At 45.6% G+C, this 57,671-nt stretch carries 47 protein-coding genes and 5 tRNA genes (1 of these 52 running past the window's edge); 16 read left to right on the forward strand and 36 right to left on the reverse strand.

Annotated elements, in window-relative coordinates:
• Nucleotides 1–151: 151 nt before the first annotated feature.
• Complete coding sequence (locus tag U2P89_RS11240; RefSeq protein WP_322191447.1) at nt 152–556, reverse strand: HEPN domain-containing protein; 405 nt, start codon at nt 554–556, stop codon at nt 152–154.
• Nucleotides 553–867, reverse strand: a complete 315-nt coding sequence (locus U2P89_RS11245) for a nucleotidyltransferase domain-containing protein (protein WP_091907155.1) — start codon at nt 865–867, stop codon at nt 553–555. Before U2P89_RS11245 ends, U2P89_RS11240 begins: the two co-directional genes overlap by 4 nt.
• Nucleotides 868–1,349: 482 nt before the next feature.
• Here U2P89_RS11245 and U2P89_RS11250 point away from each other — a divergent pair, with 482 nt between their 5' ends.
• Nucleotides 1,350–2,654 (forward strand): ATP-binding protein, encoded by a 1,305-nt coding sequence (locus tag U2P89_RS11250; protein WP_175533503.1) that lies wholly within the window; start codon nt 1,350–1,352, stop codon nt 2,652–2,654.
• 215 nt (nt 2,655–2,869) lie between these two features.
• Here the strand turns inward: U2P89_RS11250 and U2P89_RS11255 are convergent, their stop codons facing one another.
• Nucleotides 2,870–4,081 carry an MFS transporter gene (locus U2P89_RS11255; RefSeq protein WP_313381925.1) on the reverse strand — a complete coding sequence of 404 codons (1,212 nt, stop codon included), beginning with the start codon at nt 4,079–4,081 and terminating at the stop codon, nt 2,870–2,872.
• 194 nt (nt 4,082–4,275) lie between these two features.
• Between U2P89_RS11255 and U2P89_RS11260 the strand changes: the two genes are divergently transcribed.
• From U2P89_RS11260 to U2P89_RS11270, 3 genes are all read left to right on the forward strand, one after another.
• Nucleotides 4,276–5,949 (forward strand): hypothetical protein, encoded by a 1,674-nt coding sequence (locus U2P89_RS11260; RefSeq protein ID WP_322191448.1) that lies wholly within the window; start codon nt 4,276–4,278, stop codon nt 5,947–5,949.
• Between the two features lie 188 nt (nt 5,950–6,137).
• Entirely contained in the window at nt 6,138–6,548 is a 411-nt protein-coding gene (locus tag U2P89_RS11265) for a hypothetical protein (protein WP_322191449.1), read from the forward strand.
• Complete coding sequence (locus tag U2P89_RS11270) at nt 6,538–7,014, forward strand: helix-turn-helix domain-containing protein (protein WP_092025128.1); 477 nt, start codon at nt 6,538–6,540, stop codon at nt 7,012–7,014. The genes U2P89_RS11265 and U2P89_RS11270 overlap by 11 nt, the downstream gene beginning before the upstream one ends.
• A gap of 130 nt (nt 7,015–7,144) precedes the next feature.
• On the opposite strand, the gene glgP is transcribed toward U2P89_RS11270, so the two are convergent.
• The gene (gene glgP, locus U2P89_RS11275; protein ID WP_322191450.1) at nt 7,145–9,709 is read right to left on the reverse strand and encodes an alpha-glucan family phosphorylase; all 2,565 of its coding nucleotides are present in this window, start codon (nt 9,707–9,709) and stop codon (nt 7,145–7,147) included.
• A gap of 133 nt (nt 9,710–9,842) precedes the next feature.
• A complete protein-coding gene (locus U2P89_RS11280) occupies nt 9,843–11,528 on the reverse strand; it encodes a glycogen/starch synthase (protein ID WP_322191451.1) in 1,686 nt (561 codons plus the stop codon).
• A gap of 73 nt (nt 11,529–11,601) precedes the next feature.
• Here U2P89_RS11280 and mfd point away from each other — a divergent pair, with 73 nt between their 5' ends.
• Nucleotides 11,602–14,952, forward strand: a complete 3,351-nt coding sequence (mfd, locus tag U2P89_RS11285) for a transcription-repair coupling factor (protein WP_322191452.1) — start codon at nt 11,602–11,604, stop codon at nt 14,950–14,952.
• 16 nt (nt 14,953–14,968) lie between these two features.
• Here the strand turns inward: mfd and epsC are convergent, their stop codons facing one another.
• From epsC to purL, 7 genes are all read right to left on the reverse strand, one after another.
• A complete protein-coding gene (epsC, locus tag U2P89_RS11290; protein ID WP_322191453.1) occupies nt 14,969–15,790 on the reverse strand; it encodes a serine O-acetyltransferase EpsC in 822 nt (273 codons plus the stop codon).
• A 13-nt stretch (nt 15,791–15,803) separates the two neighbouring features.
• On the reverse strand, nt 15,804–17,792 hold the full coding sequence (locus tag U2P89_RS11295; protein WP_091907179.1) for a DUF4954 family protein: 1,989 nt from the start codon (nt 17,790–17,792) through the stop codon (nt 15,804–15,806).
• 96 nt (nt 17,793–17,888) lie between these two features.
• Complete coding sequence (gene recA / locus U2P89_RS11300) at nt 17,889–18,908, reverse strand: recombinase RecA (RefSeq protein WP_076931525.1); 1,020 nt, start codon at nt 18,906–18,908, stop codon at nt 17,889–17,891.
• Nucleotides 18,909–19,034: 126 nt separating this feature from the next.
• Nucleotides 19,035–19,511, reverse strand: a complete 477-nt coding sequence (gene bcp / locus U2P89_RS11305; protein WP_092025135.1) for a thioredoxin-dependent thiol peroxidase — start codon at nt 19,509–19,511, stop codon at nt 19,035–19,037.
• A gap of 78 nt (nt 19,512–19,589) precedes the next feature.
• Nucleotides 19,590–20,699: a DNA-processing protein DprA gene (gene dprA / locus U2P89_RS11310; protein WP_313381917.1), complete on the reverse strand. Its 1,110-nt coding sequence runs from the start codon at nt 20,697–20,699 to the stop codon at nt 19,590–19,592.
• Between the two features lie 169 nt (nt 20,700–20,868).
• Nucleotides 20,869–21,282, reverse strand: coding sequence for an acyl-CoA thioesterase (locus tag U2P89_RS11315; RefSeq protein ID WP_322191454.1), 414 nt, complete (start codon nt 21,280–21,282; stop codon nt 20,869–20,871).
• Nucleotides 21,283–21,321: 39 nt separating this feature from the next.
• A complete protein-coding gene (gene purL, locus U2P89_RS11320; protein WP_322191455.1) occupies nt 21,322–25,023 on the reverse strand; it encodes a phosphoribosylformylglycinamidine synthase in 3,702 nt (1,233 codons plus the stop codon).
• Nucleotides 25,024–25,218: 195 nt separating this feature from the next.
• On the opposite strand from purL, the gene U2P89_RS11325 reads away from it, so the two are divergent.
• On the forward strand, nt 25,219–25,854 hold the full coding sequence (locus U2P89_RS11325) for a LysE family translocator (RefSeq protein ID WP_091907187.1): 636 nt from the start codon (nt 25,219–25,221) through the stop codon (nt 25,852–25,854).
• Between the two features lie 116 nt (nt 25,855–25,970).
• Here U2P89_RS11325 and U2P89_RS11330 read toward each other — a convergent pair whose 3' ends face one another.
• Entirely contained in the window at nt 25,971–26,468 is a 498-nt protein-coding gene (locus tag U2P89_RS11330) for a metallophosphoesterase family protein (RefSeq protein WP_313381914.1), read from the reverse strand.
• Nucleotides 26,469–26,531: 63 nt separating this feature from the next.
• On the opposite strand from U2P89_RS11330, the gene ppk1 reads away from it, so the two are divergent.
• The gene (gene ppk1, locus U2P89_RS11335) at nt 26,532–28,610 is read left to right on the forward strand and encodes a polyphosphate kinase 1 (protein WP_322191456.1); all 2,079 of its coding nucleotides are present in this window, start codon (nt 26,532–26,534) and stop codon (nt 28,608–28,610) included.
• A gap of 74 nt (nt 28,611–28,684) precedes the next feature.
• Here ppk1 and U2P89_RS11340 read toward each other — a convergent pair whose 3' ends face one another.
• The 22 genes from U2P89_RS11340 to dnaK form a co-directional block, all read right to left on the reverse strand.
• The gene (locus U2P89_RS11340; protein ID WP_091907191.1) at nt 28,685–29,092 is read right to left on the reverse strand and encodes a type II toxin-antitoxin system VapC family toxin; all 408 of its coding nucleotides are present in this window, start codon (nt 29,090–29,092) and stop codon (nt 28,685–28,687) included.
• Nucleotides 29,092–29,337, reverse strand: coding sequence for a DUF6364 family protein (locus tag U2P89_RS11345; protein WP_076931517.1), 246 nt, complete (start codon nt 29,335–29,337; stop codon nt 29,092–29,094). Before U2P89_RS11345 ends, U2P89_RS11340 begins: the two co-directional genes overlap by 1 nt.
• 122 nt (nt 29,338–29,459) lie before the next feature.
• Complete coding sequence (gene rpoC, locus U2P89_RS11350) at nt 29,460–33,740, reverse strand: DNA-directed RNA polymerase subunit beta' (protein ID WP_322191457.1); 4,281 nt, start codon at nt 33,738–33,740, stop codon at nt 29,460–29,462.
• A gap of 80 nt (nt 33,741–33,820) precedes the next feature.
• Nucleotides 33,821–37,633 carry a DNA-directed RNA polymerase subunit beta gene (gene rpoB, locus U2P89_RS11355; RefSeq protein WP_322191458.1) on the reverse strand — a complete coding sequence of 1,271 codons (3,813 nt, stop codon included), beginning with the start codon at nt 37,631–37,633 and terminating at the stop codon, nt 33,821–33,823.
• 96 nt (nt 37,634–37,729) lie between these two features.
• A complete protein-coding gene (gene rplL, locus U2P89_RS11360; RefSeq protein ID WP_091907198.1) occupies nt 37,730–38,107 on the reverse strand; it encodes a 50S ribosomal protein L7/L12 in 378 nt (125 codons plus the stop codon).
• A gap of 90 nt (nt 38,108–38,197) precedes the next feature.
• Entirely contained in the window at nt 38,198–38,710 is a 513-nt protein-coding gene (gene rplJ / locus U2P89_RS11365; RefSeq protein ID WP_076931513.1) for a 50S ribosomal protein L10, read from the reverse strand.
• Nucleotides 38,711–38,727: 17 nt separating this feature from the next.
• Nucleotides 38,728–39,429: a 50S ribosomal protein L1 gene (gene rplA, locus U2P89_RS11370; RefSeq protein WP_092025155.1), complete on the reverse strand. Its 702-nt coding sequence runs from the start codon at nt 39,427–39,429 to the stop codon at nt 38,728–38,730.
• A 15-nt stretch (nt 39,430–39,444) separates the two neighbouring features.
• The gene (gene rplK, locus U2P89_RS11375; protein ID WP_076931511.1) at nt 39,445–39,894 is read right to left on the reverse strand and encodes a 50S ribosomal protein L11; all 450 of its coding nucleotides are present in this window, start codon (nt 39,892–39,894) and stop codon (nt 39,445–39,447) included.
• A 75-nt stretch (nt 39,895–39,969) separates the two neighbouring features.
• Nucleotides 39,970–40,512, reverse strand: a complete 543-nt coding sequence (gene nusG / locus U2P89_RS11380; protein ID WP_076931510.1) for a transcription termination/antitermination protein NusG — start codon at nt 40,510–40,512, stop codon at nt 39,970–39,972.
• A gap of 23 nt (nt 40,513–40,535) precedes the next feature.
• Nucleotides 40,536–40,727: a preprotein translocase subunit SecE gene (gene secE / locus U2P89_RS11385; protein WP_019538911.1), complete on the reverse strand. Its 192-nt coding sequence runs from the start codon at nt 40,725–40,727 to the stop codon at nt 40,536–40,538.
• A gap of 21 nt (nt 40,728–40,748) precedes the next feature.
• Nucleotides 40,749–40,821, reverse strand: a tRNA-Trp gene (locus U2P89_RS11390).
• Between the two features lie 106 nt (nt 40,822–40,927).
• On the reverse strand, nt 40,928–42,115 hold the full coding sequence (tuf, locus tag U2P89_RS11395) for an elongation factor Tu (RefSeq protein WP_313381911.1): 1,188 nt from the start codon (nt 42,113–42,115) through the stop codon (nt 40,928–40,930).
• Between the two features lie 113 nt (nt 42,116–42,228).
• Nucleotides 42,229–42,300 (reverse strand) — tRNA-Thr (locus U2P89_RS11400).
• A gap of 140 nt (nt 42,301–42,440) precedes the next feature.
• Nucleotides 42,441–42,513: transfer RNA gene (locus U2P89_RS11405), tRNA-Gly, on the reverse strand.
• Between the two features lie 121 nt (nt 42,514–42,634).
• A tRNA-Tyr gene (locus U2P89_RS11410) sits at nt 42,635–42,717 on the reverse strand.
• Nucleotides 42,718–42,741: 24 nt separating this feature from the next.
• A tRNA-Thr gene (locus U2P89_RS11415) sits at nt 42,742–42,815 on the reverse strand.
• Nucleotides 42,816–42,922: 107 nt separating this feature from the next.
• Nucleotides 42,923–43,219, reverse strand: coding sequence for a ribosome hibernation-promoting factor, HPF/YfiA family (hpf, locus tag U2P89_RS11420; RefSeq protein WP_076931507.1), 297 nt, complete (start codon nt 43,217–43,219; stop codon nt 42,923–42,925).
• Between the two features lie 12 nt (nt 43,220–43,231).
• Nucleotides 43,232–44,122, reverse strand: a complete 891-nt coding sequence (locus U2P89_RS11425) for a tyrosine recombinase XerC (protein ID WP_076931505.1) — start codon at nt 44,120–44,122, stop codon at nt 43,232–43,234.
• Nucleotides 44,123–44,179: 57 nt separating this feature from the next.
• Nucleotides 44,180–44,371: a 30S ribosomal protein S21 gene (rpsU, locus tag U2P89_RS11430; RefSeq protein ID WP_076931504.1), complete on the reverse strand. Its 192-nt coding sequence runs from the start codon at nt 44,369–44,371 to the stop codon at nt 44,180–44,182.
• A gap of 666 nt (nt 44,372–45,037) precedes the next feature.
• On the reverse strand, nt 45,038–46,009 hold the full coding sequence (locus U2P89_RS11435) for a 3-keto-disaccharide hydrolase (RefSeq protein ID WP_076931502.1): 972 nt from the start codon (nt 46,007–46,009) through the stop codon (nt 45,038–45,040).
• 10 nt (nt 46,010–46,019) lie between these two features.
• Nucleotides 46,020–46,247, reverse strand: coding sequence for a type IV toxin-antitoxin system AbiEi family antitoxin (locus U2P89_RS11440; protein ID WP_076931501.1), 228 nt, complete (start codon nt 46,245–46,247; stop codon nt 46,020–46,022).
• A gap of 64 nt (nt 46,248–46,311) precedes the next feature.
• Complete coding sequence (dnaK, locus tag U2P89_RS11445; protein WP_091907204.1) at nt 46,312–48,222, reverse strand: molecular chaperone DnaK; 1,911 nt, start codon at nt 48,220–48,222, stop codon at nt 46,312–46,314.
• 281 nt (nt 48,223–48,503) lie between these two features.
• On the opposite strand from dnaK, the gene U2P89_RS11450 reads away from it, so the two are divergent.
• From U2P89_RS11450 to U2P89_RS11490, 9 genes are all read left to right on the forward strand, one after another.
• Nucleotides 48,504–50,021 (forward strand): DUF4301 family protein, encoded by a 1,518-nt coding sequence (locus U2P89_RS11450; protein ID WP_322191459.1) that lies wholly within the window; start codon nt 48,504–48,506, stop codon nt 50,019–50,021.
• 30 nt (nt 50,022–50,051) lie between these two features.
• Nucleotides 50,052–50,450 (forward strand): hypothetical protein, encoded by a 399-nt coding sequence (locus tag U2P89_RS11455; RefSeq protein ID WP_322191460.1) that lies wholly within the window; start codon nt 50,052–50,054, stop codon nt 50,448–50,450.
• Between the two features lie 122 nt (nt 50,451–50,572).
• A complete protein-coding gene (locus U2P89_RS11460) occupies nt 50,573–52,588 on the forward strand; it encodes an OmpA family protein (protein ID WP_091907257.1) in 2,016 nt (671 codons plus the stop codon).
• A 48-nt stretch (nt 52,589–52,636) separates the two neighbouring features.
• Nucleotides 52,637–52,810: a peptide deformylase gene (locus U2P89_RS11465; RefSeq protein ID WP_139233434.1), complete on the forward strand. Its 174-nt coding sequence runs from the start codon at nt 52,637–52,639 to the stop codon at nt 52,808–52,810.
• Between the two features lie 71 nt (nt 52,811–52,881).
• On the forward strand, nt 52,882–53,760 hold the full coding sequence (locus U2P89_RS11470) for a DUF4835 family protein (RefSeq protein ID WP_322191461.1): 879 nt from the start codon (nt 52,882–52,884) through the stop codon (nt 53,758–53,760).
• Nucleotides 53,761–53,771: 11 nt separating this feature from the next.
• Complete coding sequence (gene recN, locus U2P89_RS11475; RefSeq protein ID WP_076931492.1) at nt 53,772–55,433, forward strand: DNA repair protein RecN; 1,662 nt, start codon at nt 53,772–53,774, stop codon at nt 55,431–55,433.
• A gap of 3 nt (nt 55,434–55,436) precedes the next feature.
• Nucleotides 55,437–56,174, forward strand: a complete 738-nt coding sequence (rlmB, locus tag U2P89_RS11480) for a 23S rRNA (guanosine(2251)-2'-O)-methyltransferase RlmB (RefSeq protein ID WP_092025164.1) — start codon at nt 55,437–55,439, stop codon at nt 56,172–56,174.
• An 80-nt stretch (nt 56,175–56,254) separates the two neighbouring features.
• Nucleotides 56,255–56,632 (forward strand): RidA family protein, encoded by a 378-nt coding sequence (locus tag U2P89_RS11485; RefSeq protein WP_076931489.1) that lies wholly within the window; start codon nt 56,255–56,257, stop codon nt 56,630–56,632.
• Nucleotides 56,629–57,003 (forward strand): YccF domain-containing protein, encoded by a 375-nt coding sequence (locus tag U2P89_RS11490; protein ID WP_092025167.1) that lies wholly within the window; start codon nt 56,629–56,631, stop codon nt 57,001–57,003. Before U2P89_RS11485 ends, U2P89_RS11490 begins: the two co-directional genes overlap by 4 nt.
• 67 nt (nt 57,004–57,070) lie before the next feature.
• Here the strand turns inward: U2P89_RS11490 and tatC are convergent, their stop codons facing one another.
• On the reverse strand, nt 57,071–57,671 hold the 3' portion of the coding sequence (gene tatC, locus U2P89_RS11495; RefSeq protein WP_092025169.1) for a twin-arginine translocase subunit TatC. It continues 224 nt past the right edge of the window; only the last 601 of its 825 coding nucleotides appear in the window; its start codon lies beyond the right edge, outside the window; the stop codon is at nt 57,071–57,073.

The raw sequence follows: 57,671 nt of genomic DNA on the forward strand, positions 1-57,671 counted from the left end.
GCAAGCCGGGTGGTGTGAGAGGGCGGGGGAGTAATCCCCCTACCTACTCGATTATTCAGGAAACAAAATAATTTTTCTTTTTCTGATAATTCGACTTGGTACAGGATATGTGGAGTAAATAACTGCAAATTGACATGGATTTGTTTTTCATTTATTGCTCAATTAACTGCTGAATTGCTTGGATGAATGCCTCTGTCTCAGGGATTAATCTCTCCACGGTCTCTCTGTCGAAAAATAGAAAATCATCATAATCACCGCTATGGCGTTTATCAAAAAGTTCATTATAGGTGATGTTATAACTACGGGGAAGTTTGCCGTTGACAATAAAATGCATCCCAAACATCTGCTTTGTGCCGGAATGAGTATGTACCTGAATTCCATTTTTCACGAGAAGGGCCGAGACGGCATAATAGGAGGCATAATATAAGCGGTTGATCGCCGCATTATAATGCTCTTTTTCAAGCATATCTATAGCTTCTTGTACTGTGTCTTTAGCCCGTTGCAGGCGATACATTGCCAAGGCATCTATCATTTCTTCCGTCATTTCCCCTTTCATAGTATGATTCCTTCGTTCATAACATTAAGGTAAAAAGGGGTTATCAATGGGCGGTTTTCCCACTGTCTTTTGGGGAGGATGATAGAATTGATCAATACCCCTGTTGCTAATGACAAATCACTTACTTCCCCTATGATTTCCTTTTCTTCTTCAACGGAGATTCTCGTTTTATCGATCAAAATGAGTAGGTCAATATCACTATCCGGGCGTGCATCACCCCGAGCCTCACTTCCATAAACAATTACTGTCGCATTAGGATTGATCCGTTGCAGCCGCTTTTTTATTTGCCGTAGAATGAAATTCCGTTTCATGACTGAACTCCTTTTCTTGCAAATATATGCATTTTGTGTTTGAAAACGGCAATTTATCCTAGAAGTTTTTAAAGACTGGAGTTGATATCCGGTCTGTCCTCTTCGTGGTAAGTGTCCGATATAGTAAAAATATTTGAGAAATAAACAAAAGTTCATTATTTCGCGAACGATTTCCAGAATTGAATTACACGATACGATAATGAAAACCCCATGTATGCCTGAAAATACACTCTGGATTAGAAGTGTTGTTAAAGAGGCGGTTACGGTAAAGAATCCGTAAGTGCCTGGAGGGCGTTGATCGTTTTTTCGGTTTCGAGATATTTGTAATGAAAAAGTGAATAATTGTATGCTTTTAGGACTCGGGGTGATAAGTTTTCAAAATATCCTTTGAAAAAATGTATTTTATAACATATTATCCTTTGGAAAAATGTATCTTTGCGCATGGTTTCCTCGGGTAATTTCTTTAAAAGCACAATATTGATATGGAAAGAATAGCAATGAATCATCTAAAAACGTGGAAGCATAAGGCGAAAAGAAAACCGCTTATTGTGCGCGGAGCACGTCAGGTAGGAAAAACGTGGCTGATAAAAAAATTCGGTAAAGAAGAGTATGCACAAATGGCATATATCAATTTTGAGGAGTCAAGAATCATGCAAGGTTTATTCTCCTCTGATTTTGATATTCCAAGGATTATCAATGCCATACAGATTGAGACAGGGATACAGGTGCATGCGGAGAACACGTTAATTGTTTTTGATGAGATACAGGAAGCTGAGGGAGGGCTTACCTCGTTAAAGTACTTCTGTGAAAATGCGCCCGAATATCATATAATCGCGGCCGGTTCTTTATTGGGCATTTCATTACATAGTACAAAGTCCTTCCCCGTCGGGAAAGTCGAATTCATGGAGCTTTATCCGTTGAATTTCGCTGAGTTTTTGTCGGCCCTTCATCAGAAACCTCTGTTAGACCTTTTACAAAGCAGAGACTGGGGACTCGTGAGGACGTTTAAAGAAAAATACAGCTATTTTTTGCGCCACTATTATTATATCGGGGGGATGCCGGAAGTTGTTTCTTCGTTTATTCATAATAATGATTATGATGAGGTGAGAAGTATTCAAAAAGAAATTCTGACTGCCTATGATCAGGATTTTTCTAAACATGTACCTCCTGATGTTGTTCCGCGTTTGCGGCAGCTATGGAATTCTATCCCCAGTCAATTATCAAAAGAAAACAGGAAGTTTATTTTCGGGTTGATAAAAAAAGGAGCCCGTGCAAGGGAATATGAGATGGCCTTGATGTGGCTTATCGACTGTGGTCTCATATACCAGATCAAACGGATTTCCAAACCGGATATTCCGCTGAAAGGGTATGCCGACAATTCCGCATTTAAAATATATATGTCAGATGTCGGTTTGTTGGCCGCTATGGGGGATATAGACGTGAAAACACTATTGGAAGGTAATGCTATCTTTGAAGAATTTAAAGGCGCGTTGACCGAACAATATGTGCTCCAGCAACTTATTGTCAACCCGGATATGCCGATTTTTTATTGGTCTGCTGAAAAAGCAACGGCAGAAGTGGACTTTGTCATACAATATTCCGGAAAAGTAATCCCAATTGAAGTAAAAGCCGAAGAAAACCTCAAAGCAAAAAGCTTACAATCCTATTGTCAAAAATACAATCCGGATGTTGCTCTAAGGATTTCCATGTCCGACTACCGGGAACAGGATAGGTTAATTAACATCCCCTTGTATGCCTTGGCTATACAGGATATTTTAGAGCCATAGCACAGAAGTTGAAGTTTACAATTTTGGAATTCAATTCCAAAATTGTAAGAAATATTTCAGGGGTTGAAACGTAATGACGTCAACCTGTCATTCGTATCGGACGAAGTCATTTCCAGAATTGAATTACACGATACGATAACGAAAACCCCATGTATATGTTATTAAACGAAATACCCGGAGCGATAAAATAGGTAGACGAATGCATAAAAAGTTACTTACCCTTGCCGGTCGAGCCGCATGGCGGGAGGGGTGAGGAAAGCGGCGACCCCTATAACAATGATTATGGCGCCGGACAGGATAAAAGATGTGGTGAGGCCTAACCCGTCGGCAAGGAAGCCGATCCCTATCAACCCCAACATTGCCGGTATAAGGCTGATAGTAAAAAACATGGAGAAAACCCTGCCGAGGGCTGTCGGATCTATTTTGGTCTGTACCAAACCTGTGAAGGCCGAGTTGTAAACGGCGCCCGAAACACCTCCGACAGCAGTCAGTACGGCAAACCAGACAAAACCGTCGGGAGATAGGATTCCGGACAAGAAAAAGGTGAGCCCGCACAAAAGGTACATCCAGTTGACCAAAGCTACGCGATTGACCTTATAGACCTTTGCTCCCATGATCGCGCCTCCCGCCAGTGCGCCCACACTCCATATCGCTTCTATGATTCCGGCCTGGAACTCTGTCCCTTTGAAATATTCCAGCGTCATCAGGGGAAACAGTACGCTAATAGGAACCAGAAAGAATACTACCAATATGGAATATAGAAAAACAAGGCTTAAGCCCCGGTTCCTGAGTATGATCATGGCTCCCTCTTTCATCTCCTTGAGAATGTCCCTTTCTACACCTTCTTCCTTTTCCGGATTGGGTATATGTACGAAAAAAAGTGATGTGACCGCCAGCAGCGCTCCGATTACGTCAAACAGAAGCACATATTCTATATCCCATATCGTTATCAGCATAGCCCCAAGAGCAGGTCCGGCAATCTGGCTGACCGAGGCGATAATCTGGTTCACTCCCGCAATGCGGGTTAACTGGTCTGTCGGAGCAAGTAATGGAACTGAAGCCTGCATGGCCGGCATATGGAATGCCGAACCTATCGAGCGCAATCCCAATAAACCGAATATGTGCCATACCTGTGCTATATCGCGCCAAAAAAGAATTGCCAGTATCAAGGTGCACAACGCGATAAAGGAGTCGGCAAACATCATGATCCGTTTACGATCCCAACGGTCTATCAATGCGCCGGTAAAAGGGCCAATCAACGTTTGAGGTAATATGCCGGCAATAGCTGCCCATGCAAGCATTTCGGCTGAGCCGGTTTCAAGGCTGAGCCATATGATGATGGCGAAATTAACAAGGCTGCTGGTCAGTATAGAGAAAAACTGACCACTCCAGATGATCGCAAAGGCTCTCTTCCAATTATTATTCATCCTGTTTAATGCTAAAAGACCGTTGATATAATAAACGGTAGTGCTATAACGGCACAAAAGTAATAACAGTTTACTGATTGACAGAATTTAGGATAATAATATCGGTTAATGGGTGTACTCAAAATTGTAAAATTCGGACATCGCAGAAAAAAAAATACTATATTTGTACTCTTTTTCATTTGAGATTATAACAAATGCGGCGCTTATTCTTTTTTTTACTGTCACTGGTTTGTCTTGTTATATGTAATTCATGTAACGACAAGGCTGATGAGCATGTATATCAACGCTTATCGCAATGGGATAGTATGATCGACGCTATGCCGCAACTTGTGTCGGATAGCCTTCAGCAGTTGGATCCTGACGATCTGGACCGTCCCAACAGGGAATATTATGGCCTGTTAAAGGTAATCTCTGATGATAAAACCTATGTCAATTTCACCAGTGACTCCCTGATCAATTCTGTCACAGACTATTATCGTATTTATGATCCTAAAAGTAGTAACTATATCCGTGCCCTGGCTTATCAGGGTATTGTCCGTACCCGATTGGGAGTGAGGGATAGTACCGTGTATGAGCCTCTTAGAGAGGCCGGCAGGCTCTTCTCCTTAATGCCTACTCCTAATCCCTCATTGGGTTATCTTATAAACTATTTTCTAGGTAATGTCAACTATAATAACCGAAACTATGCGTCGGCAGATGAGTACTTCCGTAGAACACTTGATTATGCACGTGAAGAACGTGACTCCATTCATTTATTCGATACCTATTTGGCGCTCTATTGGAATGAGATGGTGCAGGAGAAATTAGACAGGGGTAAGTTATACCTGGATACCCTCTCGTCCTTTTACAGCCGGTTAGCCGGAAAAGACTATTTTATTTTAAATGCACAATCTATTTATTATGATATGATCGGTGAACCGGAGAAGGCGCTGGAGAGAGAGAAGGAATTGCTCCGGGTCACATACAGGCAGAAGGAGAACATTGCGTTATCAAGGCTGTATTACAATATTTCCTACAGATATGTCGGGTTGGAACAGTTGGATAGCGCCATGTTGTATGCGCATATGGCTATTGATTGTATCGAAGATACGACATACAGGCAGAACTACCTTTTTTATCAGAATGTAGCCAATATTGCCGAGAAACAGGGAAATTTCGCCTTATCCAACCAATACCTGAGAAGCGCTTTCAAACTACATAATCAATCTATTAGTGACCGGTTGGATACCCGGATCGTGGAACTGGAAAAGAAATACGACCTGTCGGAAGCGGAGAACGAGGCGCTCAGGGCGCGCCAGCAGAGCCTTCTTGTGATTATCGGCGCGTTGATGCTGGTGATCGTACTGGTCTTTATCCTGATGTACGCCTGGAAAGTAAGGAGAACTGCCAGGTTGAAACTGTTGAATGCCGAGTACAAGATGCAGCAGCAGGAACTGCAGGCCAAGATATTAAGGGAAGAGGCGGACAAACGCAAATGGTTGCTGCAACTCTACAGCCATATCTCGGGCAGGCTTGCCTTCCTGCAGGGGGAAATCGAAACGCTTACGCAGCGCTATATCTCTTCCCACCCGAAGGTTTACCGGGAGATGGAGAAAATCTTGAAAAATACCGACACCGATTTGCGAGATATAACCAAAGCTATCGCAACGGACGATGAAACTTTTTATGCCTATACCCGCCTGAAAGACGAGGAGGGCATATTGAATACTACCGAAAAAATGTTACTGATGCTCCTGGCATGCGACGCCGATAACCGTCAACTGGCCACTTTTATGAATACCAGTCTGGAAAGTGTCAGGGTGAGAAAATCACAACTCAAGAAGAAAATGCAGGAAAAAAACATGGATACGACCCTGTTCCATGAGTAAAAATGCCGGAAAGCACCGTTAAACTGAATGTATTTAATTTTCTTATAAACAGTATTTTATCTTATTTTATGCCGTTAAAAAAACGATGGGGTATTGTTTTTCCTGTCATTACTCTGTTATTTTGTGTCTGTAATTCATAATTAATTTCAAACAAAGTATCATTATAACTTTTTTTAAAAAGAATGGATATGAAAAAGACAATGTGGGTATTTTTATTTATGACAATGTGTAGCGCGTTTTTGTTTTCGGTCTCCGCACAAAGTGAGACTGCGGACAGGATTGAATTGGGCAGACTTGGTGGTACCACCCGGAGCGCAAGCGCGATGAGCAGCACGCTCGGCGTTCAACCTGCGGAACCGGTTGTGGAAGCATTCAATTCCCAAAGCGTGATCTCCATATCCGTACAAAACTATCGTGGTGGCGCATGGGTTGAGATCATCGGCCCGAGGGAAGTAAGGCAGAGTTATATCGAAGTGTATGACATGGGTTTTGGTGTAGTGAATCTTTCCGGCCTCCGTGCAGGACAATACACCATACGTATTACACTCGGTACGGAAGTATATACAGGAACATTTAAAAAAGAATCTTATGGACGCTAAGGCTAAAATAAACAAAGAAGACGTACGCAAATATTTGCTGACGGATGTGGCATCATGCACATTTACTTTCTCGGACGGGTTGAAGAGCAAGGTTACTCCATCGCCCGATAATGAGATCGTACTTGTGAAACTGATCCCGCGTACTTCAAAATCAAAACGCTTTGAGGATAGTGTGTTGAGTAATTACTCTTCTGCAAGAAATATGAATGAACTGGCAAAACTATGCAAATATGACTGTCTAAGGACATTTACACGCCACTTCAAGAAATGCTTCGGACAAACGCCCTATCAGTGGATGCTCGATCGGAAAATGGAAGAGATACAGTCTCTGGTACTTAACTCTGATATTAGTATTACCGAGATATCCAAGATGTATGACTTCAAAAGCGTGTCGCATTTGGTGAACGCTTATAGTAAGAGGTTTGGTATTTCACCGCATAGAAGCAGATTATCGAATGCTATCTGACTCTACCCTTTGATTAATAAGATAGGCACAATCTTCGAATCGGTTTCGATTACTATTTCTTTGTGTGTCGGTGAAATCAAAAAAGCGCTACTCGTGAGAGGGCGCTTTTTTTATCTCATTGGCGACTGTATTATATCCATCGCATATATGCGAAATCCATTCTGTGGGGTAAATCGGCATTCTTGGGATATACCCGCAAGCCATACTGGTGTGTACCCGGATCGTTCAACGCTTTGCGTGCTTCGAAATAAAGCAGTGATCCTTCGGTCTTGACAAGATCGAGCTCATATGACTGTACAAACTGAGGCTCATTATTCATCGTATCGTGGTCTACCACTACACATTCAACACCCAGATCGCATTTCATATCTTTTCTGTCGATTACAACCTGTCCGTAGACTTCGTTGTGCCCATTGTTGAAATTGGCCTTCTGATTGGGATTGAATTCTAATTTGACTACCTCAAGGTGATCCCACTTCGATACTGTATCTATTTTCCATTTCACGATCTCTTTGGCTTTCGCGTAGCCGTTCTCCTGAAGCAGGTGCGAACGTTTAGCCAATTTGTTGTAGAAACGGTCGAAATAATCATCCATCATGCGTTTGGTAGTGAAGTGGGGCGCTATTTCTGCCATCGACTTCTTGATGTATTGTATCCACTCGTGCGAGTAGCCATTGCTGTTATGCGCATAATAGAGCGGAACGATTTCGTTTTCAAGTAGAGAGTAGATGGTAGAGGCATCCAGTTCATCCTGGTAATGTTGGTTGTCGTAAGTCCTTTCGTCGGTCAACGCCCAGCCGGCACCCTCTTTGTAACCTTCATACCACCATCCGTCGAGTACCGACAGGTTCAACACACCGTTCATTTCCGCTTTCTCGCCGGATGTTCCGGATGCTTCCTGTGCACGGGTAGGGGTATTCAGCCAGATATCCACACCGGAGACAAGACGTTTGGCCAAACGCATATCATAATTCTCAAGGAAGATGATCTTACCGAGGAACTCGGGACGACGTGATATCTCCACGATCTGTTTGATTAACCCTTGCCCGCCTCCATCGGCCGGATGCGCTTTACCGGCAAAAATGAACTGTACCGGGTATTTGGGGTTATTTACGATTTTCGACAAGCGGTCAAGATCGGTAAACAGCAGATGTGCCCGCTTATAAGTGGCAAAACGTCTGGAGAACCCGATCAATAGTGCATTGGGATTGACCTCTTCCAGCATATTCATAATCCTTGAAGGAGCAGCCTGGTTTTTGAGCCATCCCTCTTTGAACTCTACCTGGATATAATCAACCAGTTTCTTTTTTAGATGCATGCGGAGCTTCCACAGTTCGTCGTCGCTCACATTATAAATATTTTTCCAGATGTCGGTATTTGACTGGTCTTTGTAAAACGATTCGCCGAAATACTTTTCGTAGAGCGCTTTTACCGAGGAAGTGGCCCAACTGGGCAGATGGACGCCGTTGGTCACATAACCTACGTGCAATTCCTCAGGGAAATAACCTTTCCATACCGGCTGGAACATCTTTTGTGAAACGCTTCCATGGAGTTTGCTTACTCCGTTGGCTTCTTGTGCGGTATTCAATGCAAATACGCTCATGGAGAATTTTTCATGTGATCCGGGATTGTCGCGTCCCATATCCATGAATTGCCGCCAGGGGATACCGATGCTTTGAATCATTGGCGACATATACTTGGAAATCAGCGGCTCGTCGAAATAGTCGTGCCCTGCCGGTACCGGCGTATGTACTGTGTAGAGTGAAGATGCACGTACCACCTCCAGTGCTTCCTGGAAGGAAAGGCCTTCTTCAATCACATAATCATGCAGACGCTGGATGTTGATGAAAGCTGCATGGCCTTCGTTCATGTGGTATACATCCTTACGGATCCCCAATTTCTTTAATAACAATATACCGCCGACACCGAGTAAGAATTCCTGTTTCATACGGTTCTCCCAGTCGCCTCCATATAACTGATGGGTGATAGGCCGGTCGTACTCACTGTTATATTCCAAATCGGTATCCATCAGGTAGAGATTGATGCGTCCTACCGCCACCTTCCATACATGTGAATAAATAGGGCGGTCATGGAAGGGTACTTCGAGGATCATGGGTGATCCATCTTCATTCATCACCTGGGTAATGGGGAGATTTCCGAAGTTTTGGGCTTCGTAATTGGCAATCTGCTGACCGTCTATAGAGAGGGTTTGCGTAAAATATCCGTAGCGATAGAGAAATCCTACCGCAGTCATATTTACATTACTGTCGCTCGCCTCCTTTAGATAATCACCGGCCAGGATACCCAAACCGCCGGAATAGATTTTCAATACATGTGACAGGCCATATTCCATGCTGAAGTAGGCCACGCTTGGTCGCTCATTGTCATGAGGGACACTCATATAATTTTTGAATGACCTATAGGCCCTTTGAATACGTTCTAAAAGTTCATTGTTGTTCAATGCTTTTTCAGTGGCCTCAGAACGCAGATTCTGTAATAATACCACCGGATTCTTTCCGCTCTTTTCCCACTCCTGCGGGTCTAATATCTCAAATATGGCTTTCGCCTCTTCATTCCATACCCACCACAAATTATGGGCGATCTCTTCCAGAGGACGCAATTGCTCAGGCAATTCTGCATGTACGTGGATATCTTTCCAGATGGGTGTGTTCGAATAACTTGATTGAATTATCATTTTTTATGATTTTTATTATCTTATATCCTAGATCCTAAATCTAAAAACTAAAATCTTGAATCTTGAATTTTGAATCTTGAATCTTGAATTTTGAATTTTGAATTTTGAATCTTATACGGCAAGTATAACACTTTTATTCTGTTTTAAGTTTATAAGGATACGATAATCTGACAAATGAGTTATGCAATGCTTTGCTATAAGCTTCCTTATAATAACGAATGAAGTGTCCCCAGTCTGCCATATCAGCCAGTGCAGCCGCACTTTGCTTTAATATTTTCACCTGCTCGTTGCTCTTTAGTGACAACTCGTGTACAAGTGCGGCAATCTCCTCTGCCACCTCCGTATAATTCCCATCATTGCGGTAAATTACTTCAATACCATCATTTATTCCCTCTTTCCTGTCACCCTCTTTTTTAGCCCAGACACCGAATCCTGCCAAGGTTGTGGTGATGGTAGGGACAGAAAAGGCGACACTCTCATGCGGTGTGTAACCCCATGGTTCGTAATAGGATGGAAAGACGGTCATATCGAGCCCGATCAGCAGGTCGTAATAGGGAAGATTGAAAATCCCGTCATCACCATTCAGATAAGAAGGCACGAAGATGATCTTTACTCTCTCCCTCTCGTCATTACAGAATCCCAAACGCCTGATCTGGTTCATTACCATGTCGTGCTGTGGTTCTACCAGCTCATGGGTGATAAAGGGGCAATTTCCGGTTGATAACGGTTCCCCGGAGGAGAGGCGTTCCTGAAGATTTTTACGCGGCCCTTTTACCCATCCGGGTACCATGATAAAGGCAATGACATCCTTTGTCAGTTCCGGCATTTTCCGGAGCAGGTTCATTGCATCGATAAACACATCGATACCTTTGTTTTTGTATTCATACCTGCCACTGGTGGCAATCAGCAATGCGTCAGGATGGATGGTATGCCCCACCATCTTTTCGGCGACATTGAGCAGTACTTTTCGTGCTTTCTTCCTTGCCCGGCTGTGATTAACCCCTTTGGGTATAAAATCTTTTTCAAATCCGTTGGGTGTGACTATGTCGGGTAATCGTTGCAACAGTTGTGCGCATTCCGCAGCGGTAATATCACTCACTGTAGTGAAACAATCAACATTATGTGCCGCCTTCTTCTCAATAGAATGCTTGGCAGCCATATTCAACTGGCGTGCCATCTGGTCCCCGTTGTATCTTTCAAGATGATCGTACAGTGGGAGGTTGTTGCCGGCAATGGAGCGACCGATGGAGGTAGCATGGGTGGTGAAGAGGGTGGCAATCTTGGGAACATGTTTCTTGATATAAAGGGCTGCCGCGCCTGTCATCCACTCATTGAAATGGGCGATCACATTCTCCGCCTCAAGGTGATGAAAGCGGTAAAAACTTTCAATAACCACTCCTGTAGCATAGGCAAACATGGTCGCTTCGTGATAGTCGCCATAAGCTGCTATCGAGTCAACGCCGTAATCCATCCACATTTCCGCGTAGATGTCATTCTGCTTTTCGAAGAATGCATCGAACTTTATTAAAAAAACAATAGGTTCTCCGGGTATCTTCCACCGCCCAATACGGATAGGTAAATGTTGGTTGCGTGATGCGTAATCGCACCATGACCCAAAGAGCTTCTTATCTTCCTTGAACCAGGGGCTTTCCTGTTCTCCCCACACATCGGGCCCAATGAAAAATACGTGGTCTTTATAAGTTTTCTGTAGAATATTGGCCCGTGTGGATAGGACGGTATAAATTCCGCCCACTTTGTTACACACTTCCCAACTGGCCTCGAAGAGGTAGTCAGGTGTGTGCCTGGCATCTATCTCCATATATGATTGTTTTCTTGTCTCCGGGGGGCAAAGATAATAAAAAAAATGGCTTATCTTTGTAACTTTCTTCTGAATGGTTGAAACAATTGACATTGGCCAATTACAACAGGTGATTGGAAAGCATCCCAACCTGGCGGCTGCAGGCTCACTGCTGAAAGAGATCCAAGTCTTATCAGTGACGGGTTTGCACGGCTCTTCCCGTGCTTTATTTGCAGGGGAATTATTCCACAAACAACCACAGACTTACCTTTATATTTTAAATGACGCGGAGACCGCAGGTTATTTCTATCATGACCTGACCCAAATGATGGGTTCGGTTGATGTGCTCTTTTTCCCTTCGGCCTACAAGCGGGCAGCTAAATACGGGCAGATAGACCGTGCTAACGAGGTACTTCGTGCAGGTGTTTTAAGCCGCCTGCAGGATGGTTCCGGCCCATTGATCATTGTCAGTTATCCTGACGCATTGGCGGAGAAAACCGTTTCCCGTAAACAACTGGTGGAAAATACGCTGAAAGTGTCGGTAGGAGACCGGGTCGACAGTGCTTTTGTGAGTGAAGTGCTCGACAGCCTGGGGTTTCAGATAGTAGATTATGTATATGAACCGGGACAGTATGCCGTACGGGGAAGTATTCTCGATGTCTTCTCTTTTTCGAGTGAATATCCCTACCGTATCGACTTCTTTGGAGATGAGGTGGAGACCATACGCAATTTCGACGTGGAAACGCAATTGTCTAAAGAGAAGTTCAACGAGATCCGGATCGTTCCCGAATTCGGACGTAACGGATCTAAAGAGGCTTCGCTTTTCGGACTTCTTCCCGGTGACTCGGTGATCGGTACGGAAGATATGCGTTGGATTGCAAGCCGGGTGGAATCGATCAACGAGGATGAACTGCATATCGATCCCAGGGATGAGGAATTTGTGAAAGCAGAACTGCTCTTGAAAAAGGATTTTCTGGAGAGTATCCGCCCGTTCCGGCAGATACGTTTCGATACCAAGATGTTAGATACCCCCGATGCCGGTATCGAATTCAATACATCAATGCAGCCTCCCTATCACAAGAATTTCGATCTGCTGGGCGAATCGTTACACCGTTTTATGGATGAGGGATATACAATTTATATTTTGAGCGACAGCGAGAAGCAGCAGAAGAGGCTTTTCCATATTTTCGAGGATCGTAATGATCCCATCCCTTTTATACCGGTCAACAAAACGTTGCATGAAGGATTTTCTGATGATACATTAAAAATATGTTGCTTTACCGATCATCAGATTTTCGACCGCTTTCATAAATATAGCCTCAAGTCCGACAAGGCTCGTTCAGGTAAGATCGCCCTGACACTTAAGGAGATCAACCAACTTCAACAGGGTGATTACGTGGTGCATATGGACCATGGTATCGGCCGGTTTTCCGGGCTGGTACGCCTTCGCATCGGCGACAAGGTACAAGAGGTTATCAAACTTCTCTATAAGAATAATGACGCGGTATTCGTTTCCATTCATTCCCTGCATAAGATATCGAAGTACAAAGGTAAGGAGGGAGAGGAGCCGCAACTGAATAAACTGGGCTCGGGAGCATGGGAGAAGGTGAAAGAGCGGACAAAGAAGAAGATCAAGGATATTGCCCGCGACCTGATTAAGCTTTATGCCCAGCGTCACCAGGAGAAAGGATATGCCTTTTCGAAGGATACTTACCTGCAGACAGAGTTGGAAGCGTCGTTTATGTATGAGGATACGCCCGACCAGGTGAAAGCTACCCGCGATGTGAAAGCCGACATGCAGAGTGAGAGACCTATGGACAGGCTGGTCTGTGGCGATGTAGGTTTCGGAAAGACCGAAATAGCTATCCGTGCTGCCTTTAAAGCGGCTACCGACGGGAAGCAGACGGCTGTGTTGGTGCCAACCACGGTGTTGGCAACCCAGCATTACCATACTTTCAGCGAACGGCTAGCCGATTTCCCGGTAAAGGTGGATTACCTGAGCCGCGCCCGTTCGGCGAAAGAGCAAAAAGAGATCCTCCTACGGTTAAAAGAGGGAAAGATTGATATCCTTATCGGTACTCATCGACTGGTGGGGAAGGATGTGGAGTTCAAAGATCTGGGACTGCTGATCATCGATGAGGAGCAGAAATTTGGGGTGTCCGTCAAAGAGAAACTCAAACAGTTGAAGGTGAACGTGGATACGCTCACTATGACGGCAACCCCTATCCCGCGTACTCTACAATTCTCGCTGATGGGGTCGCGCGACCTTTCCACCATAGGGACGCCTCCTCCCAACCGCTATCCCATACAGACCGAGGTACATACGTTTGATATAGAGCTTATCCGTGATGCGATCAATTTTGAATTGAACCGGAATGGGCAGCTGTTTATAGTGAACAACCGCATCAGGAATATTTATGAACTGGAAGCCCTTATCAAGAGAGAGATGCCGGGTGTACGCGTGGCGGTGGGACACGGTCAGATGGATCCGAAGAAATTAGAAGGTGTGATTGCCGATTTTATCAATCATGAACAGGATGTCCTGATCGCGACGACTATCATCGAATCGGGTATCGATATGCCCAATGTGAATACAATTATAGTGATGGATGCACAGAATTTCGGATTGAGCGATTTACACCAGTTGCGCGGCAGGGTAGGTCGAAGCAACCGCAAAGCATTCTGTTATCTGCTGGCGCCCCCGTTCTATATGCTGAGCAGTGATTCGCGGAGACGTTTGCAGGCTATTGAGAATTTCGCCGAGTTGGGGAGCGGACTCCATATCGCGATGCAGGACCTGGACATTCGTGGTGCGGGAAACCTGCTGGGAGCGGAACAGAGCGGTTTTATTGCCGACCTGGGGTATGAAACTTATCAGAAGATATTGGCCGAAGCGGTACAGGAGTTGCGAAAAGATGAGTTCGCCGAACTATATGATACACAGCAGGCGGAAAGGGCTCAGACGCATAATTTTGTGGATGATGTCCTGGTAGAGAGCGACCTGGAACTCATGTTCCCGGTGAATTATATCCCGAACGATGCGGAACGTGTAGCCATTTACCGTGAAATGGACAATATGGAGTCCGAGACGGAGATCATGGACTTTATGAAACGTCTGGAAGACCGCTTCGGAAGAATTCCGGGACAGGGCAGGGAACTTATCCGTATTGTGCGGCTTCGCCGTATCGCCAAGTCGTTGGGAATTGAGAAGGTAGTCCTGAAAAACGGACAGATGACCCTCTTCCTGGTCTCCAATCCCGAATCGCCCTATTACAGTTCACCGGTATTTGATCAATTGTTGGATTTTGTGCAGAAACAACCGCGACGGTGCCGCTTACAGGAAAAAGGCAATAAGCGGTCGGTGGCGATCAGCCATGTTGAAACGGTGGAAACAGCAGTTGCTTTGCTGGAGGAGATTGGAAAAGAAGAAACGATGCCGGTTTAGATGCTGTGAAGCCGGATCAAATGACAAAATCATAAGGACTGGAAAGATCCCTCACCATCCGTATCTTTACATCTATCGAGTTAGAGACGAGAGAGTAGGGGACTACACTCCGCGTGAGCCATGCTCCGCCGCCAATTACCGAGTCATGGCCGACCACCGTCTTTCCTCCCAGAATAGTGGCATTGGCGTATATCACCACGTTGTCCTCCACGGTCGGATGTCGTTTTACGTCAGACAATTTCTTCTCTACATATAATGCACCGAGCGTTACACCCTGATATATCTTTACGTTGTTACCAATCTCGGCCGTTTCACCGATCACGATCCCCGTTCCATGGTCCATAAAGAGATTTTTGCCTATCCTGGCGGCGGGATGAATATCAATACCTACTTTTGAATGTGCATATTCAGAGAAAAGCCTGGCAATCAGGGGTACTCCCAGCCGGTGGAGTTCATGGGCGACACGATGCACGCATAATGCATAAAATCCGGGGTAGGTGAGGATCACTTCTTCCAGGCTCTTGGCTGCAGGGTCGGCTTTCAAATAGCAGGCCGCATCTTTATAGAGCCGTTCCCTGAGCGAAGGGAATAGCCGGAAAAACGATTCGGAGATCTCTTCGGCTTTCTGTTTACCAGTGAGCGACGATATGTTGGAGTGAAGAGTCAGGGCTGCTTTCCTTAACTTTTCATGGACATCTACCGGTTCCGGACAGTCGCAGATAGGGAACATTTGTGAAATAAGCGTTTCTATCACCTCTTCCAGATCACACTTGTTAATAGGAATGCGTATAGGTTGCGGGTTGAACTGCCGGATGAGTTCCTCAATCTTGTCTGTCATAAAAATAGGATGTTTATTGTATATTTTTTATTCTTTCTATCAATTCGTCTCCCAATGCCCTTTTCTCTTCGATATGCTTTAATGTGGCTATAACGAATGGGTTCTTATCGAAAGCACCCCTTACGTATTCGAAATCCATAGCCCGGTCCTGGATATTGCCGTCAGCACCAAAACCGGTTTTGAATGAGAGGGAGAACTCTTTTTTAGCGTCGCTGTAAATCATCTCATCGAGGCCGATCACAGCTGCTTTCCACTTTTCAACAATGGAGATCACATCAGCTGCCGTAATCTCATCGGCTTTGATACTGTAAAACGACTGAATCTTATCCCAGGCCCATGTCCATTCGTTTTCATAGTAGTCCTGGTGCAGTTTCTGGAACACATGATTGATCTCCTTCAGTTTGGTGATCTCCCCCGATTCGATTTTGCAGAGCAGGTCGTCGATCTCCGATTTGGGGGCGATCAACCCCGAAACATCTACCCATTCTCCCAGTCCGGGTGCACCTTGCGGGTCGAGCCGCTGCCTGATCTCTTCATTGCTTTTGAAACGGGTTTTCTCTAAACGCTTGATAAGCGAGTTCCCAAGAAATTTGTGGATAATGATCTCATAAAGTTTCAATCCTCTCAGTAGTGATGAATTGGTGATGACGCAACTCTGGAAGGTATAAAATTCCGATGTTTCCCCGGCCACAGCCTGGAGGTTTTTGAGAATCCCTACACCGGCAAACACTTTCTGGATCGTATAGGGACTGAGTAGGTTGAAATTGATGCAGTCGAGCCGGTCGGGATCTTTCCGGCGGTCTCTTTCGGGCCATTTCTTGGCATCACGGATGGTGCCCACGCTGCGTAAATTCACACCCGGCGCAATATAGGTACCGTTGTCTTTTTCTACGAGGTAGGAAAAAGGAAGATTCGATGTGTCGGCATGTTGGGAATGGCGTCCCAGGATCAGTGAGAAGGGTCCCACCTTGGCAGGCCACAATACGTAAGAGTTACTGGTCGTCTTTGCTCCCCGCTCAATGATTCCCTGGTGGATAGGCCCCAATTTATACATGTGGTTGCTCTGGTTAGAGCCCGATCCGGCATTCATAAAGGAAAACATCCCTGCAATGAGCAGCGTGGACTTATGGTGTGTGACGGTATAAGGCCCGGCAAAAAGCGCACATGCTTCACCGTTCTCACCCTGGCAATTACTGAAAAAGAGAGAATCGGAAGCGGAATATCCGTGATCGATATGGCAAGCCTGTCCGATAAAACAACGGGAGATAATAGAACCTCCGTCGATCGTGGAGCCGGAGCAGATAATAAAATCTTCGGCAATCACATTCCGTCCGATATAAACCGGATCATATTCATTGCTGTTGATGCTGCCGTTCTTGAGTTTCATCGCACCGGTGATCTTACAGAAAGAGCCTATCCGCACATTTTTGATATAGCCTACATTCACGATCTTGCAATCATGTTCTATAATCCCCCTGTCGGATGAGTGCTTATCGCAATAATAATCGATGATCGCCTTCATCCGTTCAACCAGTTTCGGGCGATGGCGATAAAGTGAGTAGATATAGGCAAAATGGGCTGAGAGCTTGTCGTTGATATGTACTTCCCGTCCTCCGGTTTCGTTTAGTACGTTGACCTGCACTCCGTTTCCGAAGGTCGTCATCCCGTCGACCAGGATCACGTCTATATTCTGAATGAAACAATTATCGCCAATAGTATAGTTGGCGATATAATTTTGCACATTCTCGATCATTACATTATCGCCGATGGTGCAGTTATGGATCACGGCGCGATTGATGCCGGCATGTTTCTGTAGTCCGCCGGGCAAAGAGAAAATTTTCTCAAAGATGCCAATTTCAACCTTGCCGGAGAAGTGGCTTTCACGTACATAACGTGGGTTGAAGCCTTCTTTTACTGTCACCAACCCCCAGTCAGTACAACTGCATCCGTTTTTCTCCAACTGATCGATTTCGGACTGCGTTAAATTTCTGTGATCTTGCATAATTTAATGTGACAAACAACGTTCAACGGGACGAAGTGTAGTTAAATGTGCTAAATGAAAAAACGAGACCCCGGAAGGGATGTCTCGTTTTCCATGTCATTTGCTGTTCTCCTTGAGTGCGTCGAAAATAAGTTTTTCGAGCTCTTCGGCCAATTCGGGGTTGTCTTTGATAGCCGCCTTTGCCGCATCGCGCCCCTGACCCAGTTTGGTATCGTTATAGCTGTACCATGAACCGCTTTTTTTGATAATCCCCAGATCAGATCCCAGATCGATAATCTCACCCGTACGCGAAATACCTTCTCCATACATGATATCGAATTCCGCCTTACGGAAGGGAGGTGCCAGTTTGTTTTTGACAACCCTTACGCGGGTGGGTTTCCCAATCTGCTCTTCACCATCTTTGATGGCTGTGCCGCTCCCACGGATATCCAAACGTACCGATGCGTAGAACTTCAAAGCATTCCCTCCGGTAGTTGTTTCCGGATTACCAAACATTACCCCGATCTTCTCACGTAACTGGTTGATAAATATGCAGGTGGTGTTGGTCTTGCTGATGGCTGAGGTGAGTTTCCTGAGCGCCTGCGACATCAATCGTGCCTGCAGTCCCACGTTGGAGTCCCCCATCTCTCCTTCTATCTCTTTCTTGGGAGTGAGCGCTGCCACCGAGTCGATAACAATAATATCTACCGCAGAAGAACGAATCAACTGTTCGGCGATCTCCAATGCTTCTTCACCGCTGCTTGGTTGTGAAATAAGCAACTCATCGGTATTTACACCCAGTTTCTCGGCATAAAAACGGTCGAAAGCGTGTTCAGCATCTATAAAGGCAGCCACGCCGCCCGCTTTTTGGGCTTCGGCAATGGCATGGATGGCGAGAGTGGTCTTTCCCGATGACTCCGGCCCGTAGATCTCGATGACACGTCCGCGCGGATAGCCACCTACACCCAAAGCCACATTCAGGGCAATAGAACCGGAGGAGATAACGGGTACTTCTTCCACTTTCTCATCGCCCATCTTCATGATAGAGCCTTTGCCGTAGGTTTTTTCAATTTTGTCCATCGCCGCACGCAGCGCTTTCAGTTTTTCACTGTTCTTGTTATCTTTTTCTTCTGCCATTTTTAGTTATGTTTAATTTTTTGTTCATTAAAATTAGTCGTTTTCTTGCTATGGCAGAAGACAAACTTGTTTGTCTTCTGCTCATTTAGCTTAACGAAAACGTTGCTTGTTTTCACTGCCGGCTCATCAGTCCCGGCCGGTTTTCATTTTCTCTAATATCTGCACGGCATGGTTTTTCGTATCCACGCCTCTTCCTTCTATTTTATCCCGGATGATCCCGTTTTCATCTACAAGGAATGTAGTGCGGACAGTACCCATGAATTTCTTTCCCATCATCGATTTTTGCTGCCATACCCCAAATACTTCAACCAGTCTTTTTCCGGTATCGGCGATCAGGGGAAATGGTAGAGAGAACTTATCGATAAATCTTTGGTGTGATTTCTCACTGTCGACACTTACACCTACGATTTCATATCCTGCTTTCCGGAGATCGTTGTAACCGTCGCGCAGGCTGCAGGCCTGAGCCGTACATCCCGGTGTGTTGTCTTTCGGATAAAAGTAGAGAGCCAGTTTCTTACCTCTGAATTGCTCCGCTTTTATCGGTTCTCCATTTTGATCTGTGCCCAATGTTTCGGGTATTTTATCGCCTATCTGTAAAGCCATTGATCTTTTGTTAAGTGTGATTATTTTTTCAAAGATATAAAAAATAAAGAGAAGCGAGGGGGATAAACAGGTCAAATTTCACACTAATTGATACATTCCACCCGGAAGTGATGTCACAATGTTTTTTACTTCCAACTCCAGTAATGTCATAAACAATTCTGATACCGGAATGTTGAGTTCAACGGCCAATGTGTTTACATGCATGGATCCTGTTTTACTGAGCTTTTCGAATATTATCGACTCTTCTTCTGATAGATCGGGGAAAAGTTCCTGCTGTACCGGAAGAGGTTGTTTTTCTTCCGGTTCCCATCCCATGTGAGAGATAAAGCTGTCGATACTTTGAAAAAGTAGCGCTTTGTTGTCCGATATCAACCTGTTACAGCCAGCTGACATTTTATCGCTGATACGCCCCGGCAAGGCAAAAACTTCACGATAATAAGAGTTGGCGATATCGGCAGTGGTAAGTGATCCTCCTTTTTTGCCCGATTCAATCACTACTACCGCATCGGCCATACCTGCGACGATACGGTTGCGCTTCACGAAATTGTGTTTGTCCGGATTGGTGCCACTGGGAAATTCGGTGAGAAGAGCCCCGTTTTGTAACATTTCGACGGCTGTCTGCCTGTGTATCTGTGGATAGATACGATCTAATCCGTGTGCCAATACGGCTACAGTGGAAAGATTGTGCTTCAACGCGGCCCGGTGAGCGCAGATATCGATACCATATGCCAGGCCACTGATAATCTGTGCTTCAGGGATTCTGCGCGATAATTCTTCCATGAACTCTTTGCAGAAATCCTCTCCATATCTGGTGGAGTTGCGTGTGCCAATGACACTGATAGTTTTCTGATGATTGAAATAGGCGTTGCCTTTGGCATAAAGCAGTAAGGGAGCATCAATACATTGGGTAAGGCGTTGGGGGTAATCTTCATCGGTAAAGAAAATGAGCCGGAGCTTATTATCTGCCACAAATTCCAGTTCTTTTTCCGCTTTTTTTAGTACTTCGGGATTACGGATCTCTCCAATCAACCTTCTCGAAATGCGGGGAATAGCTTCCAGCTTACGGACATCCTCTTTGAAGATCGCCTCTTCGTCGCCAATCACCTGCATCAGGGTACGGGCATGCATCACCCCTACGCCGTTGATCTGTGTGAGCGCTATCCGGTATAGAGATTTATCTGTTTCCATAGAAATCTAATGTGCCAATTCCGATAAATCGGGACAACTTGTCCCGGCTTGTCGGGAAGGAGTGGCTATAAGACTAATTATCAATGATTCAATTTATTCGTATTCCAAATCATGAAATCCGGAATCATGAATTGTAAATCGACGTAGTCAAATTTTCAAATCCCAAATCCTACATCCCAAACCCCAAATATGGAGCGAACGCTTCATCGAACACTTCGGGTTGTGACAACTTGCCATTCACCAGATTCACCACTTCAATCTTTGCTTTAGCACACACTGCATTATCCGACAGGCGAATGATTTTCTGATGGAAAATATATTTCACCCCTTCCCTCTCAATACGGTGTACCGTGCAATTGAACTCATCCATACCGACAAGGGGCACCTTGTAGCGTATCTCAACCTGTGAGACTACCGCATCTATCCCCTGTAAATGCAATTGGTGAAAGTTGAGTCCTGCTTTTTCCAGAAACTCATGCCTGGTTACTTCAAAATAGTGTTGATAGTTAGCGTTATTTACATGTCCTTGGGTATCACATTCATAATCACGCACTTTCATTTTGTATGCAAAAATCGGATCCATTGGTTATTTTTCTCCTTTTCTGATATGATGTATCCGTTTTTATTTTGTCTGATTTTTCTCTTTCAACCATTCCCTTGCATTGGCAAATGCTTCCATCCAGGGTGTTACCTCATGTTTGCGGTAAGCGTGCGGGTACCACGCGTTTTGCCATGGGAAGACAGAGCGTTCGGGGTGCGGCATCATCGCCAGGTGACGTCCATCGCGCGAACAGACAGCCGCAGTGGCATAATCGGAACCGTTAGGATTGCCGGGATATTCGTTGTGGAAATATTTTGCTGCAATATGATATGCTGATTCCGATTCCGGCAATAGGAAACGGCCTTCGCCATGCGCCACCCATACGCCGAGTTTTGTGCCTTCGAGCGATTTGAGCATTACCGACTCATTCTTGGGTATTTCCAAACTTACGAAAGTAGATTCGAACTTATGAGACAGATTATGATGCATTTTAGGATGGTTATCTCCCATTTCAGGATAGATCAATCCTAATTCCATCAACAACTGGCAGCCATTACAGATGCCGAGGCTTAATGTATCTTCGCGGGCAAAGAAATTATTGAGTGCCGCCTTTGCTTTTTCATTGTAGCGGAAGCCGCCGGCCCATCCTTTGGATGAACCCAGTACATCAGAATTGGAGAATCCTCCGCAGAAGACTGCAAACCGTACATCTTCCAGAGTCTCGCGACCGGAAGTAAGATCGGTCATATGTACATCTTTTACATCGAATCCTGCAAGCCAAAGTGCATAGGCCATCTCACGTTCGCCGTTGGTTCCTTTTTCGCGGATTATGGCGGCAGTGATTCCCGACCTTTCCTTCCTTTGGGGATTCAATCCCAGGTCTTCCATTTTACCTGTAAAGGAGGGATTGAACCCGAACCGGAGCGGTTGGTTTTTATAGTTCCCAAATCGCTGTGCAGCACAGGTTTCTCCACTTTGTTTCCGGTCGAGGAGATAAGAGGTCTTATACCATACATCACGCAATTGGTCGATATCAAACTCTTTGCAGAAAGTATCTTTAGAGATCACCAGCTTCCGCTCTTCTATTGGCCGTGCCACAATAGCGGCTCCCACCCCGTAGTCCTGCAGGATCTTTTCTACTAAGTGGTGATGTTTCACCTGGATGATCACTCCCGGATTTTCGGAGAAGAGAATTTTTATCAGGTCTGTATGGCGGATTTTGTCGAATCGTGCTTCCAGTCCTCCTTGCGGATTGGCAAAGCACATCTCGAGCATGGTAGTGATCATCCCTCCGGCGGAGATGTCGTGTCCGGCGAGGATCAATCCGCGGTTTACCAATTCCTGTACAGCGGCGAATGTGTTCTTGAAGTATTCGGCATCGGTCACAGTGGGAGCCTCGTCTCCAATTTTGCCCATTGTCTGTGCAAATGCCGATCCCCCCAATTTGAAGGTGTCGAATGAGAAATCGATATAGTAAAGGTAAGTGCCTCTTATATAAGCCAGCACCGGGGATACGATCTTACGGATATTTTTCACTTCGGCGGCAGCGGAGATGATGACCGTTCCCGGTGAGTAGACTTTGTCGTCACCATATTTCTGCGTCATCGAGAGTGAGTCTTTTCCCGTGGGAATATTGATCCCCAGGTCGCAAGCAAAGTCGGAACAAGCTTCTACCGCTTTATAAAGGCGGGCATCTTCCCCCGGGTTGCGGCAGGGCCACATCCAGTTAGCACTCAGTGAGACGGATTGCAATCCCTCGGAAAGCGGTGCAAATACGAGGTTGGTAAGCGCTTCGGCAACCGCCATCACTGATCCGGCAACGGGATCTATCATAGCTGCCTGCGGGGCATGTCCCAACGAGGTTGCCATCCCGGCATAACCGTTATAGTCGAGTGCGATGGCGCCACAGTCGCTCAGAGGTAGCTGGATTTCACCCTGGCACTGCTGACGGGCGATTTTCCCGGTGACTGAGCGGTCTACCTTATTGGTAAGCCAATCTTTACAGGCGACAGCTTCTAATTTGAGAACATTTTCTATATAAGTTTCCAGCAATTCCTGATCATATTCCGGAGCACTATACTCTTCCGTGATAGTAGTATCCTCCATGATAGTGACGGGTGGTTTTCCGAAGAAATCCTCCAGTTCCATATCGATGGGACAGGAACCATCCGGCTGGCGGAAGGTGAATTTCATATCACCTGTGGTTTCGCCTACTATGTACATGGGTGACCGTTCGCGGGAAGCAATACGCTCTATCCGTCCTATATCCTTTTGTTCTACGAGCAATCCCATCCGTTCCTGGCTTTCGTTGCCTATGATTTCCCTGGCAGAAAGCGTTTCGTCACCAACAGGCAGTTTGTCCATTTCGATGACACCGCCTGTTTTTTCCACCAATTCCGAAAGACAGTTAAGATGACCGCCTGCACCGTGGTCGTGGATAGATACAATAGGGTTTTCGTCCGATTCGGCCAGTGCACGGATCACGTTGGCAACACGTTTCTGCATCTCCGGATTAGCACGCTGTACAGCATTCAGTTCGATCCCCGCGGAGTATTCGCCGGTGTTGACCGACGAGACGGCGCCACCACCCATACCGATGCGGTAGTTATCGCCACCCAGTACCACTACTTTTTCACCGCTCTGCGGTTCTCCTTTTTTTGCATCGCGCTTGTTGGCATATCCAATCCCTCCGGCAAGCATAATCACCTTGTCATATCCGAATTTTTTGTCGTTTTCGGCATGCTCTAAAGTAAGTACTGATCCGCAGATCAGCGGTTGACCGAATTTATTCCCGAAGTCTGATGCTCCGTTAGAGGCTTTGATAAGGATCTGCTCAGGTGTCTGGTAAAGCCATGGGCGAGGGGGCAGTGTTTGCTCCCAGGCACGGCCCTCTTCGAGACGAGGGTAGGAGGTCATGTAGATGGCTGTCCCCGCTACCGGAAGCGATCCCTTTCCTCCTGCCAACCGGTCGCGGATTTCACCACCCGTGCCCGTAGAAGCACCATTGAATGGTTCTACGGTAGTGGGGAAGTTATGGGTTTCGGCTTTGAGCGAAAGTACGCTTTCTACTTCTTTAATCCGGAAGAAATCAGGCTTATCACCACTTGCCGGTGCAAACTGTTGTATGATGGGTCCCTGTACGAAAGCCACATTATCCTTGTAAGCCGATATGAGGCTATTGGGGTTAACGGTAGAGGTCTTCTTGATCAATTGGAATAAAGTCAGTTCTTTCTCCTCACCATCGATAACGAATTTGCCGTTAAATATCTTGTGTCGGCAATGTTCAGAATTCACTTGTGAGAATCCGAACACTTCACTGTCAGTCAGCTTACGCCCCATCTTGTTGCTGACAGCGTTGAGATAATCGATCTCCTCATTGCTCAGGGCAAGCCCTTCCGCCTGATTATAAGCGGTAATATCGTCGATATATATGATCGGTTCAGGTTGTTTGTCGATAGTGAAAACAGATTGATCCAGTTTGTTATATTTGCGTTGCAACATAGGATCGAATTCTGTCGTATCGTTATTGTTATATGATGTATATTCTTCGATACGTGTGATACCCTCTATACCCATGTTCTGGGTGATCTCTACGGCACAAGTACTCCATGGGGTGATCATCTCACGGCGCGGACCTATAAAGGATTGATCGATGCTCTCAGTGGGTAGTACTTCTGCTTCACCGAACAACCATATCAGTTTCTGGATCTCTTCCTGTGAGAATTCTCTATTGATTTGTACGGCAATCACACTCTGGGAAGGAGTCTTGAAAAATGTAATCATATCTCTTTTTTTAGATTGGGATTGGAACAGATTGATATAGATTGAAAGAGACTTTAATCAATCTGAATTAAGGCACAAAGTTAGTGAACTTTTTCGATAAGTGAATACAGAGGCAAAACTTGTTTTGTCTGTTTTGTATAATGGATGTACCTTTGCACCGGAAAAATTTAGAGTCATTTCTGTAAACGGCGGTACATGTTTGAAACAATTACCAAGGGATTTCTTATTGGTTTGCTGGTCTCTGCTCCTATGGGACCTATCAATATGCTGACTATTCAGCGAACGCTTAACCGTGGTCGTTGGCACGGCTTTATGACAGGGTTGGGCGCCACTTTATCGGATCTGGTCTACGCCTTGATTACATTAGTGGGGCTAAGTTTTGTCGCAGATTTTTTTGATGAATATGAGCAGATTATACAGATACTGGGAAGCGTTATCCTTTTCTTTTTCGGTCTCAGGGTATTCCAATCGAATCCGTTGAGAGACTGGACGCCCAATAAATTACCTCAGGAGACGCGTTATCTCAAAGATTTTGTGTCGTCATTTTTGCTTACCTTTTCCAATGTAGCGATTATTTTAGTGTTGATAGGACTTTATGCCCGTTTCTCATTTAATCCTTTGGCGGATGGGAAAACTTTTTTTGTTGCCGGATTAATTGCATTTACTGCAGCCTTGTTCATTTGGTGGTTTCTTCTCACGACTATGGTTTCCCGGTTACGAAAACATTTTAACCGCAGAGGCCTGGTATTGCTTAACAGAAGCGTAGGAACCCTGTTGATGTTGCTGGGATTGGGAGGAATCATCCTGTTGCTGTTCCCCGGCTTCTTTTAATTTTTTATTTCAAAGAAAATTCATTTTAGTTTTTCACTTTCTCCGGCCTCTTCTTCCCCCACTCAGGTACATAGGCGCTTTTTACCATCCCACTTTCCCTCCTTTCCACTTTTAATTCATCCCTGTTTTCCTATCTCTATCACTTCAAGGTCCCTTATATTACCTTCGTCCAGTATAAAACGGAGAAGGGTACGTACTTGATGAAAGCCATATTTACCGGCAGCGCCGGGGTTCATATAGAGGCATTCCAGTTTCTTATCATACATTACTTTCAATATATGGGAGTGTCCGGTTATGAACAGCTTTGGAGGATTGGCTTTTAATTGGGACAGGACGGCAGGGTTATAACGGCCCGGATAACCGCCTATATGGGTGATCATTACATCTACCTTCTCGAGCATGAAACGCAATGTGTGGGGATAGGCACTGCGAACGGCAGTATCATCGATATTGCCATAAACGGCCCTGAAGGGTTTTAGGACTTCGAATTGCCGGGCCAGGGCGAGTGAGCCGATATCACCGGCATGCCATATCTCATCGCACGAAGCGAAATATGTTTCGAATTTTTCATCCCAATGGCCATGGGTATCTGAAAGTAGTCCTATTTTCTTCATTTTTTTTATTCGGTCAAAGTTATTATTTTTATACCATAATTCAAAAGGTATCGAATTCAAAATATGAACCATCCCACATATAAATACTTCAAACGTGATATCAGCTGGTTGTCATTCAACTATCGTGTACTGCTGGAAGCGAAAGACGAACGGTTGCCGGTGTATGAGCGCATCAAATTTCTCTCCATCTATTCTTCCAATCTCGAGGAATTTTATAAAATACGTGTTTCGGGATACCATAGTTCCCTGCTGGAAAGCATCAATCGCGATGAATCAGTGGAGGAAGCGATGAAGACTATTGTGCAGATCAACAAGGAGGTCACTGCTCAGGAAAAGGAGTATGATGATATCTTCAACAATATGATATTACCTGAATTGAAACGCAATGGTATCATACTTTATCAGACCGATAAGGTGGAGCCGTTCCATCAGGAATATGTGAAAAAGTATTTTAACGAAGAGGTATTTCCCTATCTGCAACCGATGATCATTCAGAAGGATGATATTCATTCGTTTATTCAGGATGCCCGCATCTACCAGGTGATCAGTCTGTTGAAAAAGAAGAAAAAGTCTGACAAGCTAGGATATACCTATGCCATCATGAAGATCCCCTATACCAAAATACCCCGGTTTATTCAACTTCCGTCGTATGAAGGCAATCATTATATCATGTTTATCGATGATGTGATCAAAGCGAATATGCAGAGTGTATTCCCCGGGTATGAAATTGTGGATTGCTTCAGCATTAAGATTTCACGTGATGCAGATTTCTCGTTAGAGGATGCAGATCAGAAAGATATTGCCGAGGAGATACTTCGCAAGGTGCGCAAGCGGAAGATAGGGGCTGTTACGCGGTTTCAGTATGATAAGAATATGCCGGATTATTTTCTTCAATACCTTTGTGAAGCCTATGAGATTGAAGAGGAGGAGCTACTTCCTTCAGGCCGTTATCTGAACAGGGCTGATCTGTCGAGCCTACCCAATCCGGTGGGTAATTCTTTGAAACAGCAACTCCCTCAACCGCTCAGGATCCCGGAACTGGAAACCAACAGCTCTATTTTGCGGGTACTACGGAAACAGGATGTATTGCTACACTTCCCCTACCAGTCATTTGATTATCTGCTGCGGTTCCTTCTGCAGGCAGCCTTCGATCCGAAGGTGCTGGAAATAAAGGTGACCCAGTATCGTGTGGCAGAGAATTCGGCCGTAATCAACAGTTTGATCAGTGCTGCGAAGAATGGTAAAAAGGTGACTGTCTTTGTCGAGTTAAAAGCCCGGTTCGATGAGATGAATAACTATTTAACCTCCGAGTTGATGCAACAGGCGGGAGTAAAAATTATTTACAGCCTGCCGGGGCTAAAGGTACACGCCAAACTGGCCTATGTGCGGAAGCGCAGTAACGACCCGGATGATCCTATAAAGGGTTATGCTTATCTGGGGACGGGTAACTTCAACGAGAAGACTGCCCGTATCTATTCCGATAAGGGACTGCTTACCTCCAATAAAGAAATCATCAGGGATATCGACGAGGTATTCAGGGTATTAGAGGGAAAACCCTATATGAATGACTTCAAGCACCTGTTGGTGACACAATTTAATATGCTCCCCGAGATTCATAGGATGATCGGACAGGAGATTAATCATGTGAAGAATGGTGGTATCGGTCATATCATATTAAAGATGAATAGCCTGGAAGACAGGGGAATGATCGATGCCCTTTATCGTGCCAGCGAGGCGGGGGTGAAGATCGACCTGATCATACGCGGAATCTGTTGTCTGGTTCCCGGACAGCCGTTCAGCCAGAACATCACTATTACCAGAATCGTGGATGCTTACCTGGAGCATTCGCGGGTTTGGTATTTCTTCAACGGCGGTGAAGAGGATATCTTCCTGACTTCGGCCGACTGGATGCAGCGCAACCTGCACCGGCGCATCGAAGTGGCTTTCCCCGTTTATATGGAATCATTGAAGCGGGAAATCATAGATATCCTCAAGATACAGCTTAAAGACAACCAGAGTGCGGTGTGGATCGATGAAAACCTGCAAAACGTCTTCAAACGGGATGCGGCTCCGGCTGATGCTCCTCCTGTGCGTGCCCAGCAAGCGATCTATGAGTATCTGAAGAAATCTACCGGACAGTAAGGTATATAAAATTTATAAGAAGCGGAAGGATAAAGGATTTGAACTGATAGCCCTATATCGACAATTGATGTATATTACCTGTTCAAATACTCTTTCGCAGTCAATACCGGAATTCGGGATGTTTTGAAATCTTTTTTATTCCGAGTGATAATAATATTCAGTTTATTCTCTAAGGCTGTATGGTATTGAATGGCATCTTCAAAATCGCGAAAATCGGATGCCAATGCAAGTTCTAAAATTTTATCCTCAAGTGGTAATATTTTTACGAGGAGTTTGAACTTTATCATCACTTTCCGGGCTTCATTTTCACTTAAATGTCTCAAAAGCAAATAATGTGTGTTCACAAAAGTCAGTGCAGATATAAATAACTTCACATCATTTTCATCAGCCAGAGTAAATAGTTCCTGTGCTTCCTGATAAAAGTTCTCACGCCTGCTTAGCAAGTCGACTACGATATTGGTATCAATTAGAAGATTCTCCATTAGGTGTATTTTTCTGCCAGATAATCCCTATAACTTTTACGCTCGTCGAGTTCCTCTGAAGGAATCACACCCGTCAGGCTTTCAACCAGTGGGCTAACCTTTTTAGATTGTTTATTATCTTTCTGTGTCAGAGAATTCAAATAGTTTTCTATGAGTTTGGATAAACTCACATTATTTTCTTTGGCGTATGATTTCGCATATTCAATGATATCCTTATCAATGTTTAATGTTAGTTTAGTAGTCATATTTTATACTATTTATTACGTGCAAATATAATTATTTATTACGTAATAAACAAATGATTCAAATAAAAACCCGTGCCGGAATCCCGGCACGGGTTTTAATATGATTGTTTCCGAAGAGGTGTTTATTCAGTAGCCTCCTGGAACAGATTTACACGTTTGTTGGCACTCAGTTTTTCGAAGTCTTCGCGTGAGCCGACTACCAGTTTGTCGAATTCCCTCTGGCCGGTTCCGGCAGGGATAAGATGTCCGCAGATCACGTTTTCCTTCAAACCATCGAGTGTGTCGGTCTTGCCGTTGATGGCGGCGTCGTTCAATACCTTGGTAGTTTCCTGGAACGAAGCGGCCGACATAAAGCTGGTCGTCTGGAGTGCTGCGCGGGTAATTCCCTGCAACACCTGGTTGGCAGTAGCAGGAACGGCATCGCGTGCTTCTACCGGTTTCAGGTCGCGACGTTTCAGCGAACTGTTTTCGTCGCGCAGCTTGCGAGCGGTAACGATCTGTCCCGGTTCGAACAGTTGGGAATCACCGGCACTGACAATCACTTTCTTGCCCCAGATGCGGTCGTTCTCTTCCATCATCTCGTTCTTGTCCACCAGCTGCTGTTCGAGGAAGCGGGTATCTCCCGGATCCACCACTTCTACCTTACGCATCATCTGGCGAACAATCACTTCAAAGTGCTTGTCGTTGATCTTCACACCTTGCAGACGGTAAACATCCTGAACTTCGTTCACGATATATTCCTGTACCGCAGTCGGCCCCTTGATAGCCAGAATATCCGACGGGGTGATGGCTCCGTCGGAGAGCGGCATCCCTGCACGTACATAGTCGTTTTCCTGTACCAATATCTGTTTGGAGAGCGGCACCATGTATTTCTTCACTTCTCCTGTCTTGGAGGTGACAGAAATCTCCTGGTTACCACGTTTGATCTTGCCGAAAGATACTTCACCGTCGATCTCCGCAACTACCGCGGGATTCGACGGGTTACGTGCTTCGAACAGCTCGGTCACACGTGGAAGACCTCCCGTAATGTCACCGGCTTTACCTACAGCGCGCGGTATCTTCACCAGCACATCACCTGCTTTGATCTGGTCTCCCTCGTTCTTTACGATGTGGGATCCAAGCGGCAAGGTGTAGGTACGCAGGATATCGTCGTTTTCATCCACGATATGTGCCGATGGTGCTCTGGTCTTATCTCGCGATTCGATAATTACCTTTTCCTTCAAACCGGTCTGTTCATCAGACTCAACCTTATAGGTGATATTTTCGGTGAAACTTTCGAACCGGATCTTTCCGGACGCTTCGGAAACGATGACTGCATTGAACGGATCCCATTCGCAGATCAGGTCACCTTTCGTCACTTTGTCACCCTGGTTGAAATAGAGTTTCGAACCGTAGGGGACGTTGTGGGCCAGCAGCACGATTTTGGTGTTGAGGTCTATAATACGCATTTCCACCAATCGGCTAACCACCACTTTGTAAGGCTTGCCTTCGGCATCAGTGGTCTCTACGTAACGGAGTTCGTCGAACTCGAGGGTACCGTCGTACTTGGTTACGACACTGTTTTCTGTAGCGATGTTAGAAGCGATACCTCCCACGTGGAACGTACGCAGCGTAAGCTGTGTTCCCGGTTCGCCGATGGACTGGGCAGCGATAACTCCTACTGCTTCGCCTCTTTGTACCATTCTACCTGTAGCAAGGTTTCTTCCGTAACACTTCGCGCAGACACCGTGCGATGATTCGCAGGTGAGTACCGAACGGATCTCTACCCGTTCAATAGGCGATTCTTCGATTTTCTTCGCTATATCTTCGGTGATCTCTTCCCCTGCGTTCACAATGATCTCCCCAGTGTTGGGGTGCTGCACATCGTGCACCGATACGCGTCCTAAAATACGCTCGTAGAGTGAGGCGATCACCTCGTCATTATTCTTGATAGCGGTAGCAACCAGGCCACGCAACGTACCACAATCTTCTTCGGTGATGATCACATCCTGCGACACGTCTACCAGACGACGGGTGAGGTACCCGGCATCGGCTGTCTTCAACGCAGTATCGGCAAGACCCTTACGGGCACCGTGGGTAGAGATGAAGTATTCGAGCACCGACAATCCCTCTTTGAAGTTCGCGAGGATGGGGTTCTCGATGATCTGTGCTCCTTCAGCGCCGCTCTTTTGCGGTTTCGCCATCAATCCACGCATACCCGACAGCTGGCGGATCTGTTCGCGCGAACCACGGGCGCCCGAGTCGAGCATCATATATACCGAGTTGAATCCCTGATCGTCTTCGGCAAGTTGTTTCATCAGGATATTCGAAAGCTTGGAGTTGATATGCGTCCAGGTGTCGATGATCTGGTTGTAACGTTCGTTATAGGTGATGAAACCCATATTGTAGTTATCCATGATCTGTTCCACTTCGGCATATCCCTCAGCGATAAGCTTTTCTTTTTCTGCCGGGATGATCACATCTTCAAGGTTGAATGAGAGTCCTCCCTTGAATGCCATGTAATAGCCAAGGTCTTTGATATCGTCGAGATACTGGGCTGTACGGGCTACACCGCAAGTCTTGATCACCTTCCCGATGATATCGCGGAGCGATTTCTTGGAAAGCAGTTCGTTGATATATCCTACCTCTTTAGGGATGGCTTCGTTGGTGATTACACGTCCCACACTGGTTTCGTGCATCTTGCGGATAGGGTTGCCTTCTTCATCGATGTCATCCACGATCACTTTCACCAAAGCGTGTACATCTACTGCACCTTCGTTATAGGCGATAATGGCTTCTTCTTCGCCGTAGAAGGTCATGCCTTCCCCTTTTGCGCCGGGACGGATCTTGGTAATGTAATACAATCCGAGTACCATGTCCTGTGAAGGCACGGTGATAGGTGCCCCGTTGGCGGGGTTGAGAATGTTATGTGATGCCAGCATCAGCAATTGTGCTTCGAGGATAGCCTCGTTGCCGAGTGGCAGGTGGACTGCCATCTGGTCGCCGTCAAAGTCGGCATTGAAGGCCGTACAGGCGAGCGGATGTAACTGGATGGCTTTACCCTCGATCAGCTTAGGCTGGAACGCCTGAATACCCAGACGGTGGAGGGTAGGGGCGCGGTTCAGCAGTACCGGGTGGCCTTTCATCACATACTCTAAGATATCATATACTACCGGTTCTTTCCTGTCCACGATCTTCTTGGCAGATTTCACGGTCTTGACGATACCTCTCTCGATGAGCTTACGGATGATAAACGGTTTATAGAGTTCGGCCGCCATATCTTTTGGCAGTCCGCATTCATGCATTTTGAGTTCGGGCCCTACGACGATTACCGAACGGGCCGAGTAATCCACACGCTTACCGAGCAGGTTCTGGCGGAAACGCCCCTGTTTCCCTTTCAAACTGTCAGAGAGTGATTTCAACGGACGGTTCGATTCGGTCTTGATGGCACTCGACTTACGTGAGTTGTCGAACAGCGAGTCTACCGCTTCCTGCAACATCCGTTTTTCGTTACGCAGGATCACATCCGGAGCCTTGATGTCGATAAGACGTTTCAGACGGTTGTTACGGATAATCACACGACGGTAGAGGTCGTTCAGGTCGGACGTGGCGAAACGGCCACCATCCAGCGGCACTAACGGACGCAGATCGGGCGGAATGACGGGGATCACTTTCATGATCATCCATTCCGGCTTGTTGATATTCTTCGATCCACGGAAAGCTTCTACCACCTGCAACTGTTTCAACGCTTCATTCTTGCGCTGTTGTGAGGTATCAGTGCTTGCACGGTGGCGGAGTTGGTGGGACAGCTTATCGAGGTTGATCCTCTCTAACAACTCGAGGATGGCTTCTGCCCCCATCTTTGCGATGAATTTGTTAGGATCGCTATCCTCAAGCAATTGGTTTTCTTTGGGCAGCGTATCCAGCAACTGGAGGTATTCATCTTCGGTAAGGAGATCCCTCTCTGCTACCTGGTCTCCCAATGCACCGGGTTGAATCACCACATATCTTTCATAATAGATAATGGAGTCTAGTTTCTTGGTCGGGATTCCCAGGAGATACCCTATTTTATTGGGTAATGACCTGAAATACCATATGTGAGCCACCGGAACCACCAGATGGATATGTCCTGTACGTTCGCGACGTACTTTTTTCTCGGTAACTTCCACGCCGCATCGGTCGCAGACAATACCTTTATAGCGGATACGTTTGTACTTTCCGCAGTGACATTCATAGTCTTTTACAGGCCCGAAAATCCGCTCACAGAACAGACCGTCGCGTTCGGGTTTATAAGTGCGGTAGTTGATGGTCTCGGGTTTTAACACTTCGCCGAAAGAATTCTCCAGAACCTGTTCAGGCGACGCCAGCCCAATAGTAATTTTTGAGAAGTTACTCTTTATTTTGTTCTCTTTTCTAAATGCCATATACTAATCAGTATAAAGAATTATTTTGTTTAATTTGCTAATAATTCAATCCCGATTTATCGGGATTAAATTATTGTCGATTAGTCGAGACTGACGTTAAGACCCAGTCCTCGCAACTCGTGGAGCAATACGTTCAACGATTCGGGGATTCCGGGCTGTGGCATCGGCTCACCTTTCACGATGGCTTCATACGCTTTGGAGCGGCCTACCACATCGTCTGATTTGACGGTGAGTATTTCCTGAAGGATATGTGCCGCACCGAATGCTTCGAGCGCCCAAACCTCCATCTCTCCGAAACGTTGACCCCCAAACTGTGCTTTACCGCCCAACGGCTGTTGTGTGATAAGCGAGTAGGGACCAATAGAACGGGCATGCATCTTGTCTTCCACCATGTGGCCGAGTTTGAGCATATAGATGATACCCACGGTTGCGGGTTGGTCGAAACGCTCACCGGTACCACCGTCGTAGAGATAGCTCTTACCGTATGCCGGTACCTTGGCCTTATCTGTCCAGGTGTTCAGGTCGTCGAGCGATGCTCCGTCGAAGATAGGAGTAGCAAATTTCACTCCCAGTTCCTGTCCGGCCCATCCAAGTACGGTCTCGAATATCTGTCCGAGGTTCATACGTGAAGGCACACCCAGCGGGTTCAGCACGATATCTACGGGTGTTCCGTCGGCAAGGAAAGGCATGTCTTCCTGACGTACGATCCTGGAAACGATACCCTTGTTACCGTGACGTCCTGCCATTTTGTCTCCTACCTGTATCTTCCGCTTTTTCGCCACATATACTTTGGCGATCTGCATGATTCCCGAAGGAAGCTCATCACCAATGGTAAAGTCGAAACGTTTCCGTTTCAATTCTGCATCCAGTTCCTTGTAGCGGTGCAGGTAGTTGATTACCGTAGTACGGATCTGCTCATTCTTTTGAGCATCAGCCGTCCATTTGTTCAATTGGATCGATTGGTAATCGATCTCGGCGAGCACCTTGTGTGTGAATTTTGCTCCTTTGGGAACAATATCCATATTGGTATAGTCTTTCACTCCCACAGAGGTTCTGCCTTCGGTGAGTGCAAGTAACTTATTGATAAGCACTTTCTTCAACTCTTCCATTTTGAGTTCATACTCTTCGTCGAGTTTGGGAAGAAGCGCTTTGCTGGAAAGTTTGGTTTTTCCTTTCTTGGATGCTTTCGAGAAGAGGTTGGTATGAATAACTACACCTTTGAGCGAAGGAGATGCTTTCAGTGAGGCATCTTTCACATCACCCGCCTTGTCACCAAAGATAGCGCGGAGCAATTTTTCTTCGGGTGAGGGATCGGATTCACCTTTCGGGGTAATCTTACCGATCAGGATATCTCCCGGTTTGATGCGTGCTCCCACACGGACAATCCCCCTTTCATCGAGGTCTTTGGTAGCCTCTTCACTTACGTTGGGAATATCGGAAGTGAGCTCTTCCATCCCCCGTTTGGTTTCACGTACCTCAAGCGAGAATTCTTCCACATGGATAGAGGTGAAGATATCTTCGCTTACCAGCCGTTCGTTCAATACAATGGCATCCTCGAAGTTGTAACCTTTCCACGGCATGAATGCCACTTTCAGGTTGCGGCCCAGTGCCAGTTCTCCGTTTTGCGTGGCATATCCTTCTGTAAGGATTTCCCCGGCTTTTACCCTTTGCCCTACTTTACATATAGGACGCAGATCTACGGTAGTATTCTGGTTAGTCTTCCGGAATTTAGGGATATTATAAGTCTTTACAGCATCTTCGAAGCTGGTAAATTCCTCTTCTTCTGTCCTGTCATATTTTATTTTGATGGTAGTGGCATCTACATAGAGGATTTCCCCACTTCCTTCAGCCATGATCTGGGTACGCGAGTCTTTGATGACCTGTCCTTCGATACCTGTACCTACGATAGGAGATTCGGTTCTCATCAACGGAACGGCCTGGCGCATCATGTTCGATCCCATCAATGCACGGTTGGCATCGTCGTGTTCAAGGAACGGGATCAGCGAAGCCGCGATAGACGCGATCTGCATGGGCGACACATCCATCAGTTCCACCTCTTCTGGGGCGATCACGGGATAGTCGGCATCCTGTCTTGCTTTCACACGCGGGTTGATGAAGTGGCCCTTGTCGTCGAGTGGTGCATTTCCCTGCGCGATCAGCTTGTCTTCCTCCTCTTCGGCGGCAAGATAGATGACTTCGTCGTTGTTGATATTCACCACTGCGTTCTCTACCTTGCGGTAAGGCGTTTCTATAAATCCAAGATCGTTGATCTTTGCGTAGACACAGAGCGAGGAGATAAGCCCGATATTCGGTCCTTCAGGTGTTTCTATCGGACAAAGACGGCCGTAGTGGGTGAAGTGCACGTCGCGTACCTCAAATCCGGCACGTTCACGCGAAAGTCCACCCGGTCCGAGCGCCGAGAGACGGCGTTTATGGGTGATCTCAGCCAGCGGGTTGGTCTGGTCCATGAACTGCGACAATGCATTGGTCCCAAAAAATGTATTGATGACCGACGAAATGGTTTTCGCGTTGATCAGGTCGATCGGGGTGAAAACTTCGTTGTCACGCACATTCATTCTTTCACGGATGATACGTGCCATACGGTTCAGACCTACTCCAAACTGGGTATACAACTGTTCCCCTACCGTGCGTACACGCCGGTTGCTGAGGTGGTCGATATCGTCCACCACGGCTTTGGAGTTGACAAGCTCGATAAGGTATTTGATGATCTCAATCATGTCTTCTTTGGTGAGGACACGTGTATCGACATCGATATCGAGATTCAGTTTTTTGTTGATCCTGTAGCGGCCCACGTCGCCCAGGTCATATCTTTTCTCCGAGAAAAAGAGATTGTTGATTACCTCCCGTGCACTGGCGTCATCGGCCGGTTCCGCACTTCTCAGCTGACGGTAGATGTGACGGATGGCATCGATTTCCGTATTACTCGGGTCTTTCTGTAATGTATTGTAAATAATGGAATAGTCGGAGGTGTTGGCCGTTTCTTTGTGCAAAAGGATAGAGGCGACACCCGATTCGAGGATATCGTCGATATGCTCCTGTTCCAGCACAGTTTCACGCTCAATGATCACCTCGTTCCTTTCGATGGAGGTTACCTCACCGGTATCTTCATCGACAAAATCTTCCATCCATGATTTCAGTACGCGGGCGGCTAACTTGCGCCCCAGCACTTTTTTGAGGTTTGCTTTATTCACTTTTACCTCTTCAGCCAGGTCAAAGATCTCAAGGATATCCTTGTCGCTTTCGAAGCCTATGGCACGTAGCAGTGTGGTGACCGGTAATTTCTTTTTCCGGTCGATATAGGCATACATCACATTATTGATGTCCGTGGCGAATTCAATCCATGATCCCTTGAACGGAATGATACGGGCAGAATAAAGCACTGTACCGTTCGCGTGGAGGCTCTGGCCGAAGAATACGCCGGGAGAGCGGTGCAATTGTGAAACAATTACGCGCTCGGCGCCGTTGATGACGAACGTACCTTTTTCGGTCATATAGGGAATAGTACCGAGATATACATCCTGGATGACAGGAGTAAAATCTTCGTGGTCGGGATCGGTACAATATAGATACAACTTTGCCTTCAGCGGGACACTGTAGGTGAGCCCTCTGTCTATACACTCGTCGATGGTATAGCGCGGAGGATCAACATAGTAATCTAAAAATTCAAGGACGAAGTTGTTTCGGGTATCTGCAATGGGGAAATTCTCCGTGAAAACCTTATACAATCCTTCATTCTTTCTACTTTCGGGGGGGGCGTCGAGTTGAAGGAAATCCTGAAACGATTTTAACTGTACCTCCAGAAAATCGGGAAAATCAAGCGGATTTTTAATCGACGCGAAATTGATTCTTTGATTGGCGTTATTTGAAGACATGGATGTGAGTTTTTGAACCTACTATATATTGACACAAAAGGTTAAGAATCTTCCGATAGAAGATTCCTAACCATATTAACCTAAATTAGGTAAATGTTATTTAAGTTCAACTTCTGCTCCAGCCTCTTCAAGTTGTTTTTTCAAAGCGTCTGCTTCGTCTTTTGTTACACCTTTTTTCAATTCGCTGGGAGCTCCGTCTACCAAGTCTTTGGCTTCTTTCAAACCAAGTCCGGTGAGTTCTTTAACTGCTTTAACTACAGCTAATTTTGCTGCACCTGCGCTCTTGAGGATTACATCGAATTCTGTTTTTTCCTCTGCAGCGGCTTCACCAGCTGCGGCGGGGCCTGCAGCAACGGCAACAGCTGCGGCTGCCGGTTCAATACCGTATTCGGTTTTTAAAATTTCAGCCAGTTCATTAACCTCTTTTACAGTCAGGTTAACCAAGTCTTCAGCAAATTTTTTTAAGTCTGCCATTGTTGTATTTGTTTAATTGATTACTAATTCTGTTTGTTGTAAAATTAAATTCAACCATCTTCGTCGGGCATAAATAGCCTGACTGGACAGTTATCTTTCCGACAATGTTTTCAATACTCCGTGGATAGTGTTGCCACCGGATTGAAGTGCGGAAATAACGTTCTTTGCAGGTGATTGCAACAGTGCGATCACATCTCCGATCAACTCCGTCTTGCTCTTGATGTTCACCAAATTTTGCAAGGTATCTGCTCCAACGAAGAAGCTTTCTTGCACGTAAGCACCTTTCAAAGCCGGAATTTTATCGGCTTTGTATTTATCAATAAGCTTGGCCGGAGAATTCGCCACGTTGGAGAACATAATGGCTGTATTTCCCTTCAAAATAGGATACAGTTCACTATAATCCCTGTCGAGCGATTCGAATGCTTTCTGCAAAAGGGTATTCTTCACCACTACCAGCTTGATCCCCTGTTTGGAACACTCCCTTCTTAAGTTACTTGTCTTCGCTGCATTGAGTGTAGCGATGTCAGTAAGGTAGAAGTTTTCATACTCCTGGAGATTAGCGGCTATCTGCTCTATTATCTGTTTTTTATCTTCCTTTTTCATACGATCTTCTCACTTTTTTAGTTGGATTCATCTGCCGATTTGGTGTCCACTTTAATACCCGGACTCATCGTACTGGAAAGATAAATACTCTTGATATAGGTACCTTTTGCCGCGGTCGGTTTTAATTTGATCAACGTTTGGATAAATTCTTTTGCGTTGTCTCGAATCTGTTCGGGCGTGAAAGATACTTTTCCAATAGAGGTGTGAATAATACCGGCTTTGTCTACCTTAAAGTCGATTTTCCCTTGTTTTACCTCTTTCACGGCTTTCGCCACGTCGGGGGTAACAGTACCGCTCTTGGGATTTGGCATCAGTCCCCGTGGCCCTAAAATACGGCCGAGGGCACCAATCTTACCCATGATCTGCGGTTGTGTGATGATTACATCCACATCGGTCCAACCACCTTTAATCTTTTCGATATATTCATCGAGTCCCACATAGTCTGCGCCGGCCTCTTTGGCAGCGGCTTCAGCTTCTGGAGAGCACAATACAAGAACTCTTACTTGTTTACCTGTTCCGTGAGGAAGGGATACAACCCCTCTCACCATCTGGTTAGCTTTACGCGGATCTACGCCGAGGCGTACATCGATATCTACAGAAGCATCGAACTTGGTGGTGGTAATTTCCTTCACCAGTGCTGCAGCTTCTTTTAGTGAATAGGTCTTTCCCTCTTCAATCTTGCTTAAAGCCAACTTTTGATTTTTTGTCAGTTTACCCATGTCTCAATTGAAGTTTTAATTGGTGATATTTTCCGGGAAATCCCCTTTGACTGCGATACCCATGCTCCGAGCCGTTCCGGCTACCATCCGCATCGCTGATTCAAGTGTGAAGCAGTTTAAATCGGGCATTTTTTCCTCAGCAATTGCCTTTACCTGTTCCCAGGTAACTTCCGCAATTTTCTTACGGTTAGGTTCTGCTGAACCGCCCTTTTGTTTGCTGACTTCTAAAAGCTGAATCGCAACCGGTGGAGTTTTAACAATAAAATCAAAAGACTTGTCGGTATAATAAGTGATTACCACTGGCAACACTTTTCCGGCTTTGTCCTGAGTTCTGGCATTGAATTGCTTGCAAAACTCCATAATGTTGATCCCTTTGGAACCCAATGCGGGTCCTACCGGGGGAGATGGATTTGCAGCTCCTCCTTTGATTTGTAATTTTAGTTGTCCGGCAACTTCTTTAGCCATTTTTTTGATTTTAATAAATTGGGGTTTTCGAAACACTTTAAAGAATTTACAGAATCTGCGTAACCAAATATCTGATTATTCTTTCTCTACTTGCATATAACCCAACTCGAGGAGTTGTTTTCTTCCGAAAATTTTCACCATCACCTTGAGTTTCTTCCTCTCTTCATTCACCTCTTCTACCACACCGGAGAAACTGCTGAAAGGACCTCCGATCACTTTCACGCTTTCGCCTACGTAGTATTTGGTATCCATTTCGTCGCCTGCCTCTTCCAACTCGTCCATCGTTCCGAGGATCCGTTTTACTTCCGACTCCCGCAAAGGTTGGGGATCAGTTGTGTTGGGTAGAAAGCCGGCAACATAATTGATATTCTTTAGTTCGTGAATTACCTCACCCGTCAGCTCTGCTTCAATAAGCACATAGCCGGGAAGATAAGCGCGTTCTTTCATCACTTTCTTTCCGTTGCGTATTGAGTAAGTCTTTTCTGTGGGGATGAGAACCTGAGAAATATACTTCCCCAGATCGGTCTTCTTCATCTCTGATTCAAGATACTCTTTGACTTTATTTTCTTTTCCACTAACGGAACGCAGTACGTACCATTTTTTTCTCTCATCAGTCATAGTTAGTCTCTTTCTTTCAGATTTTATAAAATACCGTAGAGAAGCTTTAATATCCACTCAAACAGAGAATCCATTCCGAACACTATCAGGGCAATTATAAGGGAAGCAATCAATACAATTACCGTGCTGCCGGAGAGTTCTTCTCTGGATGGCCAGGATACCTTATGAACCAATTCATTGTAGGAATCACTGAGATATGCAACTATTTTTTTCATTTAATTCGGATAGTTTTTTAGCACGGGTCGAGAGACTCGAACTCCCGACACCTGGTTTTGGAGACCAGTGCTCTACCAACTGAGCTAGACCCGTATATAAACCCTGCCTATTCCTTTCCTAGCAAGGTAAGGACATTGCAGGCAGGGTTTTAATATTTACTCTCCGACTTTATTCTCCGGAAAGAGTCGGAGTGAGCGTATTAATCCAGTAATTCGGTGATCTGTCCGGCACCTACGGTACGTCCACCTTCACGGATAGCGAAGCGGAGACCTACGTGACATGCTACGGGATAGATCAGGTCTACCTCAATGGTTACGTTATCACCAGGCATTACCATTTCTACTCCTTCGGGCAACTGGATTTCTCCGGTTACGTCGAGTGTACGGATGTAGAACTGCGGACGGTATTTATTATGGAAAGGAGTGTGGCGACCGCCTTCTTCTTTCTTCAGGATATACACCTCGGCTTTGAATTTAGAGTGAGGTTTCACTTTTCCGGGGTGAGAGATCACCATACCGCGTTTGATTTCGTCTTTGTCGATACCACGGAGCAACAGACCTACGTTATCACCAGCCTGTCCTTCGTCAAGGATCTTACGGAACATTTCCACTCCGGTGACAACCGACTTCTTGCCTTCTGCACCGAGACCAATGATCTGTACTTCTTCTCCTGTTTTGATGATACCTGTTTCGATACGGCCTGTAGCAACTGTACCACGACCAGTGATCGAGAATACGTCTTCTACCGGCATAAGGAACGGTTTATCCACATCGCGCGGAGGCAGCGGGATCCATGTGTCAACGGCATCCATCAGCTCCATAATTTTTTCTTCCCATTTGGGGTCTCCATTCAATCCACCGAGAGCAGATCCCTGGATAACGGGCGTATTGTCCCCATCGAAATTATAGAATGAAAGAAGTTCCCTTACTTCCATTTCAACCAGTTCCAACATTTCTTCGTCGTCTACCAAGTCCACTTTGTTCATGAAGACAACCAGCTTGGGAACGTTTACCTGACGTGCCAAAAGAATGTGTTCACGTGTCTGGGGCATCGGGCCGTCGGTTGCAGCAACTACGATGATAGCACCGTCCATCTGGGCAGCACCGGTAACCATGTTCTTCACATAGTCAGCGTGGCCGGGGCAGTCAACGTGTGCATAGTGACGGTTTGCAGTTTCATATTCAACGTGAGAAGTATTAATGGTGATACCTCTTTCCTTTTCTTCGGGAGCGTTGTCGATGGAATCGAACGAACGTACTTCAGAGAAACCTTTTTTTGCTAAAACGGTTGTGATAGCAGCCGTCAAAGTGGTTTTACCGTGGTCAACGTGGCCGATTGTACCGATGTTCACATGCGGTTTCGTCCGGGAAAAATGTTCTTTTGCCATAAAATATACTATTAATTAGTTTAAATAAATTATATATGCATTGTAATAAACAGTAAAACGCAAGAGACAGGACAATAAGCCTTTTCTTGAAATTCGTTGATCTATCTGTTTTGAGCCGATGGCGGGAATTGAACCCGCGACCTCTTCCTTACCAAGGAAGTGCTCTACCACTGAGCTACATAGGCGGAAAGAGCGTAATTCCCCGATAAGTATCGGGATTCCCTCCCGATTGGAGGTTCTTGCACGCTTCAGAGCCAGAGGACGGGACTTTCCGGTGATACCGGGATAATTTGCCACGAACCAGATTGTGCTCTCTTTCATTAAGAGCGGAAGACGGGACTCAAACCCGCGACCCTCAGCTTGGAAGGCTAATGCTCTATCAACTGAGCTACTTCCGCAATATTGATCCCGATGAACCGGGACAAATATTGATGATTTGTAGATTCCGATAAATCGGAACAGGTAATGCAGATTTGTTGATTAAATCAACTCATCATCAAATTATCACATCAAATCGGGTGGGCAGTGATGGATTCGAACCACCGAAGGCGTAAGCCAGCTGAGTTACAGTCAGCCCCATTTGGCCACTCTGGTAACTGCCCAACATTTCTTTTTTTATCTTTTCGAGCCTCTTGTCGGATTCGAACCAACGACCCCGAGATTACAAATCACGTGCTCTGGCCAACTGAGCTAAAGAGGCTTATATTCTTGAATTTAACCGCTTCTCTCCATATTTTAAGAGAGAAACGGTCGCAAAGGTAGTGATATTTTTTTTGATGCCAAAACTTTTGTCTGAAATTTTTGGCCTTATCTCTCCTTTTTTTCTTTGGTTTTGAAAATCTGTTTTTCGATTGCCACAACGCATAAGTCTATAGCTTCTTCGAAGGTGTCGGCTATTTTGTTGGCAAATGCCTCACTATGTCTGAGTTTCAATTTTACGGCTGCATCTTTGTTCTTTGCAGTCTCCGGTTTTACTACTTTCAGGATCACTTCTGCCAGGATGATATCATCGGAGAATCGTTCCAGCTTTTTGATTTTTTTCTCCACAAACGCTTTGAGTTGATCGGTCGCGTCAAAATTTACAGATTGAATTGTCAGTTCCATACTTTTCCTCCTTCATTTTTTTGCTCTGGGATGAGCGTATTGATATGCTTTTTTCAATTCTTCAAAAGTAACATGTGTATAGACTTCTGTAGATGCGAGGCTGGAATGCCCCAGTAATTCCTTTACAGCATTGATTTCGGCACCATTGTTCAGCATTTCAGTGGCAAAAGAATGGCGCAATACGTGCGGGCTTTTTTTAGCCAAGGTCGGGATGCTGTTGAGGTGATTGTGAATGACATTGTATACAAGTTTAGGATATAGGGGGTCTCCATCTTCCTTAACAAACAGAAAAGGGGATTTGTTCTCTATATCTGCATCCCTGGCAGCGATATATTCTTTCAGTTTTTCCTTTGTGGAATTGGAAAAAGGAATGATACGTTGTTTATTGCGTTTTCCTGTTACCCTTAATGTGCATGCTCCGAAATCTATGTCGGTATCCTTCAGGGCTATCAGTTCCGCCCGGCGCATGCCGGTCAGGTAGAGTAGCTCGACCAGGAAGCGGTCGCGGTGTCCCCGGAAATCATCGGAATATCCCAGTGGATCATCGATCACTTTTGTCATCTCCGGATCATTCACAAATGAGGGGAGCTTTTTAGCTACCTTTGGCCCTGTGACCGCTTCGGCAGGATTTTGTATGATTACACCTTTTTTTTTCAGGTACCGGAAAAAAGATTTTACCGCACTGAGTTTTCTGTTTACAGAGCGCGGTTTTATCCCTTGTTCCATGAGATGGCTCATCCATACACGGATATCGTCGCTATCGATGCGCGTTGGATCGAATGTGCTGTTTCCCTCAGTGATAAAATCCTCAAACTGAGTGAGGTCATCCAAATAAGAAATCTCCGTGTGGGAAGAGTAGTTCTTCTCAACACGGAGATATTGTATGAATTTTTCTTTCCACATTTCGTTAGTCCGTCGATGAACTACGAAAGTAAAGAAAATTTTTTGAAATCCGAAAATTTATTCTTCGTTTTGTTGCATTTGCTGCACATAAACGGCGTGTTGTTTACGTTTGCGTTTCTGTACCGAAGGTTTGATGAATGCCTGACGGCTACGCAGTTCTTTTACAACTCCGGTTTTCTCGTATTTACGTTTGAATTTCTTCAGGGCCCTTTCAATATTTTCGCCCTCTTTTAATTGTACTACTATCATATTTGTTGTTTGTTTAATTATTTCAATAAAATTGGACTATTTGAGTCACAAGTTCCTTGGTTTTCAATTCTCGCTATGGCATAATCCAAGTATACTTAGTTGTTTTCTACACTCGACAGAGGAAAAACTTGTTTTTACTCTGTACTCGCTTATCGAAAACATTCAAGCAGGCTTGACTCTGCTCATTTAGCTTAACGAAATAACTGCGGCTTCAGCGGTCAGTATTTCCTGCATACCGGACTGGACCCTTAATTCTCATCACCGCCCGTATACTTGCTTCCTGTTCAAACTTCAGTCCCCAGCACTGCAAATTTTTATTTCTTCTTTGCTCTGTTTCCGGTTGTACAATAACCTCCTCTCTGTTTCGGGCTGCAAAGGTAATAATAAAAATATAAATATCAATGATCTACGTGATAGTTTTTTTACAAGACTATCGCATTTCTCAAAAGGTAAGCCGTAGGTAATTATACGAGGATAGAAATGGGTTATTTTTCTTTTGTCTTTATGATTTTCAGAATAAGACCAAACTATACGATGTGCACAGTTTGTGAAAAACAAAAAAGCCGAAGAACATGAAAAAGTCATACTTTATCTGTTCTCCGGTTCTAATCTTTTCTGTTTAGTGAAGGAGGGTAATAGCTCCCGGGCCATAAACGAGAAACGGGATTATTTGGCGGGTGTGATCACTATATTGCGGAACTGTATGGGGCCATGGTCTCCCTGAAAATAAATCGGTCCCGGCTCAGCCTCGTTACTGTCGATGGCCCCACCCGTTATGCCGGGAATTTCCTGATTACTGATAATGGTGATTCCATTGGCTACAATCGTCACCATTCGCCCGATCAGTGTAATGTCGTATGTTTGCCATTCGCCGGGGCCTTTGGCTGCCATTTCACTTGGTGTAAGGAATCCGTACACGCCACCGAATGAATGGCTGTTGGGATGATCAGTAGGGGCATTGTCGAGGATCTGCACTTCGTAACGACCGCGCAGGTAAACCCCGCTATTACTATTCTTGTCGTACTTGAACTCGACATGCAACTTGAAATCGGTAAACTCCTGTTTGGAAATCAGGTTGGAGCCAGATTCCGGACTTATCAGCACTCCATCCTTTATTATCCACTGATTTTTCTTTCCGGAAGTCTTCCAGCCATCCAGATCCTTACCGTTGAACAATTGTATTGGCTCACCCCATTCCACATCTTTCTTTCCGGTCAGCCGAGGTGCCGGAACACCCGTAAAGGGATGTTTCTTCCCATTGACTTCGTGGATGATACCTTCAATCCGGTCTTTCGTTACGGTACCTTCTACACGTAAATCGTTATTGCTTCGCTCCCATTGTGGCGGAATGGCGAAATTGAATTTCCCATTGTCGAAATGGATTTTGGAAATCGGACGTGCGCTTCCACCCGTCGCGACAAATCGTCCGACCAGGGTTTCAAAACCCGATATTTCTACTTCCAACCACGAAGGTCTCTGTTTTCCACCTTGATCGACGGTGATATCCCATCTGCCCACCAATGTTCCGCCATCCACACTACCGGCTTCCGCCGGGGTCACCTGTGCATAACCGGAAACGGCAATCATACAACTGCTGGCAGCCAAACATATTACTGGTAATAATCTTTTGAACTTCATATTTTCTGTTTTATAGTGTATGTATTGTATCCCGTAAAGTTAATAAGTTTCCGGCAATTATTCGGTAAAAAGGGTGAGATTGTAACTTATTGTTCAGTATTATTTCAGCGGTTTCTATATTTCTGCTGTCTCCACTCCCCATTAAGTCAGCATATACCAGCAAGGGAGATACAGTATTTTTTTGTTTTATCTGTATTATAAAACAACTGGAGTATTTAAGTATTAAGTCTGAAAACAAAAACCGCAGTAAATCATACGTTTACTGCGGTTTGAAAATATTTGATTATCTATCTTGATGGGTCTTACTTGACCTCTTCAAAATCTACGTCGGTGACGTTGTCGTCGTTCGGTTGGTTGTTATCTTGCGACTGTGATCCTGCGTTGGCGCCTGGTTGCGGGCCGGCCTGGGCGTTGGTAGCATTGTACATATCCTGTGATGCTGCCTGGAAAGCTGTGTTCAATTCGGTGGTGGCAGCGTCGATACCTTCGAGGTTCTGCGCTTTGTGGGCTTCCTTCAGTTTGGTGAGGGCTGCTTCAATCGGCGCTTTCTTGTCGGCAGGTATCTTGTCGCCCAAGTCCGTTAACTGTTTTTCAGTCTGGAAGATCAGTGAGTCCGCATGGTTCAGCTTGTCGATGCGTTCCTTCTCTTTCCTGTCGGCTTCGGCATTGGCAGCAGCTTCCTCTTTCATCCGTTTGATCTCATCTTCACTCAGTCCTGAAGAGGCTTCGATACGGATCTTCTGCTCTTTACCGGTAGCCTTGTCCTTGGCGGAAACGCTCAGAATACCGTTGGCATCGATATCGAAGGTCACTTCGATCTGAGGTACTCCACGCGGTGCAGGCGGTATACCGTCAAGGTTGAATACGCCGATCTGTTTGTTGTCGCGTGCCATGGAGCGTTCACCCTGCAATACATTGATCTGTACGGAGGGTTGGTTGTCAGCCGCAGTCGAGAATGTCTCGCTCTTCTTCGTCGGGATTGTGGTGTTAGCGTCGATCAGCTTTGTCATCACGCCACCCAGCGTTTCAATACCAAGTGAAAGCGGGGTTACGTCGAGCAGAAGTACATCTTTTATTTCTCCTGTCAACACGGCTCCCTGAATAGCTGCACCAATAGCAACCACTTCATCAGGGTTTACTCCCTTATGCGGTTTCTTGCCGAACAGTTTTTCTACCATATCCTGTACGGCCGGGATACGGGTTGAACCACCCACAAGGATTACTTCATTGATATCGGAATTGCTCATTCCTGCATCCTTCATCGCTGTCAAGCAGGGCTGTTTACATTTCTGCAACAGGTCGTCGATCAGCTGTTCGAATTTAGCACGTGAAAGGGTTTTTACCAAGTGTTTTGGAATACCATTCACCGGCATGATGTAAGGCAGGTTGATTTCTGTACTGGTCGCACTTGAGAGTTCAATCTTCGCCTTTTCTGCAGCTTCTTTCAGACGTTGTAACGCCATCGGGTCTTTGCGGAGATCCACGCCTTCATCTTTCATAAACTCGTCTGCCAGCCAGTCGATGATACGATGGTCGAAGTCGTCACCACCAAGATGGGTATCACCATTGGTCGATTTCACCTCGAAAACACCGTCACCCAGTTCGAGGATGGAGATATCGAAAGTACCACCACCGAGGTCGAATACGGCCACTTTGGAGTCTTTGTTCTGTTTGTCGAGTCCGTAAGCCAATGCGGCGGCTGTCGGCTCGTTAACGATACGACGAACAGTGAGTCCTGCAATTTCACCGGCTTCTTTGGTAGCCTGGCGTTGTGCATCGCTAAAGTAGGCAGGAACGGTGATTACTGCTTCTTTTACTTCCTGTCCGAGATAGTCTTCGGCGGTCTTTTTCATCTTCTGCAAAATGATGGCGGAAATTTCCTGTGGCGTGTAAAGATGTCCGTTGATATCCACACGCGGGGTATTGTTGTCACCTCTTACTACTTTATAAGGTACACGCCCGATCTCTTTCTGTACCTGGTCGAAAGTCTCTCCCATGAATGTCTTGATGGAAGAAATTGTATTGTGGGGATTGGTAATGGCCTGACGTTTGGCAGGATCACCTACCTTACGTTCACCATTATCCATAAAGGCCACCACCGATGGTGTAGTCCGTTTTCCTTCATTATTTGGGATTACAACGGGTTCGTTGCCTTCCATAACGGAAACACACGAATTGGTTGTCCCTAAGTCTATTCCTATTATTTTTCCCATAATTTGTTGTTATTATATTTGTTTTCTTTTTTCTTTCTGTTTTAATCTGTTGTTCAAAAATCCGCCGTCCATCACCGGTTCTTTTTTGACTCATTATTTCTTTTTCAAATGTTATGCCAAATTTTCGAGGCTGGGATATTTCTGCCAATATGACGGTTTAATTTTATAGTTTAAGTAATCTTCTTTTTGAGAAATAATATCTACCTTTGGTGAATAAAGTTTAAAAGATAGCCCTTGCAAAGGGGCTGGTCGTAAATATTACAATTCTAAACCCAAGCACTATGTATACACAACAAGACCTGGAATTACTGCGTGAAAAAGGGATCACTCAGGATCAAATCGATACGCAACTGAATTATTTCGCTACCGGATTTCCTTATCTTTCTATCGTTTCTGCAGCTTCCGTAGGGAAGGGGATCATGAAAGTAGGAGAAGAAGATGAAAAAGTCTACCTGGATGCCTGGCAGGATTTCCTGAATAGTGGAAAGAGAGTGACAAAATTTGTACCGGCTTCCGGGGCTGCCAGCCGTATGTTTAAGGATTTGTTTGCCTTTTGGGATGCTGATTATGATGTGCCGACCACACCGTTTGAGAAGGAATTCTTTGATAAGATACAGCAGTTTGCATTTTTCGGTTCGCTTGATGAGACATGTAAAGATTTATTTGCCAAAGATATCGCGACATTGTGTCAAGAAGGACGATATAAAGATGTAGTTTCTGCATTGCTCGATGCTGGAGGAATGGAATATGGGAGCTTGCCCAAGGGACTGCTTCTTTTCCATAAATATCCTGAGGGGAACCGTACCCCGGTGGGAGAACATCTTACCGAAGGGACATACTATGCCAAGAATAAAACGGGAGAGGTGAACGTGCATTTTACCGTGTCGGCAGAACATAAAGAGATGTTTGAACTGCTGGTGGCAGCCAGGAAATTGAATTACGAATTCAAACTGGGTGCTACCTTCTCGGTGTCGTATAGTATCCAGAAACCGAGTACTGATACTATCGCCGCGGATATGAGTAATCAACCTTTCAGGAATGAAGACGGCTCATTGCTATTTCGTCCCGGTGGCCATGGTGCGCTGATTGAAAACCTGAACGATATCGATTCCGATGTGATTTTTATCAAGAATATCGACAATGTGGTTCCTGACAGGCTGAAGGAGAATGAAGCACGATATAAAAAGTTGTTGGCAGGTATCCTTGTCACCATGCAGCAACGCACCCATGCTTATCTGAACCGGCTGGAATCGGGAGAAGCCACTGCAAAAGAGTTGGTAGAGATGCTGGCTTTTACCGAGGATGAACTGCTGATCTCCCATCCAGGGGCGTTTGCTTCTGAAAATGAGATGAAGCAATATCTGAGGAGAAAACTCGACCGGCCATTCCGTGTTTGTGGAATGGTGAAAAACCAGGGCGAACCGGGTGGGGGGCCTTTTATTGCCGTCAATCCCGACGGAACGGTTTCACTCCAGATATTGGAGAGTTCCCAGATTGATAAGGATGATCCTGTTGCCATGGAGGCATTCAGGAACGGTTCCCATTTTAATCCTGTGGATGTGGTGTGCGGTGTGAAGTGTAATCATGGAAACAAATACAATCTGACAAAATTTATCGATCGGAATACCGGATTTATCTCCTATAAATCGAAAAACGGAAAAGAGTTGAAAGCGCTGGAACTGCCCGGATTATGGAATGGAGCTATGAGTGACTGGAACACCATTTTTGTAGAGGTACCCGTTTCCACTTTCAATCCGGTGAAGACCGTGAATGACTTGTTGCGGCCGGAACACCAATAGGATTCGTTTTACGATAATCAATCCCGCTGTATGCATAAGCCTGGTTTCATTCTTTTTTTTTTTTTAGTTGCTTTCTTTTCATGCGACTATGAACCGTTGGCACAAAATCTGCCTTCGTTACAGGGTACAAGATGGAAATATATTGAATCTGAAACAAGGGAGGATGGTACCGGTTATATCTATACTGTACGCCTTCATTTCCGAGATGAGGAGACGGTGATTTCTCTGCATGAATTTGAAGAAAGGACTCAATTCGAGATCACGTCAGGAGAAGAAGAAACCATGTATATTTACCGGTATGACCTCTCGGTAAGACAAGGCGTTTTTATTTTGGATAAAGAGGAGGCCGCTTCGTTTGAACTGAGGGGAAACCTTCTGTTTTTAACGATGGGACATCTCTCGAATGCGTATATTTTTCGCAGGGAATAACTATCCGCTTTTATAAGGAAAAAGAATGAGTGGGATATCGTAATACCGGATTTTATACAATATTTTTCTCAAAAAAACGTTTTACAGCCAAAACGACAGGCTTGAAACTTCGTATCTTATATATGCTATTGGCTGTAATATGGCTGCTGCTTTCGTGTGATCAGGCGAAACTGAGTGTCGCACGGGAGCAGTATCTGCGTGGAGAATACTATGCCGCCAGTGAAACCTACAGGAAGCTGTACCGTAATGTATCCCGTGAGGAACGTGCACAACGGGGAATCATTGCTTTTGAGATGGCGGAGAACTATCGCAAACTCAATCAGTCCTCCCGTGCAGTAGCTGCATACAACAATGCTATCCGCTACGGCTATCCCGACACCATCATGTACTTTCACTATGCCCGGATGTTGCATAGGGAAGGGAACTATGAGGGTGCGGCAGAAGCATATCGCCGATTTCTGACATTCAGACCGGAAGATCGGTTGGCTCTTGCCGGATTACAAGGAGTGGAATTGGCTGTAGAGTGGAGTAAAAATCCTACTCGCTATGTCGTAGAGCGGATGGAATTGTTCAATTCTAACCGTGGAGAGTTTAGCCCGATGCTTTCTGCAGATGGGGACCGGCTCTATTTTACCTCGTCGAGAGAAGAGGTGCTTGGTGAGGAGAAGAGTGCTATTACCGGTATGAAATACAACGACCTTTTTCGTTCAGTTAAAAATGTACATGGAGAGTGGCAAAGGCCTGAACGAATAAGTTCGGGTGTCAATACCGGATATGACGAGGGAACTCCTTCTTTCTCACCGGATGGGGAGTGGATGTATTATACTTTTAGTGATATTAATCCCAATAGGGGGACTACAGCAAAAATCTATCTTTCACGGTGGGTTAACGGTCGGTGGAGTGAAGGCCGGCCTCTTGAAATTGTGAAAGACGATTCATTATCCGTTTTTGCCCATCCGGCGATCTCCCCGTCGGGGCGTTGGCTCTACTTTGTCTCTGATATGCCGGGAGGCTATGGTGGTAAAGATATCTGGCGGGCATCGGTCATGAATAATCACGAAATCCTCTTAGTAGAGAATCTGGGACCGGATATCAATACGCCAGGCGACGAGCTTTTTCCCTATCTGCGAAATGATACCACACTCTATTTTTCTTCCGACGGGCATCCCGGAATGGGAGGATTGGATATGTTTATGGCTGTCGCGTCTGGAGGGGAGACGTGGAGACAGGGGAGATTGGGAGACTGGGAGAGAGGGAGACTGGGAGAGAGGGAGAGCGGGCGGTGGCGTGTGCGTAACCTGCAATCTCCCCTTAACTCGCCGGCTGATGATTTTGGAATCACATTCGAACCGAAAGGAGAGATGGGATTTTTTAGTTCTAACCGGAATGATGTGCGGGGGTATGATCATATCTACTCTTTTGTTTATCCCGAAGTAACCGTCTGGATAGAAGGTTTTGTGGTGGATCCTGACGATGAATTTATTCCGGGTGCCGTTGTGTCTGTGGTGGGAAGTGAGGGATCACAACTCCGTTTTGTGACTGGGAAAGAGGGTGAGTATCGCTTTAAGGCCAATAGGGATACGGATTACCTGCTGATGGCTTCAGCCGATGGCTTCCTCAATCAAAAGCAGAGATTATCCCCCTCTTCTGAGGAAAAGGATACTCTATACTATGTGGATTTTGAGATGATACCTTATAATAAGCCGGTAATACTGGATAATATATTCTATGATTTCGACAGTGCTACATTGCGACCGGAATCAAAAGACGAACTGGGTCTACTGATAGACCTGCTAAACGAACATCCTTCGGTTGCCATTGAACTCGCTGCCCATACTGACCGGAAAGGTTCAGACGAATACAATTCCGATCTCTCCCTGCGTCGTGCACAATCGGTAGTGAACTATCTCTCCGCTCATGGCATCAATCCCCAACGTTTGTCTGCCCAAGGTTTTGGTAAAACCCGGCCGGTGAAAGTGTCGAAAAAAATGGCAGAACAGTTTGATTTCTTGAAAGAGGGTGATTTGTTGACCGAAGAATTTATTGAGACTCTTACGCTTGATCAGCAGGAAATTGCCGATCAGATCAACCGGAGAACATCATTCGAGGTGATTGATCTTGAATTTGGATTTCATTAATAGCTTGAAGAACTTAATTTGTTCGAAAGGATTTGCTACCTTTGGAGCATGATTTTTGTGGAATATTGGGATGAAAAGGGGAATTTTCATCGTGAATATCTGGAAGGATATAGCGGGAGTGAGACTTTTTCGGACGTGATCTTCCAGCATGAATATGGCCATCTTCGGGATATATTGTTCACGGATAAGTTTTGTCCGGGGATAGAACCGGAGTTGCAATAGCCCGGGAAGGTGGTTACGAGTAAGATGCCTGAGTATTAGTGAAGATGAGTCGACGAGAAAGATATAGCTGTTTGATACTTCTGTTTCTTGTGGTTGCAGGAATATTTCCTCTTTCCGGACAGGAATTGAATGCTATTGTAAAGGTGAACAGTTCCAGGGTTCAGGGTGCAAACAGGCAGGTGTTTAGTACCCTTGAAGAGTCGTTGCGGAATTTTATCAACGGGCGTAAGTGGACGGATAGCCATCTTCGGACGGATGAACGGATAAATTGTTCTTTTACATTGGTTATTACCGAGACGCTCTCTTCCGGTTCTTTTAAAAGCGAGTTGTATGTGCAGTCGTACCGGCCGGTAGAGAACAGTACTTATATCACTCCCTTGTTGAATATACGTGATACCGAGATGGAGTTCGATTATACCGAACACCAATCCCTGCAGTTTGATCTCAGTTTTATCCGGGAGAACCTGACGGCTACCATTGCCTATTATGCCTATCTGATTTTGGGGCTCGACCTTGACTCCCGGTCTTTACTGGAGGGTACCTCTTGTTTCCGTAATATGGAATTGGTTGCAACCAATGTACAATCTTACGGATGGAAAGGGTGGGATCGCCGCAACAATCGCAATCGCTCGGCTATCGCTGCCGCTTTTAATGATGGAGCTTTGGAAGAGTATCGGCAGATGTGGTTTGATTATCACCGGAAAGGGTTGGATGTGCCGGCCGGACATGGCGGGCCGGGATCAAAAGAAGTAGTTCCTTCTATATTGACTTTGTCGGCTTTGCAGGCGGAACGCCCGACCAGCGTATTGATAAAACTATTTGGCGATACCAAACTCGAAGAGATGGTAAACCTTCTTTTCAAAGCAGATGCCCCGGAAAAGAAACAGGCCTATGAGGCTCTTATGAAATTATATCCCGCCCGCAATACTGAATTGGGACGGTTGAGATAAGATAAAAGTATATGTTAAAGTCGCTATACATACAGAATTTTGCATTGATCGATTCTCTCAGGATCGGGTTTGATCCCGGCTTCTCGGTAATCTCAGGTGAGACGGGAGCCGGTAAATCGATTATTCTTGGAGCCCTTTCGCTGATCCTCGGGCAGCGTGCCGATGTGAAGCAGATCAAACAGGATGCTGAAAGGTGTGTCATAGAAGGTGTTTTCGATGTTTCGGCATATCATCTTGCCTCTTTTTTCGAAGAGATGGATTGGGTATATGATGGTGAAGAGTGTATTCTTCGCCGGGAAATATGGAGTAATGGGAAATCGCGTGCTTTTGTGAATGACTCCCCTGTCTACCTGAATGATCTGAAAGGGTTGGGAGACAGGTTGATCGACATCCATTCCCAACACCAGAACCTGTCGCTGAACGATAACTTTTTCCAGTTGAATGTGGTGGATCTGCTGGCCGATACAAGGAAAGAGCGTGCGGATTATGGAGAGGCTTATGCTGTTTATCGTGCTTCTGAAAGGGCATTGGGTGATCTCCGGGAGCAATCCCGTAAAAACCGGGAAGAGGAAGACTATCTCAGGTTTCAATATAGTGCACTTGAGGAGATGAATCTTCAACCCGGTGAACAGGCACAACTCGAAGAAGAACTGGAGGCAGTTTCTCATGCTGAAGAGATAAAGACAGGGCTTTACGCAGCTACTGCACTCCTGTCGGAAGAAGAGCGGAGCGTGGAGTCGATGCTGCGCACAGTGGCAGATACATTGCACAATGTGCAACGGTTTTATCCGAAATTATCCGAATTGGTTTCAAGGGTAGATTCTGCTTTTATAGAATTGAAAGATGTGCGTGAGGAAATCGCCGGTTATTTCGAAGAGGTGGAATTTGACCCCGGTCGAAGAGAGTTGTTGGAAGAACGCCTAAGTGCGATCTATGACCTGCAAAAGAAACATTCTGCCACTACAGTGGAAGAGCTGATTACTTTGCGTGACGAGATGGGGCGGAAATTGGAGAATATTGATTCGCTTGACGAGCGGCTGCAAGCGTTGGAGAAGGAGACCGGAGAGAAACGGGAGACCATGATGGCGAGAGCTGAAATGTTAAGTGTAAAAAGGAAGAAAGCGATACCCCGTATTGAGAAAGAGTTGGTAGAACGACTTGCCTACCTGAGGATGCCCAATGTGAAGTTTCAATGTGAGTTCAAAACCAAAGAGATGCCTGACGCGACAGGAGCTGATACGGTGCAGTTTCTTTTCTCTGCCAATAAGAATGTGGCTCCCCAACCTGTTTCTCAAATTGCTTCAGGTGGTGAAATGTCTCGTTTGATGCTGTGTATCAAATCGATGATTGCGGGAGCCACGTCATTGCCGACCATCATTTTCGATGAGATCGACACCGGAACCTCGGGCGAAGTGGCTGACAGGGTAGGAGCTATCATGGAAGAGATGGGCACACGGATGCAGGTAATCGGTATCACACATCTTCCGCAGATCGCATCCAAAGGAACAGCCCATTTCCTGGTGTATAAGGAGGATTTGGGCAATATCGTAACGACAAAAATAAAAGAACTGACACCCGAAGAGCGGATACAGGAAATTGCACGCATGCTGAGCGGTGCAGAAATTACAGAACAGGCGATCGAAAATGCCAAAGTGATGCTGAATAGAAACTAAAGTATGAAGGAAAAAGAGATGATCTTCGGCATTCGTGCCGTTATTGAGGCGGTGGAAGCCGGAAAAGATATGGACAAGGTGCTGGTAAAGCGGGAATTGTCGGGTGAGTTGTTCTTGGAATTGCAGGAACTGCTCCGCCGTTATGAGATACCGATGCAGAAGGTGCCGGTGGAGCGGATAGACCGTATCACCCGGAAGAACCATCAGGGGGTGATTGCATTCACTTCGGCTGTTACCTACCAGAAACTGGAAAATGTAGTGCCGTTGCTCTATGAAGAGGGAAAAACACCGCTTATATTGGTATTGGACGGAGTGACCGACGTGCGTAATTTCGGTGCTATCGCACGTACCTGCGAGGTGGCGGGCGTGGATGCTATCGTAATACCCGAGAGAGGAAGCGTGTCGGTGAATGCCGATGCGATAAAGACCTCGGCCGGTGCATTGCATTCTATTCCGGTCTGCCGTGAAAAAAGCCTGAAAGAAGCCATTGTCTTTCTTAAAAACAGTGGAATAAAAGTGGTGGCTGCCACTGAAAAGGCTGCCTCCTTCTACACTGAGACAGATTTTTCTGTGCCGGCTGCTATTGTAATGGGGTCGGAAGATGCCGGCGTGGCTCCCGAGCACCTCCGTATTTGTGACGAACTGGTGAGGATCCCTCAATCCGGGACAATCCAGTCACTCAACGTATCCGTTGCGGCTGGAGTGTTGATCTATGAGGTGGTAAGGCAGAGGAATATCTAGTGTGGCAATGTTACTAATATGCCAATCCCGATGAATCGGGACAAGTCGTGAATAATGGGACTAACTTGAATAATAAAAAGATGAAAAAAATAATTTCAACTGACAATGCGCCTGCGGCTATAGGCCCCTACAGCCAGGCTATTGAAGCCAACGGGATGCTGTTCCTGTCGGGTATGTTACCTATTGATCCATCGAACGGAAATATTGTTCCTGGTGGTGTGAAAGAGCAGACCACTCAAATATTCAGGAATATAGAAGCAGTGCTGACAGCAGCCGGCGTTACGATGGATAATATTGTGAAAACGACGGTATTTCTGGATGATATGTCGCTGTTCGCGGAGATGAACGAAGTGTATGCTACCCGTTTCACCGGTACTTTTCCGGCTCGTTCGGCCTTTGCAGTAAAAGCTCTCCCGAAAAATGCACTGGTAGAAATAGAAGTGATTGCCGTAAAATGAAGACTTTGGGAAATATTATCTGGGTAGTATTCGGTGGCGTTTTTATCGCCATTGAATACCTGTTGGGCAGTGTGGCGCTGATGGTCACTATTATCGGCATCCCTTTTGGACTCCAATCGTTGAAACTTGCCGAGGTGGCACTATGGCCTTTCGGTAAGAAGGTGGTGCAAAAAGAACCATCTTCAGGATGCCTCTCTTTTCTGATGAATGTAATCTGGTTTTTTGTAGGCGGAGTCCCTATCGTACTCACTCACCTGCTGTTCGGTCTGCTGTTTTATATTACCATTATCGGTATTCCTTTTGGCAATCAGCATTTCAAACTGATGAGCCTGGCACTCACTCCTTTCGGAAGAACGATCGTAAACAAGTAGATCGGACAGTTCTTGTTTTACCTGAACAAGTGTGCTAAGGTTTCTATAGGGCCAACATCAGAGACTTCTACTCGAATACAGCCGGGAGATTTTCTTCTTCTTCTTCAGGTGGATCTTTCTTTACCATAAAGGCACTGATCTCCCAAAGCATATAAATAGGTACGGTCACCACGAAAAGGGAAAAAGGATCACCTGAAGGAGTGATCAACGCAGCAGCCAAGAGTGAGCCGACCACGGCATGGCGACGGAATTTCCGGAAAAAAGAACGGTAAATCAGTCCAAGTTTGGATAACAGCCAGAATACCAATGGCATTTCGAATACCAACCCCATAATCAGGATAAGGGTATAGAAATTGTTCATATAAGAGTCGAGCGAGATCATATTCTCTATGGATTCGCTTAATTCAAATGTGATAAGGAAGCGGAATATTAAAGGAAATACCACGAAATAACCCACTAAGCAGCCTATTATAAACATGAATCCCCCAAATCCAAAGACAGTTTTTACTCCTTTCGCTTCATTCTCATAAAGTGCAGGGCTGATAAATTTCCATAACTCATATAGTATATAGGGGATGGTGCAGAGTACGCCAAACATCAACGACGTAGAGATATAAGTCATAAACTGAGTAGTCATGTTTATATTTAGCATCTCTACGGAGAAGGAG

This window comes from Proteiniphilum sp. (genome assembly GCF_034331125.1).
In the GTDB taxonomy this organism is placed as follows: Bacteria; Bacteroidota; Bacteroidia; order Bacteroidales; family Dysgonomonadaceae; genus Proteiniphilum; species Proteiniphilum saccharofermentans.

Excerpts from the sequence above, each read along its gene's own strand:
- U2P89_RS11240 (WP_322191447.1), bottom strand. The coding sequence starts at position 556 with ATGAAAGGGGAAATGACGGAAGAAATGATAGATGCCTTGGCAATGTAT.
- U2P89_RS11245 (WP_091907155.1), bottom strand. The coding sequence starts at position 867 with ATGAAACGGAATTTCATTCTACGGCAAATAAAAAAGCGGCTGCAACGG.
- U2P89_RS11250 (WP_175533503.1), top strand. The coding sequence starts at position 1,350 with ATGGAAAGAATAGCAATGAATCATCTAAAAACGTGGAAGCATAAGGCG.
- U2P89_RS11255 (WP_313381925.1), bottom strand. The coding sequence starts at position 4,081 with ATGAATAATAATTGGAAGAGAGCCTTTGCGATCATCTGGAGTGGTCAG.
- U2P89_RS11260 (WP_322191448.1), top strand. The coding sequence starts at position 4,276 with ATGCGGCGCTTATTCTTTTTTTTACTGTCACTGGTTTGTCTTGTTATA.
- U2P89_RS11265 (WP_322191449.1), top strand. The coding sequence starts at position 6,138 with ATGAAAAAGACAATGTGGGTATTTTTATTTATGACAATGTGTAGCGCG.
- U2P89_RS11270 (WP_092025128.1), top strand. The coding sequence starts at position 6,538 with ATGGACGCTAAGGCTAAAATAAACAAAGAAGACGTACGCAAATATTTG.
- glgP (WP_322191450.1), bottom strand. The coding sequence starts at position 9,709 with ATGATAATTCAATCAAGTTATTCGAACACACCCATCTGGAAAGATATC.
- U2P89_RS11280 (WP_322191451.1), bottom strand. The coding sequence starts at position 11,528 with ATGGAGATAGATGCCAGGCACACACCTGACTACCTCTTCGAGGCCAGT.
- mfd (WP_322191452.1), top strand. The coding sequence starts at position 11,602 with ATGGTTGAAACAATTGACATTGGCCAATTACAACAGGTGATTGGAAAG.
- epsC (WP_322191453.1), bottom strand. The coding sequence starts at position 15,790 with ATGACAGACAAGATTGAGGAACTCATCCGGCAGTTCAACCCGCAACCT.
- U2P89_RS11295 (WP_091907179.1), bottom strand. The coding sequence starts at position 17,792 with ATGCAAGATCACAGAAATTTAACGCAGTCCGAAATCGATCAGTTGGAG.
- recA (WP_076931525.1), bottom strand. The coding sequence starts at position 18,908 with ATGGCAGAAGAAAAAGATAACAAGAACAGTGAAAAACTGAAAGCGCTG.
- bcp (WP_092025135.1), bottom strand. The coding sequence starts at position 19,511 with ATGGCTTTACAGATAGGCGATAAAATACCCGAAACATTGGGCACAGAT.
- dprA (WP_313381917.1), bottom strand. The coding sequence starts at position 20,699 with ATGGAAACAGATAAATCTCTATACCGGATAGCGCTCACACAGATCAAC.
- U2P89_RS11315 (WP_322191454.1), bottom strand. The coding sequence starts at position 21,282 with ATGGATCCGATTTTTGCATACAAAATGAAAGTGCGTGATTATGAATGT.
- purL (WP_322191455.1), bottom strand. The coding sequence starts at position 25,023 with ATGATTACATTTTTCAAGACTCCTTCCCAGAGTGTGATTGCCGTACAA.
- U2P89_RS11325 (WP_091907187.1), top strand. The coding sequence starts at position 25,219 with ATGTTTGAAACAATTACCAAGGGATTTCTTATTGGTTTGCTGGTCTCT.
- U2P89_RS11330 (WP_313381914.1), bottom strand. The coding sequence starts at position 26,468 with ATGAAGAAAATAGGACTACTTTCAGATACCCATGGCCATTGGGATGAA.
- ppk1 (WP_322191456.1), top strand. The coding sequence starts at position 26,532 with ATGAACCATCCCACATATAAATACTTCAAACGTGATATCAGCTGGTTG.
- U2P89_RS11340 (WP_091907191.1), bottom strand. The coding sequence starts at position 29,092 with ATGGAGAATCTTCTAATTGATACCAATATCGTAGTCGACTTGCTAAGC.
- U2P89_RS11345 (WP_076931517.1), bottom strand. The coding sequence starts at position 29,337 with ATGACTACTAAACTAACATTAAACATTGATAAGGATATCATTGAATAT.
- rpoC (WP_322191457.1), bottom strand. The coding sequence starts at position 33,740 with ATGGCATTTAGAAAAGAGAACAAAATAAAGAGTAACTTCTCAAAAATT.
- rpoB (WP_322191458.1), bottom strand. The coding sequence starts at position 37,633 with ATGTCTTCAAATAACGCCAATCAAAGAATCAATTTCGCGTCGATTAAA.
- rplL (WP_091907198.1), bottom strand. The coding sequence starts at position 38,107 with ATGGCAGACTTAAAAAAATTTGCTGAAGACTTGGTTAACCTGACTGTA.
- rplJ (WP_076931513.1), bottom strand. The coding sequence starts at position 38,710 with ATGAAAAAGGAAGATAAAAAACAGATAATAGAGCAGATAGCCGCTAAT.
- rplA (WP_092025155.1), bottom strand. The coding sequence starts at position 39,429 with ATGGGTAAACTGACAAAAAATCAAAAGTTGGCTTTAAGCAAGATTGAA.
- rplK (WP_076931511.1), bottom strand. The coding sequence starts at position 39,894 with ATGGCTAAAGAAGTTGCCGGACAACTAAAATTACAAATCAAAGGAGGA.
- nusG (WP_076931510.1), bottom strand. The coding sequence starts at position 40,512 with ATGACTGATGAGAGAAAAAAATGGTACGTACTGCGTTCCGTTAGTGGA.
- secE (WP_019538911.1), bottom strand. The coding sequence starts at position 40,727 with ATGAAAAAAATAGTTGCATATCTCAGTGATTCCTACAATGAATTGGTT.
- tuf (WP_313381911.1), bottom strand. The coding sequence starts at position 42,115 with ATGGCAAAAGAACATTTTTCCCGGACGAAACCGCATGTGAACATCGGT.
- hpf (WP_076931507.1), bottom strand. The coding sequence starts at position 43,219 with ATGGAACTGACAATTCAATCTGTAAATTTTGACGCGACCGATCAACTC.
- U2P89_RS11425 (WP_076931505.1), bottom strand. The coding sequence starts at position 44,122 with ATGTGGAAAGAAAAATTCATACAATATCTCCGTGTTGAGAAGAACTAC.
- rpsU (WP_076931504.1), bottom strand. The coding sequence starts at position 44,371 with ATGATAGTAGTACAATTAAAAGAGGGCGAAAATATTGAAAGGGCCCTG.
- U2P89_RS11435 (WP_076931502.1), bottom strand. The coding sequence starts at position 46,009 with ATGAAGTTCAAAAGATTATTACCAGTAATATGTTTGGCTGCCAGCAGT.
- dnaK (WP_091907204.1), bottom strand. The coding sequence starts at position 48,222 with ATGGGAAAAATAATAGGAATAGACTTAGGGACAACCAATTCGTGTGTT.
- U2P89_RS11450 (WP_322191459.1), top strand. The coding sequence starts at position 48,504 with ATGTATACACAACAAGACCTGGAATTACTGCGTGAAAAAGGGATCACT.
- U2P89_RS11455 (WP_322191460.1), top strand. The coding sequence starts at position 50,052 with ATGCATAAGCCTGGTTTCATTCTTTTTTTTTTTTTAGTTGCTTTCTTT.
- U2P89_RS11460 (WP_091907257.1), top strand. The coding sequence starts at position 50,573 with ATGCTATTGGCTGTAATATGGCTGCTGCTTTCGTGTGATCAGGCGAAA.
- U2P89_RS11465 (WP_139233434.1), top strand. The coding sequence starts at position 52,637 with ATGATTTTTGTGGAATATTGGGATGAAAAGGGGAATTTTCATCGTGAA.
- recN (WP_076931492.1), top strand. The coding sequence starts at position 53,772 with ATGTTAAAGTCGCTATACATACAGAATTTTGCATTGATCGATTCTCTC.
- rlmB (WP_092025164.1), top strand. The coding sequence starts at position 55,437 with ATGAAGGAAAAAGAGATGATCTTCGGCATTCGTGCCGTTATTGAGGCG.
- U2P89_RS11485 (WP_076931489.1), top strand. The coding sequence starts at position 56,255 with ATGAAAAAAATAATTTCAACTGACAATGCGCCTGCGGCTATAGGCCCC.
- U2P89_RS11490 (WP_092025167.1), top strand. The coding sequence starts at position 56,629 with ATGAAGACTTTGGGAAATATTATCTGGGTAGTATTCGGTGGCGTTTTT.